At 65.6% G+C, this 55419-nt stretch carries 56 protein-coding genes and 2 tRNA genes (2 of these 58 cut by a window edge); 29 read left to right on the top strand and 29 right to left on the bottom strand.

Translation table 11 applies throughout. The annotated features are described in order from the left end of the window. Nucleotides 1–215, top strand: partial view of a helix-turn-helix transcriptional regulator gene (locus NA2_RS03830; RefSeq protein WP_008594374.1) — the end only. Its footprint begins 412 nt before the window's first position; 215 of the gene's 627 nt are visible here — the last part of the coding sequence; its start codon lies off the left edge, out of view; it ends in the stop codon at nucleotides 213–215. A 14-nt stretch (nucleotides 216–229) separates the two neighbouring features. Here NA2_RS03830 and NA2_RS03825 read toward each other — a convergent pair whose 3' ends face one another. The 3 genes from NA2_RS03825 to NA2_RS03815 form a co-directional block, all read right to left on the bottom strand. Beyond that, entirely contained in the window at nucleotides 230–991 is a 762-nt protein-coding gene (locus NA2_RS03825) for an ABC transporter permease (protein WP_008594372.1), read from the bottom strand. Then, a complete protein-coding gene (locus NA2_RS03820) occupies nucleotides 988–1917 on the bottom strand; it encodes an ABC transporter ATP-binding protein (protein ID WP_008594370.1) in 930 nt (309 codons plus the stop codon). The genes NA2_RS03825 and NA2_RS03820 overlap by 4 nt, the downstream gene beginning before the upstream one ends. A 132-nt stretch (nucleotides 1918–2049) precedes the next feature. Further along, complete coding sequence (locus NA2_RS03815) at nucleotides 2050–2334, bottom strand: hypothetical protein (RefSeq protein ID WP_008594368.1); 285 nt, start codon at nucleotides 2332–2334, stop codon at nucleotides 2050–2052. Between the two features lie 197 nt (nucleotides 2335–2531). Between NA2_RS03815 and fabD the strand changes: the two genes are divergently transcribed. The 8 genes from fabD (at nucleotide 2532) to gmk (ending at nucleotide 9694) form a co-directional block, all read left to right on the top strand. Then, complete coding sequence (fabD, locus tag NA2_RS03810) at nucleotides 2532–3473, top strand: ACP S-malonyltransferase (RefSeq protein ID WP_008594366.1); 942 nt, start codon at nucleotides 2532–2534, stop codon at nucleotides 3471–3473. Between the two features lie 70 nt (nucleotides 3474–3543). Further along, the gene (gene fabG, locus NA2_RS03805; RefSeq protein ID WP_008594364.1) at nucleotides 3544–4281 is read left to right on the top strand and encodes a 3-oxoacyl-[acyl-carrier-protein] reductase; all 738 of its coding nucleotides are present in this window, start codon (nucleotides 3544–3546) and stop codon (nucleotides 4279–4281) included. A gap of 23 nt (nucleotides 4282–4304) precedes the next feature. Next, nucleotides 4305–4871 (top strand): GNAT family N-acetyltransferase, encoded by a 567-nt coding sequence (locus tag NA2_RS03800; RefSeq protein WP_008594363.1) that lies wholly within the window; start codon nucleotides 4305–4307, stop codon nucleotides 4869–4871. A gap of 236 nt (nucleotides 4872–5107) precedes the next feature. Beyond that, a complete protein-coding gene (locus NA2_RS03795; protein WP_008594361.1) occupies nucleotides 5108–5344 on the top strand; it encodes an acyl carrier protein in 237 nt (78 codons plus the stop codon). Nucleotides 5345–5395: 51 nt separating this feature from the next. Beyond that, nucleotides 5396–6655, top strand: a complete 1260-nt coding sequence (fabF, locus tag NA2_RS03790; RefSeq protein ID WP_008594357.1) for a beta-ketoacyl-ACP synthase II — start codon at nucleotides 5396–5398, stop codon at nucleotides 6653–6655. A gap of 277 nt (nucleotides 6656–6932) precedes the next feature. After that, on the top strand, nucleotides 6933–8105 hold the full coding sequence (gene mltG / locus NA2_RS03785; RefSeq protein WP_008594355.1) for an endolytic transglycosylase MltG: 1173 nt from the start codon (nucleotides 6933–6935) through the stop codon (nucleotides 8103–8105). 29 nt (nucleotides 8106–8134) lie between these two features. Then, nucleotides 8135–9025 carry a YicC/YloC family endoribonuclease gene (locus NA2_RS03780; protein WP_008594353.1) on the top strand — a complete coding sequence of 297 codons (891 nt, stop codon included), beginning with the start codon at nucleotides 8135–8137 and terminating at the stop codon, nucleotides 9023–9025. 3 nt (nucleotides 9026–9028) lie between these two features. Continuing rightward, complete coding sequence (gene gmk / locus NA2_RS03775; protein ID WP_008594351.1) at nucleotides 9029–9694, top strand: guanylate kinase; 666 nt, start codon at nucleotides 9029–9031, stop codon at nucleotides 9692–9694. A gap of 35 nt (nucleotides 9695–9729) precedes the next feature. On the opposite strand, the gene rsmA is transcribed toward gmk, so the two are convergent. The 6 genes from rsmA to lptF form a co-directional block, all read right to left on the bottom strand. Continuing rightward, on the bottom strand, nucleotides 9730–10557 hold the full coding sequence (rsmA, locus tag NA2_RS03770; RefSeq protein WP_008594349.1) for a 16S rRNA (adenine(1518)-N(6)/adenine(1519)-N(6))-dimethyltransferase RsmA: 828 nt from the start codon (nucleotides 10555–10557) through the stop codon (nucleotides 9730–9732). Continuing rightward, nucleotides 10554–11564, bottom strand: a complete 1011-nt coding sequence (gene pdxA, locus NA2_RS03765; RefSeq protein ID WP_008594347.1) for a 4-hydroxythreonine-4-phosphate dehydrogenase PdxA — start codon at nucleotides 11562–11564, stop codon at nucleotides 10554–10556. Before pdxA ends, rsmA begins: the two co-directional genes overlap by 4 nt. A gap of 25 nt (nucleotides 11565–11589) precedes the next feature. Beyond that, nucleotides 11590–12519: a SurA N-terminal domain-containing protein gene (locus NA2_RS03760; RefSeq protein ID WP_040676650.1), complete on the bottom strand. Its 930-nt coding sequence runs from the start codon at nucleotides 12517–12519 to the stop codon at nucleotides 11590–11592. A gap of 127 nt (nucleotides 12520–12646) precedes the next feature. Further along, nucleotides 12647–14965, bottom strand: a complete 2319-nt coding sequence (locus tag NA2_RS03755) for an LPS-assembly protein LptD (protein WP_008594344.1) — start codon at nucleotides 14963–14965, stop codon at nucleotides 12647–12649. A gap of 50 nt (nucleotides 14966–15015) precedes the next feature. After that, entirely contained in the window at nucleotides 15016–16101 is a 1086-nt protein-coding gene (gene lptG, locus NA2_RS03750) for an LPS export ABC transporter permease LptG (protein WP_008594341.1), read from the bottom strand. Next, the gene (gene lptF, locus NA2_RS03745) at nucleotides 16098–17303 is read right to left on the bottom strand and encodes an LPS export ABC transporter permease LptF (RefSeq protein ID WP_008594339.1); all 1206 of its coding nucleotides are present in this window, start codon (nucleotides 17301–17303) and stop codon (nucleotides 16098–16100) included. Before lptF ends, lptG begins: the two co-directional genes overlap by 4 nt. A 329-nt stretch (nucleotides 17304–17632) precedes the next feature. Between lptF and NA2_RS03740 the strand changes: the two genes are divergently transcribed. Both NA2_RS03740 and NA2_RS03735 read left to right on the top strand, forming a co-directional pair. Continuing rightward, nucleotides 17633–19126, top strand: a complete 1494-nt coding sequence (locus NA2_RS03740) for a leucyl aminopeptidase (RefSeq protein ID WP_008594336.1) — start codon at nucleotides 17633–17635, stop codon at nucleotides 19124–19126. 6 nt (nucleotides 19127–19132) lie between these two features. Then, nucleotides 19133–19579, top strand: coding sequence for a DNA polymerase III subunit chi (locus tag NA2_RS03735; RefSeq protein ID WP_008594333.1), 447 nt, complete (start codon nucleotides 19133–19135; stop codon nucleotides 19577–19579). A 20-nt stretch (nucleotides 19580–19599) separates the two neighbouring features. On the opposite strand, the gene NA2_RS03730 is transcribed toward NA2_RS03735, so the two are convergent. The 4 genes from NA2_RS03730 to NA2_RS03715 form a co-directional block, all read right to left on the bottom strand. Next, complete coding sequence (locus NA2_RS03730; protein ID WP_008594331.1) at nucleotides 19600–20316, bottom strand: HAD family hydrolase; 717 nt, start codon at nucleotides 20314–20316, stop codon at nucleotides 19600–19602. Then, on the bottom strand, nucleotides 20313–22190 hold the full coding sequence (locus NA2_RS03725; RefSeq protein ID WP_008594330.1) for an ABC-F family ATP-binding cassette domain-containing protein: 1878 nt from the start codon (nucleotides 22188–22190) through the stop codon (nucleotides 20313–20315). The genes NA2_RS03730 and NA2_RS03725 overlap by 4 nt, the downstream gene beginning before the upstream one ends. Before the next feature lie 143 nt (nucleotides 22191–22333). After that, the gene (locus NA2_RS03720; RefSeq protein ID WP_008594328.1) at nucleotides 22334–23038 is read right to left on the bottom strand and encodes a hypothetical protein; all 705 of its coding nucleotides are present in this window, start codon (nucleotides 23036–23038) and stop codon (nucleotides 22334–22336) included. 156 nt (nucleotides 23039–23194) lie between these two features. Next, on the bottom strand, nucleotides 23195–23707 hold the full coding sequence (locus NA2_RS03715; RefSeq protein ID WP_008594326.1) for a DinB family protein: 513 nt from the start codon (nucleotides 23705–23707) through the stop codon (nucleotides 23195–23197). A 110-nt stretch (nucleotides 23708–23817) separates the two neighbouring features. Between NA2_RS03715 and NA2_RS03710 the strand changes: the two genes are divergently transcribed. Further along, complete coding sequence (locus NA2_RS03710; RefSeq protein WP_008594324.1) at nucleotides 23818–24510, top strand: glutathione S-transferase family protein; 693 nt, start codon at nucleotides 23818–23820, stop codon at nucleotides 24508–24510. Between the two features lie 124 nt (nucleotides 24511–24634). Continuing rightward, entirely contained in the window at nucleotides 24635–25057 is a 423-nt protein-coding gene (gene ndk, locus NA2_RS03705; RefSeq protein ID WP_008594322.1) for a nucleoside-diphosphate kinase, read from the top strand. Between the two features lie 55 nt (nucleotides 25058–25112). On the opposite strand, the gene NA2_RS03700 is transcribed toward ndk, so the two are convergent. The 6 genes from NA2_RS03700 to NA2_RS03675 all read right to left on the bottom strand — a co-directional run bounded on the left by NA2_RS03700 (nucleotide 25113) and on the right by NA2_RS03675 (nucleotide 31625). Continuing rightward, a complete protein-coding gene (locus tag NA2_RS03700; protein WP_008594320.1) occupies nucleotides 25113–27359 on the bottom strand; it encodes a putative bifunctional diguanylate cyclase/phosphodiesterase in 2247 nt (748 codons plus the stop codon). 127 nt (nucleotides 27360–27486) lie between these two features. Beyond that, nucleotides 27487–27948 (bottom strand): molybdenum cofactor biosynthesis protein MoaE, encoded by a 462-nt coding sequence (locus NA2_RS03695; protein ID WP_008594318.1) that lies wholly within the window; start codon nucleotides 27946–27948, stop codon nucleotides 27487–27489. Nucleotides 27949–27950: 2 nt separating this feature from the next. Next, nucleotides 27951–28202 carry a molybdopterin converting factor subunit 1 gene (gene moaD, locus NA2_RS03690; protein ID WP_008594316.1) on the bottom strand — a complete coding sequence of 84 codons (252 nt, stop codon included), beginning with the start codon at nucleotides 28200–28202 and terminating at the stop codon, nucleotides 27951–27953. Nucleotides 28203–28205: 3 nt separating this feature from the next. Further along, on the bottom strand, nucleotides 28206–28805 hold the full coding sequence (gene pgsA / locus NA2_RS03685; RefSeq protein WP_008594314.1) for a CDP-diacylglycerol--glycerol-3-phosphate 3-phosphatidyltransferase: 600 nt from the start codon (nucleotides 28803–28805) through the stop codon (nucleotides 28206–28208). Between the two features lie 94 nt (nucleotides 28806–28899). Next, nucleotides 28900–30864 carry an excinuclease ABC subunit UvrC gene (gene uvrC, locus NA2_RS03680; RefSeq protein WP_008594313.1) on the bottom strand — a complete coding sequence of 655 codons (1965 nt, stop codon included), beginning with the start codon at nucleotides 30862–30864 and terminating at the stop codon, nucleotides 28900–28902. Further along, the gene (locus NA2_RS03675) at nucleotides 30861–31625 is read right to left on the bottom strand and encodes an SDR family oxidoreductase (RefSeq protein WP_008594311.1); all 765 of its coding nucleotides are present in this window, start codon (nucleotides 31623–31625) and stop codon (nucleotides 30861–30863) included. The genes uvrC and NA2_RS03675 overlap by 4 nt, the downstream gene beginning before the upstream one ends. A gap of 358 nt (nucleotides 31626–31983) precedes the next feature. Between NA2_RS03675 and NA2_RS03670 the strand changes: the two genes are divergently transcribed. Continuing rightward, nucleotides 31984–32655 carry an outer membrane protein gene (locus NA2_RS03670; protein WP_040676641.1) on the top strand — a complete coding sequence of 224 codons (672 nt, stop codon included), beginning with the start codon at nucleotides 31984–31986 and terminating at the stop codon, nucleotides 32653–32655. A 363-nt stretch (nucleotides 32656–33018) separates the two neighbouring features. Beyond that, nucleotides 33019–33690 (top strand): outer membrane protein, encoded by a 672-nt coding sequence (locus NA2_RS03665; RefSeq protein ID WP_008594305.1) that lies wholly within the window; start codon nucleotides 33019–33021, stop codon nucleotides 33688–33690. Between the two features lie 104 nt (nucleotides 33691–33794). On the opposite strand, the gene NA2_RS03660 is transcribed toward NA2_RS03665, so the two are convergent. The 3 genes from NA2_RS03660 to NA2_RS03650 form a co-directional block, all read right to left on the bottom strand. Continuing rightward, entirely contained in the window at nucleotides 33795–34463 is a 669-nt protein-coding gene (locus NA2_RS03660; RefSeq protein WP_008594303.1) for a ribonuclease T2 family protein, read from the bottom strand. Nucleotides 34464–34496: 33 nt separating this feature from the next. Continuing rightward, complete coding sequence (locus tag NA2_RS03655) at nucleotides 34497–34934, bottom strand: hypothetical protein (RefSeq protein WP_008594301.1); 438 nt, start codon at nucleotides 34932–34934, stop codon at nucleotides 34497–34499. Nucleotides 34935–35030: 96 nt separating this feature from the next. Next, complete coding sequence (locus NA2_RS03650) at nucleotides 35031–35894, bottom strand: 23S rRNA (adenine(2030)-N(6))-methyltransferase RlmJ (protein WP_008594298.1); 864 nt, start codon at nucleotides 35892–35894, stop codon at nucleotides 35031–35033. 105 nt (nucleotides 35895–35999) lie between these two features. On the opposite strand from NA2_RS03650, the gene NA2_RS03645 reads away from it, so the two are divergent. After that, a complete protein-coding gene (locus NA2_RS03645) occupies nucleotides 36000–38102 on the top strand; it encodes a molybdopterin-containing oxidoreductase family protein (protein ID WP_008594297.1) in 2103 nt (700 codons plus the stop codon). A gap of 14 nt (nucleotides 38103–38116) precedes the next feature. Here the strand turns inward: NA2_RS03645 and NA2_RS03640 are convergent, their stop codons facing one another. The 3 genes from NA2_RS03640 to purM are packed head-to-tail and all read right to left on the bottom strand — an operon-like array spanning nucleotide 38117 to nucleotide 40282. Then, nucleotides 38117–38527, bottom strand: a complete 411-nt coding sequence (locus tag NA2_RS03640) for a DUF1801 domain-containing protein (protein ID WP_244423579.1) — start codon at nucleotides 38525–38527, stop codon at nucleotides 38117–38119. 16 nt (nucleotides 38528–38543) lie between these two features. Further along, nucleotides 38544–39218, bottom strand: coding sequence for a phosphoribosylglycinamide formyltransferase (gene purN, locus NA2_RS03635; RefSeq protein ID WP_008594294.1), 675 nt, complete (start codon nucleotides 39216–39218; stop codon nucleotides 38544–38546). After that, nucleotides 39215–40282 carry a phosphoribosylformylglycinamidine cyclo-ligase gene (gene purM, locus NA2_RS03630; RefSeq protein ID WP_008594291.1) on the bottom strand — a complete coding sequence of 356 codons (1068 nt, stop codon included), beginning with the start codon at nucleotides 40280–40282 and terminating at the stop codon, nucleotides 39215–39217. The genes purN and purM overlap by 4 nt, the downstream gene beginning before the upstream one ends. Nucleotides 40283–40503: 221 nt before the next feature. Here purM and NA2_RS03625 point away from each other — a divergent pair, with 221 nt between their 5' ends. The 7 genes from NA2_RS03625 to NA2_RS03595 all read left to right on the top strand — a co-directional run bounded on the left by NA2_RS03625 (nucleotide 40504) and on the right by NA2_RS03595 (nucleotide 43821). Further along, complete coding sequence (locus NA2_RS03625) at nucleotides 40504–41061, top strand: CDP-alcohol phosphatidyltransferase family protein (RefSeq protein WP_008594289.1); 558 nt, start codon at nucleotides 40504–40506, stop codon at nucleotides 41059–41061. A 1-nt stretch (nucleotide 41062) separates the two neighbouring features. Next, nucleotides 41063–42193, top strand: a complete 1131-nt coding sequence (locus NA2_RS03620; RefSeq protein WP_051011529.1) for an AI-2E family transporter — start codon at nucleotides 41063–41065, stop codon at nucleotides 42191–42193. Nucleotides 42194–42204: 11 nt separating this feature from the next. Next, nucleotides 42205–42891 carry a DnaA regulatory inactivator HdaA gene (hdaA, locus tag NA2_RS03615; protein WP_008594284.1) on the top strand — a complete coding sequence of 229 codons (687 nt, stop codon included), beginning with the start codon at nucleotides 42205–42207 and terminating at the stop codon, nucleotides 42889–42891. A 75-nt stretch (nucleotides 42892–42966) separates the two neighbouring features. Then, entirely contained in the window at nucleotides 42967–43179 is a 213-nt protein-coding gene (locus NA2_RS03610; RefSeq protein WP_008594282.1) for a hypothetical protein, read from the top strand. A gap of 82 nt (nucleotides 43180–43261) precedes the next feature. Then, nucleotides 43262–43338 (top strand) — tRNA-Pro (locus NA2_RS03605). A gap of 81 nt (nucleotides 43339–43419) precedes the next feature. Further along, complete coding sequence (locus tag NA2_RS03600; RefSeq protein ID WP_008594280.1) at nucleotides 43420–43725, top strand: ETC complex I subunit; 306 nt, start codon at nucleotides 43420–43422, stop codon at nucleotides 43723–43725. A gap of 19 nt (nucleotides 43726–43744) precedes the next feature. Further along, a tRNA-Arg gene (locus tag NA2_RS03595) sits at nucleotides 43745–43821 on the top strand. 189 nt (nucleotides 43822–44010) lie between these two features. Here NA2_RS03595 and NA2_RS03590 read toward each other — a convergent pair. Together NA2_RS03590 and NA2_RS03585 are read right to left on the bottom strand one after the other, a co-directional pair. Beyond that, nucleotides 44011–44712, bottom strand: coding sequence for a hypothetical protein (locus tag NA2_RS03590; protein ID WP_157188124.1), 702 nt, complete (start codon nucleotides 44710–44712; stop codon nucleotides 44011–44013). Between the two features lie 119 nt (nucleotides 44713–44831). Further along, nucleotides 44832–46004 carry a cystathionine beta-lyase gene (locus NA2_RS03585; RefSeq protein WP_008594275.1) on the bottom strand — a complete coding sequence of 391 codons (1173 nt, stop codon included), beginning with the start codon at nucleotides 46002–46004 and terminating at the stop codon, nucleotides 44832–44834. A 352-nt stretch (nucleotides 46005–46356) separates the two neighbouring features. On the opposite strand from NA2_RS03585, the gene NA2_RS03580 reads away from it, so the two are divergent. From NA2_RS03580 to NA2_RS03565, 4 genes are all read left to right on the top strand, one after another. Then, nucleotides 46357–47385: an amino acid ABC transporter substrate-binding protein gene (locus NA2_RS03580; RefSeq protein ID WP_008594273.1), complete on the top strand. Its 1029-nt coding sequence runs from the start codon at nucleotides 46357–46359 to the stop codon at nucleotides 47383–47385. Between the two features lie 161 nt (nucleotides 47386–47546). After that, a complete protein-coding gene (locus NA2_RS03575) occupies nucleotides 47547–48749 on the top strand; it encodes an amino acid ABC transporter permease (RefSeq protein ID WP_420798692.1) in 1203 nt (400 codons plus the stop codon). Nucleotide 48750: 1 nt separating this feature from the next. Then, entirely contained in the window at nucleotides 48751–49908 is a 1158-nt protein-coding gene (locus NA2_RS03570) for an amino acid ABC transporter permease (RefSeq protein WP_008594269.1), read from the top strand. A gap of 24 nt (nucleotides 49909–49932) precedes the next feature. Continuing rightward, nucleotides 49933–50736, top strand: coding sequence for an amino acid ABC transporter ATP-binding protein (locus NA2_RS03565; protein WP_040676631.1), 804 nt, complete (start codon nucleotides 49933–49935; stop codon nucleotides 50734–50736). Between the two features lie 281 nt (nucleotides 50737–51017). Here the strand turns inward: NA2_RS03565 and NA2_RS03560 are convergent, their stop codons facing one another. Together NA2_RS03560 and NA2_RS03555 are read right to left on the bottom strand one after the other, a co-directional pair. Next, nucleotides 51018–52226, bottom strand: coding sequence for an FAD-dependent monooxygenase (locus tag NA2_RS03560; RefSeq protein ID WP_008594265.1), 1209 nt, complete (start codon nucleotides 52224–52226; stop codon nucleotides 51018–51020). 8 nt (nucleotides 52227–52234) lie between these two features. Then, nucleotides 52235–52477, bottom strand: a complete 243-nt coding sequence (locus NA2_RS03555) for a zinc-finger domain-containing protein (protein ID WP_008594263.1) — start codon at nucleotides 52475–52477, stop codon at nucleotides 52235–52237. A 159-nt stretch (nucleotides 52478–52636) separates the two neighbouring features. On the opposite strand from NA2_RS03555, the gene NA2_RS03550 reads away from it, so the two are divergent. Next, complete coding sequence (locus NA2_RS03550; RefSeq protein WP_040676694.1) at nucleotides 52637–54856, top strand: RNA degradosome polyphosphate kinase; 2220 nt, start codon at nucleotides 52637–52639, stop codon at nucleotides 54854–54856. Between the two features lie 13 nt (nucleotides 54857–54869). Beyond that, nucleotides 54870–55419, top strand: the beginning of a protein-coding gene (gene ppx / locus NA2_RS03545) for an exopolyphosphatase (protein ID WP_040676628.1). 968 nt of this gene lie beyond the right edge of the window; only the first 550 of its 1518 coding nucleotides appear in the window; it begins with the start codon at nucleotides 54870–54872; the stop codon falls past the right edge of the window.

Raw genomic sequence — 55419 nt, 5'->3', positions numbered from 1 at the left:
ATCTCGATCTGAAGGAGGTGGAAACCACGCGGCACGTGCGGCCGCTCGGCCTCACCGCCTTCGACAATGTCTGGCTGCTGACGGCGTGGTGCGAGGAACGCGACGATTTCCGCAATTTCCGCGTCGATCGGCTGACAGGGATCGCCGAGACCGGCGAGCGTTTCGCCCCGCAGGCAGGCAGGGAATTCAAGGATTACCTGAAAACCCTGCGCTGAAACGGGCCGCCCGCTTACGTCTTCAGCCGGTATCCGGTCCTGAAGATCCACCAGACGGCAGCCAGGCAGATCGTCAGGAAGAAGATGATCATGCCGATGCTCACACCGACGCCGACATCGGCGGTCTCGTAGAAACTCCAGCGGAAGCCGCTGATCAGGTAGAGGACGGGATTGGCCAGCGTCACCTTCTGCCAGAATTCGGGCAGCATCTCGATCGAGTAGAACGACCCGCCGAGGAACACGAGCGGCGTGATGATGAGCAGCGGGATCAACTGCAGCTTCTCGAAATTGTCGGCCCAGATGCCGATGATGAAGCCGAACAGGCTGAACGTCACCGCCGTCATCACCAGGAAGAACAGCATCCAGAAGGGATGGCGGATCTCGATCGGCACGAACAGATGCGCCGTCGCCAGGATGATCAGGCCGAGGATCAGCGATTTCGTCGCCGCCGCCCCCACATAGCCGAGCACGATTTCCAGGAAGGATACCGGCGCCGAAAGCAGCTCGTAGATCGTGCCGATGAACTTTGGAAAATAGATGCCGAAGGACGCGTTGGAGATGGAGTTCTGCAGCAGCGTCAGCATCATCAGGCCGGGCACGATGAAGGCGCCGTACTCGATGCCGTCGATGGTCTCGATGCGCGAGCCGATGGCCGCCCCGAAGACGATGAAATAGAGCGAGGTGGACAGGACCGGCGAAATGACGCTTTGCAGCAGCGTGCGTTTCATGCGCGCCATCTCGAACAGGTAGATGGATTTTACAGCCTCGAAGTTCACTGGTTTTCCTCCACGACAAGGCTGACGAAGATGTCTTCGAGCGAGCGTTGTTCTGTGTCGAGATCCTTGACGGTGATGCCGGCGCCGCTCAGTGCTGCGAGCAGCGAGGCGATGCCCGTCCGCTTGGCCTGGGTATCGTAGTGATAGGTGATCCGCTGCCCGCCGTCGGTAAGTTCCAGCGCATAGTTGGACAGGTCGCCCGGCAGCGCCTTCAGCGGCTCCTGGAGGTCCAGGGTCAGCTGCTTCTGGCCGAGCTTGCGCATCAGCTCGGCCTTGTCCTCGACGAGGAGAAGGCGGCCCTTGTTGATGACGCCGACGCGGTCGGCGATCTCCTCCGCCTCCTCGATGTAATGCGTCGTCAGGATGATCGTCACGCCGGTGTCGCGCAGCCGCTTGACCAGCCGCCACATGTCCTTGCGCAACTCCACGTCGACGCCGGCAGTCGGCTCGTCGAGGAACAGGATGCGCGGCTCGTGCGCCAGCGCCTTGGCGATCATTACGCGGCGCTTCATGCCGCCCGAAAGCGCCATGATCTGCGTGTCCTTCTTGTCGTAGAGGGAGAGGTCTCGCAGGATCTGCTCGATCAGCGCGGGCGCGGGCTTCTTGCCGAACAGGCCGCGGCTGTAGCTGACCGTCGCCCAGACGGTCTCGAAGGTCTCCGTATGGAGTTCCTGCGGCACCAGGCCGATCAGCTGGCGGGCCTGCCGGTAGTTCTGCACGATGTCGTTGCCTTCGACGGTCACCGTGCCGGTGGAGGGCCTGACCAGGCCGCAGACGATGGAGATCAGCGTCGTCTTGCCCGCACCGTTCGGGCCGAGAAGCGCCAGGATTTCACCCCGGCGGATGTCCAGATCGACGCCGTTGAGCGCCGTCAGGCCGGTCTTGTAGGTCTTGGAGAGATTCTTGATGGAAAGCGCGTTCGTCATGGAAACAGATCCGTGATGTCGGGAGCGCTCGGATGAGCCGCGCTCATATAAGCAGATGAACGCTCACATGCCAGCGACCGGGCATGGTCGCTGACATTTCCTGACATTACGGAATGCGGAAACCCGGACCGGTCAGTTGTTCTCCGGGTCCGTTTCCGCCTCGACGGCGAGCTGCGCCGTGCGCACGACGGCGAACAGCGTCGGCAGGCCGAAAGCCACCGACAGCGTGATCTCGCCGCCGCGCTTCAGGCCGAGCAGGCCGGAGATGCCCCATACGGCGGCGGCGGACACCGCGGCGACCTCTGTGGAAATGAACAGCGTCACCGCGACGATGCCGACCATCTGCGCCGGCGTTATGCGGCGCCGGCGCCGCGTCTTGTCGGACGGGATCACCGCGTCCTGTGCCGAATGGGCCATCTGGATAATCCTGATTGAAGCGACTTTTCGAAGAATCCGCGGCCGGGACCGGCTTGGGACGAGCGATGACGAACCCGAATTGTGGATTTTTCATGTCGGCGCATCCGCGCGGTGCCGTTTGCCCAAAAGGCTTGACGGACAAGGTGTGTTGCGTCACCAGATGCGCCCGACAGTGAATGTATCCAGGAGACTTGGCGATGAGCATCGCTTTCACCTTTCCAGGCCAGGGCAGCCAGGCCGTCGGCATGGGACGCGATCTGGCCGACGCGTTTCCTGAGGCCCGCGCCGTGTTCGAGGAAGTGGACGACGCGCTCGGCCAGAAGCTCTCGAAGCTGATCTGGGAAGGCCCGGAAGACGAGCTGACGCTGACCGCCAACGCCCAGCCGGCGCTGATGGCGGTGTCGATCGCGGTCATGCGCGTGCTGGAGAAGGGTGGTCTCCCGCTTGCGGGCAAGGTTGCCTATGTCGCCGGCCATTCGCTCGGCGAATATTCCGCCCTGTGCGCGGCCGGCACGTTCTCGCTCGCCGACACGGCGCGGCTCCTGCGCATTCGCGGCAACGCCATGCAGGCGGCGGTCCCGGTAGGGCAGGGTGCGATGGCGGCGATCATCGGCCTCGAGGCGGATGACGTCGAGGCCGTCTGCGCGGCGGCCGGCAAGAACTCCGTCTGCCAGATCGCCAATGACAATGGCGGCGGACAGCTGGTGATTTCCGGCGCCAAGGCCGCGGTCGAGGAGGCGGCGAGGCTTGCCTCCGAGAAGGGCGCCAAGCGCGCGATCATGCTGCCGGTCTCCGCACCGTTTCATTCCGCGCTGATGCAGCCCGCCGCCGACGCCATGGCCGAAGCGCTGGCGGATGTGGCGAAACAGGCGCCCGCGGTGCCGGTCGTCGCCAATGTCACCGTCACCCCGCTGTCCGATCCCGACGAGATCGCCGCGCGGCTGGTCGAGCAGGTGACGGGCCGCGTGCGCTGGCGCGAGACGGTCGCCTGGTTCGGCGACAACGGCGTCGAGACGCTTTACGAGATCGGCTCCGGCAAGGTCCTGTCGGGTCTCGCCCGCCGCATCAACCGCGACCTTGGCGCCGTGCCGGTCGGCGCGCCCGCCGATATCGATGCCGTGATGAAGGCGCTCGGCTGATTGCGCGGAGAATTGATTTCCCGAGCCTCGCCTGAGGCATGTTGCCCGAATTTTCGAAAAGGACATGACCATGTTTGATCTGAGCGGCCGCAAGGCGCTGGTGACCGGAGCCTCCGGCGGCATCGGCGAGGCCATCGCCCGCATCCTTCACGCGCAGGGCGCGACGGTCGGCCTGCACGGCACGCGCGTCGAGAAGCTCGAGGCGCTGGCCGGCGAGCTTGGCGAGCGGGTGAAGCTGTTTCCGGCGAACCTGTCCGACCGCAATGAAGTCAAGCAGTTGGCGGAGAAGGCGGAATCGGAACTCGAGGGCGTCGATATCCTGGTCAACAATGCCGGCATCACCCGTGACGGCCTGTTCGTGCGCATGAGCGATGCGGACTGGGATGCGGTTCTGGAGGTCAACCTGACCTCGGTCTTCCGCCTGACACGGGAACTGACCCACCCGATGATGCGCCGCCGTTTCGGCCGCATCATCAACATCACCTCCGTGGTCGGCGTGACCGGCAATCCCGGCCAGGCGAACTACTGCGCCTCGAAGGCGGGCATGATCGGCTTTTCCAAGTCGCTCGCCCAGGAGATCGCGAGCCGGTCGATCACGGTCAACTGCGTCGCCCCCGGCTTCATCGAATCGGCCATGACCGACAAGCTCAACGAAAAGCAGCGCGACGGCATCATGGGCGCCATCCCGATGAAGCGCATGGGCACGGGCGCCGAAGTCGCCTCCGCCGTCGCCTATCTGGCGACCGACGAGGCAGCCTATGTCACCGGCCAGACCATTCATGTGAATGGCGGCATGGCGATGATCTGAACGCCGGAGGTCCGGGCGACGCGATGACGACGATCGAGACCCGGCGCTTCCTGCTGCGCGACTTCGAGGCCGGCGATGCACCGGCCTTCGCCGCCTATCACGCCGATCCCCGCTTCGTGGCGGCGCGCGAGGCCGCCGGTCAGGAGGCGGGCGATCCCGTTGCGCTGGTCGAGCTGTTTCGCCGCTGGGCCGGCGAGCGGCCGCGCCGCAACCATCAGCTGGCGGTGGTGGAGCGGCAAACCGGCCTTCTGGTCGGCTGCTGCGGTATCCGCACCGCCGATTGTCCACAGGGAAGCGGCGAGCTGGGCATCGAGCTGTCGGCGGACCTGTGGGGGCGGCACGGCTGCGCGCTGGAGATCGCCGAGGCTCTTGCGGCGTTCGGCTTCACGACGTTGGATCTCGACACCATTTTCGGCGAGACCACCACCCACAACCGTCCCGCGGCGCGGCTGGCGGCTTTTCTGGGCGCAGAGCTCGAGGAACAGCCCGGAATGCATGAAACGCAAGGTCCCGCGTCCGCTGCGAAACCGGCCATCTGGCGCGTCGGGCGCGCGCAGTGGCAGGCCAGGAAGGTTGCCGGCGAGGCCTGATCCGACGGGCGGGTGAGGGCCGATTAACGCTTGGCGCGCGCGGTGAAATCGTGATATGCGCCCGCCCGACAGGTTCTGCCGTGAGGAGAGCGCGCCGCTTGCGGTCGTGCTCGTCGCGGAAGAAAAGGAGAGGCTGGGCAGCGGCATTGCCGCTGCGGCAGTCGTTATTTCAGCTTGATTAGCGGCAATCCTGCGGCTAACGAAGATCGGAAATTCAGAAAGTCGAGGGTTCTCACATGAGCGATACTGCAGAGCGCGTAAAGAAAATCGTTGTCGAGCATTTGGGCGTCGAGGGCGAGAAGGTCGTCGAGGCGGCAAGCTTCATCGACGATCTCGGCGCGGACAGCCTCGACACGGTCGAGCTGGTCATGGCCTTCGAGGAAGAGTTCGGCGTCGAGATTCCCGACGATGCGGCCGAGACGATCCTCACCGTCGGCGACGCGGTGAAGTACATCGACAAGGCGACCGCCTGACGCCATCCGGCGTTTTCCTTCCAGGCAATTGCCAAGGCGGATAATCAGCATATGAGACGCGTCGTCGTCACCGGCATGGGCCTTCTTTCACCCTTCGGCCTCGGGGTCGAGCACGGGTGGAAGAGCCTGCTTTCTGGCAAGAGCGCGGCGAGCCGCATCGACCGTTTCGAGGTCGACGACCTGCCGTGCAAGATCGCCAACACGATCCCGCGCGGGGAAGGCGAAGGGGCATTCAGCGCCGACGCCTTTCTCGAACCGCGCGAGCAGCGCAAGATCGGCGAGTTCATCACTTACGGCATCGCCGCGGCCGATCAGGCGCTGGAGGATTCCGGCTGGAAGCCTGAGACCGAGGACGAGAAATACGCCACCGGCGTGCTGATCGGCTCGGGCATCGGCGGCATCGAAGGCATTGCCGAGAACGCCCTGGTTCTCCAGGAACGCGGCCCGCGCCGCATCAGCCCCTTCTTCATTCCCGGCAACATCATCAACCTCGTCTCCGGACAGGTCTCGATTCGCCACGGGCTGAAGGGGCCGAACCATGCCGTGGTGACGGCCTGCTCGACCGGGGCGCATGCCATCGGCGACGCGGCGCGCCTGATCATGCTCGGCGATGCCGACGTGATGCTGGCCGGCGGTGCGGAAGCGCCGATCACGCGCCTGTCGATTGCCGGCTTCTCCGCCTGCAAGGCGCTCTCCACGGGCTTCAACGACACGCCCGAAAAGGCGTCCCGCCCCTATGACCGTGACCGCGACGGTTTCGTCATGGGCGAGGGCGCCGGAGTGGTCGTCCTGGAGGAGCTGGAGCATGCCAAGGCGCGCGGCGCCAAGATCTACGCAGAAGTGGTCGGCTACGGCCTGACGGGCGACGCCTATCACATCACGGCTCCGGCCGAGGATGGCGACGGCGCCTATCGCTGCATGATGGCCGCGCTGAAGCGCGCCGGCCTGACGCCGGCCGACATCGATTACATCAATGCGCATGGCACCTCGACCATGGCGGACACGATCGAGCTTGGCGCCGTCGAGCGCCTGCTGGGCGATGCGGCGGACAAGGTCTCCATGTCGTCCACCAAGTCCTCCATCGGCCATCTTCTGGGCGCCGCCGGCGCTGCGGAGGCAATCTTCTCCATTCTCGCCATCCGCGACAATGTCGCGCCGCCGACCATCAATCTGGACAATCCGCAAGTCGAGACGCCGATCGACCTGGTGCCGAACAAGCCGCGCCAGCGGCAGATCGACGTGGCGCTGTCCAACTCCTTCGGTTTCGGCGGCACCAACGCGTCGCTGGTCTTCCGCCGCTACGCCGCCTGACGCGCATTCCGCCGGGTGAAAGCGCCCGGCGCCGGCGTGAACGCGGCAAAGCGGGATCGATGGCGCCGCGTTTCGATGAAAGGCCCCGGCGGCGGGGCCAAAACGGGCTTGCAGTTTTGCCATTTTCGCAATTCAGTCTCCCGGATGACGAATCGAGGTGACAGACCGCAGACCCGATCATGAATGCGAGAGTGTTCGTGACCGGTGTTGTACGGAGTTGATCCTCAAGAATGGAAATGGCGGCGGATACGGCCGCTGAGGGAGCGATCCAGGCACGATGACGGGCACTTCCGGCGAACAAGAATCCTTCGGACGTCAAGGCGGCGATCAGCGCGGTCGCGTCTTCAAGCCCGCGCACCAGACCCTGCGGCCGGAAGCGGGGACACCGCCTCCGCGGCGTTCGCGCCGGGCGCGCAACCAGTTCGTCGTATTCCTGAACTTCGTGTTCTCGTCGATCGTGTTTCTGGTGGTGCTCGCCGGCATCGCCTTCTATTTCGGCAATCGCGAGTTCCACCAGCCGGGTCCGGCGCGTTCGGCCGAGACCGTGCTGATCAAGCCGAACACGGGCGTGCGCGAAATCGCCAGCCTGCTGGAGCGCCAGGGCCTGATCAGCGATTCGCGCATCTTCGTCGTCGGCCTGCGCGCCTATGGCGCCGACAGCCAGATGAAGGCCGGCGAGTATGAGATCAAGGCCGGCGCGTCCATGCACGAAATCATGGAGCTTCTGAAGAGCGGCAAGTCGCTGCTTTACTCGCTGACCATTCCCGAAGGGCAGACGGTCGCGCAGGTGTTCGACCGCATCCGCGACACGCCGGAGCTTTCCGGCGATCTGCCGGCGGAACTGCCGGCCGAGGGAAGCCTCGCCGCCGACACGCTGCGCTTCACGCGCGGCATGGACCGCGCCCAGGTGGTGGCCAAGCTCGCCGAGGACCAGCAGGAACTGGTCGACAGCATCTGGGAACGGCGCGACGCCGACCTGCCGGTCAAGGACAAGGCCGAGTTCGTCACGCTTGCTTCCATCGTCGAGAAGGAGACCGGACGGGCCGACGAGCGATCGCGCGTCGCTGCGGTGTTCCTCAACCGGCTGCGGCGCGGCATGCGCCTCCAGTCCGATCCGACCATCATCTATGGTCTGTTCGGCGGGCAGGGCAAGCCGGCGGACCGCCCGATCTACCGCTCGGACATCGACAAGAAGACGCCCTACAACACCTATCAGATCGACGGCCTGCCGCCGACGCCCATCGCCAATCCCGGGCGCGCTGCGCTGGAAGCCGTGGCCAACCCCTCGCAGACCGACGAACTCTATTTCGTCGCCGACGGCACGGGCGGGCACGTCTTCGCCAAGACGCTGAAAGAGCACAATGAGAACGTGGCGCGCTGGCGCGCCGTCGAAAGACAGCGGCGCGCCGAGGAAGCCGAGGGCGCACAGCAGGAATCCGGCGCGAATTGACCGTGGCCGGTCTCAGGCAGGAAACAGCGATGGGCGAGCTTCACAGCATGACCGGTTTTGCGCGCGCGGCGCAGGACCACGACGCGGGCGCCATCGCCTGGGAGGTCAAGTCCGTCAACGGACGCAGCGTGGAAGCGCGCTTTCGCCTGCCGCCCGGTTTCGAAAGGATCGAGCAGCCGGCAAGGCAGCTCCTGCAAAAGCGCTTTGCGCGCGGCAATTTTCAGGCGTCGCTGACGCTGAGCCAGGGCGGCGCCTATCGCCGTCCGGTGGTCGATGAGGCGTTCCTCAAGGAAGTCGCGGCCCTCGCTTCCCGCCTGCAGGAGCAGTTCGGCACGGCGCCGGCCACCGCCGACGGGCTTCTCGCGCTGCGCGGCGTGCTCGACTATCCCGACCCCATCGCCGACGACACGCTGCGCGAGGCGCTCGACGCGGCGATCCTTGCGGCCTTCGCGCAGGCGCTCGACGGGCTTGCGGAAGCGCGGCGCGGCGAGGGAGCGGCCCTGGCGGCGTTGCTTGCAGATCAGGTGGACCGCATCGAGGCGCTGACGAAACGCGCCGAGGACGATGCCTCGCGTGCGCCGGAAACCATCCGCGCCCGCCTTCAGGAGCAGGTGGCGCGTCTGCTGGAGGCGACGACCGGCTTCGACGAGACCCGCCTGCACATGGAAGCGGCGCTGCTCGCCGCGAAGGCGGATATCCGCGAGGAACTCGACCGGCTCGCGACCCATGTGGCCGCGGCGCGGGCGATGCTGGCTGCGGGCGGCGCGGTCGGCCGCAAGCTCGATTTCCTCGGACAGGAATTCAACCGGGAAGCCAACACGCTGTGCTCGAAGTCGAATGCTGCCTCCGTCACCGCCATCGGCCTCGAGCTGAAGGCGGTTGTCGACCAGTTTCGCGAGCAGGTGCAGAATCTGGAGTAGATCATGGCGTCAGACCCTTCCTCCTCCATCTCCGACACGATCGCGCGGCGCGGCCTGATGCTGGTCCTGTCGTCGCCCTCCGGCGCCGGCAAGTCGACCATCGCGCGCACGCTTCTGGCGCAGGTGCCGGGCTTCGAGCTGTCGGTCAGCGTTACCACCCGGGCGCGTCGCGGCAGCGAGATCGAGGGCGTGCACTATCACTTCAAGTCGCAGCGCGACTTCGAGATCATGCGCGACAATGACGACCTGCTGGAATGGGCCGAGGTCCACGGCAATTTCTACGGGACGCCGCGCGCCCCCGTCGAGAAGGCTCTGTCGGAAGGCCGCGACATGCTGTTCGACATCGACTGGCAGGGTGCCGCGCAACTCCGCGAGAAGATGCGCGGCGACGTGGTGTCGATCTTCATCCTGCCGCCGACCATGAAGGAATTGCTCGGACGGCTGACCCGGCGCGCCGAGGATTCGTCCGAGATCATCCAGACCCGCCTGAAGAACGCCCGCTTCGAGATCGAGCAATGGCTCGACTACGACTATGTGGTGATCAACGACCAGCTCGACCGGGCATTTTCCTCGGTCCGCTCGATCATCGAGGCCGAGCGCCTGCGCCGCGACCGGCGGCCGGGTCTCTACGATTTCATCAACGGCCTGCTCGGCGAAGAGCCTTCATAGGCTCGTTCGGCGTTTCTGTGAAACGTTGAACGGGTCTACAGAGCGCGCGCCAGCGCCGCGAACTCGGCCACCGAAAGCGTCTCCGCGCGCCGCGTGCCCTCGATACCGGCACGGGCCAGCAGCGCCTCGCCGCCGAGCGGCTTCAGGCTCTGGCGCAGCATCTTGCGGCGCTGGCCGAAAGCGGCTTCGGTGACGCGCGCCAGCACGGTGGCGTCCACCGCAAGCGGTTCGGCACGCGGCGTCAGCTGCACCACCGAGGACGTCACCTTGGGGGGCGGGGTGAAGGCCTGCGGCGGCACGTCGAAGGCGATGCGGGCATCGCTGCGCCAGCCGGCGAGCACGCCGAGGCGCCCATAGGCCTTGTCGCCGGGTGCGGCGACGATCCGCTCCGCCACCTCGCGCTGGAACATCAGCGTCATCGATGCGTAGAAGGGTGGCCAGGCGGCAGGCGTCAGCCAGCGCACCAGCAGCTCTGTGCCGATGTTGTAGGGAAGGTTGGCGGCGATCCGCACATTCGAATAGCCGGCGGCGAGCGCGGCGAAATCCGTTTCCAGCGCGTCGCCGCTGATCACCTCCAGCCGGCCGGGATAGTGGTCGGCGATCTCTGCGAGCGCCGCCAGGCAGCGCTCGTCGCGCTCGACGGCGACGACGCGGGCCGCGCCGCCCATCAGAAGAGCGCGCGTCAGCCCGCCGGGACCCGGCCCCACCTCGATCACCGTCGCGCCCGACAGGTCGCCCGCCGCGCGGGCAACCTTGGCGGTCAGGTTGAGGTCGAGCAAAAAATTCTGGCCGAGCGACTTCTTCGCCGCGAGCCCGTGCCTGGCGATAACGTCGCGCAGCGGCGGCAGCCCGTCGATGCTCATGCGGGGTCCGCGCTGTTGTCGGCCAGCCGGCGCGCCAGCAGGATGGCGGCGATCATGCTGTCGGGCCGCGCTACCCCCTTGCCGGCAATGTCGAACGCCGTGCCGTGATCGGGCGAGGTGCGGATGAAGGGCAGGCCGAGCGTGACATTCACCGTCTCGTCGAAGGCGAGCGTCTTCACCGGTATCAGCGCCTGGTCGTGATACATGCACAGAGCCACGTCGTAGGCCTCGCGGGCGCGGGCGTGAAACATCGTATCGGCGGGCAGCGGCCCGAACGCGTCGATCCCCGCCGCGCGCAGGGCCGCAACGGCCGGTGCGATGATCTCGGCGTCCTCGCTGCCCATGGCGCCGCCTTCGCCCGCATGCGGGTTGAGGCCGGCGATCGCGAGGCGCGGCGCGGCGATCGCGAAGCGCTCGCGCAGGTCGCGGGCGGCGATGCGCGCGGTCTCCTCGATCAGCGCGCTTGTGAGGGTGGTGGGCACTCTCGAAAGCGCCTGATGGACCGTCACCGGTACGGTGCGCAGCTCGGGGCCGGCGAGCATCATCACGGGGGTCGCGGCCGTGCCCGTCGCCTCCTCGGCCAGATGTCCGAGAAACTCCGTATGGCCCGGAAAGCGGAAGCCTGCATCATAGAGCGGTTTCTTGGCGATCGGCGCGGTGACGATTGCCGAGGCGCGGCCGGCCAGCGTGTCTTCGACGGCGCGGGTGATCGCCTCGACGATGCCGGCGGCATTGGCGGCGGAAGGCTGACCGGGCGTGTCGGTCAGGCTGTTTTCGAGCGTGGCGACAGGGAGGCGTTCGGCGAAGAAGGCTTCGGTGTCCTGCGGCGCGACTTCGGCAAGCTGCGCATCCAGCCCCAGATGCCGCGCGCGCGCCGCCAGAAGGGCAGGGTCGCCCAGAACATAGAAGGGTGGCAGGGAAAGCGCTTCGCGCCGGATCCATGCCTGGAGGACGATCTCCGGGCCGATGCCGGACGGGTCTCCGATGCTCAGCGCCAGGGGAAGCACGGCACAGCCTTCTCGAGGGAGCGCCTCAGCGCCTGTTGATGCGTGCCTTCTCGCGCAGCTCGGCGAGATATTCCGCGCTGGCCTTCTCGGAAGCCTCGTCGCCCGTGGCGTCGTTCTGGAGCACCATCTGCGCCACGCGGTCGTCGGACACTTCGCGCGTGCTGCAGATGCCGATGAACTCGACGCCGCGTTCGGTCTCGCGCACCTTGGTCGCGCCGCCGGTAGAGGTGGCCGTGATCAGGTCCTTCCAGTCCGGCGGCAGCTCGGGCTCGAGCTTGCGGCCGAGATCACGCACCGTCACATCGACAAGGCCCTTTGCGAAGTCGCGGGTCGTGTCGCAGCTGCGGAAGCGGTCGCGCATGGCCTGTGCCTCGCGCTTGCGCTTGCCGAGCAACTGGCCGCGCTGGCTGGCCGGCACGACGAAGATCACCTGCTGAAGCATGTATTCGGTCGCGCTTGGCTTCTGGCCGCCCTGCTGCAGCATCTTCGCCACCACGTCCTGCTCGCTGAGCAGGGTCTGGGAGCTGTTGCGCGCCTGCAGGACCCGGCTCCAGCCGATCTGCGAGCGGATGAATTCCTTGAAGTGGTCCGCCGTCACGCCGGCCTGCGCCAGTACCTGATTGAGCTGGCTCGCGGTCATCCGGTTGCCGCTGGCGAAGCGCTGATAGGCCTGCTCGACCATCTCATTGGGGATGTTGACGTTCAGACGGCGCATTTCCTGGGTGCGCAGGGTCTGGTCGATCATCTGCTCGCTCGCCTTGTCGCGCAGATTGCCGCCCTCGCGCTGCAGGCGCAGAAAGGCGACGCGCCGGTCAATGTCGTAGCTGGTGATCGGCGCATTGTTCACGACATAGCGGATCTCGGTCGCTCCGGCCTGACCGGCCACCGCGGCTCCGCCTGCCAAAGCCAACACGAAAACACTCGCGCGCATCCAGCGCTTGCTATTGCTCAACATCGTCAAAAATCTCACCTTCGCACCTGTCGATCACGTCTGAGATAACACAAACGCGATCAATCGACAGTCCCTAAGCCTCGATTATCGGTCGTCCATGGGGCAAAACGATGACTGGCGCAACCCTTGATCAGAAGCTGCTGTCCAGCTCACCGCTGCTCGTGCCGAAATCGCCGATCGTCCGCAGGGCGATTCTGAAGCCGAACGACTGGCTGGTTTCCTGCGTGTCGCGATTCTTCGAGCGCGTGTAGGTCATCGAGTAGATGAAGCAGTCGTCACCGTAGGAGACACCGTAGCTGTTGCTGACCAGCGTCCGGCTTTCGAGATCGTATGTGCCGGAGCCGAAACCACTCCAGTTCTCGTCGAAGCGCACCTTGGCGACGCCGGTAACCTCCTGGCGGTCGTCGAGGAAGCCGTAGAGGGGCTGCGCCTGGATGAAGGCGTATTGCAGCGAAGCGGTGACATTGCCGATGCTGGCCGCCGACTTGATGTCCGTGCGGCGGATCTCGAAGGTCTTCTCGTCGAACCGGGCGGCCGCGGAGAGCGCTAACCCACCCGGCGTGGCGAAGCCGACCATGCCGACGAAATCGGACACATCGGTCTCAAGGCCCGAATAGGCGCCAACATTGACGAGATCAGGCTGCGCATAGGGGTTGGCGCCGGCCAGGTGGTAGGACTGGCCGAACAGGCCGTGCGCGGTCCAGCCATTGGCGAAGCTGCCGGAGTAGCGGATGCCGACATTGGCACGGGTGCCGCCTTCGATCCGGTCGAAACCGGAGAACTTGTCGCGCTCGAACAGGGTCGTGGCGTCGAACACCAGCGACTGGGCGTCCTCGTTGGGAACGCCGAGCTTGCCCTGGTAGGGCGCGTCGGGTCGGATGAAGACCTGCGCCATCGGTTCCAGCACATGCGATGCGCTGGAGGTCGAGAACAGGATCGGCCAGCGCGCTTCGAGCCCGGCCGTCGCCATGTAGCGATAGTAGGACGAGCGGATCTCATTGCCGACGGCGCCGCTATCGGTGGTGAAATTGGTGATGCCGTTGATCGTGGTGGCGTCGTAATCGGTGTAGACGGCATCGCCGCGCGCCTGCAGCAGCGGCGTCACGACCAGGCCGCCATCGGTCACGAAGGAGCGCTTCCATTCGGCTTCGGCCGTCAGGCGGCCGGAACTGCCTTCGGCGCCGTCGAGCTTGGAAAAGCCGCCCGGCGTCCGCAGGCTGAGCGTCTCGCGGCGCAGGCCCTGCATGTTGACGTCGAAATTGAGTTCGCCGCCCGCCACCGGCTCATCCGGCGTGAAGGAATAATCGAAGCTCGGCAGGACCCAGGGCTGCTGTTCGTCGCGCCCCGTCGGCGCGTCTTCCTGGATGTTGAAGTGCATCGCCCGCAGATCGAAGAAATTGCGGTCGTCGAGGCCAGTCAGGTAAAGCTCGGACTTCTGCACCGTGTCGGCGAACCCGCCGATCTTGTAGGTCCGCGAGAAATTCTTGTCGGTCTGCGCCAGAACGTCCCAGCCGAAGGTCCAGCGCGGGTTGATCTGGAACTGGCCCTTGGTTCCGATCATGCCGCGGGTCTTTTCCGAGCCGTTGACCGTGTTGGCCTTCCAGGCCTCCGGCTCCTGCTGGCGGATGCCGGCGACCGTGACGCTGTACTGGCCGTTGTCGAAGCGCTGCCGCCACTCGGCTTCCGCGAGGAAGCCCTGCTTGGTGTAGTAGGTGCCCGAGACAGTCAAGTCATATGTCGGCGAGAGAGCGAGGTAATAGGGGACCTTCACCCCGGCTCCCAGCTCCTTCTTGTAGGTGATGCTGGGCAGCAGGAAGCCGGATTTACGCTTGACCGTCGGGTCGGCCACCTCGAGGAAGGGGAGGTAGGCGATCGGCATGCCGAAGAACTCGAAACGGGCGCTTTCGAAGCGGACGGTCTTGGCCTCGCCGTTCCAGATGATCTTCTGCGCCTTGATGCGCCAGATCGGCGGCTTTTCCGGCTTCTCGCGGCAGGGTTCGCAGGCGGTGTAGACGCCGTTGTTGAAGGTCGTCAGGCGGCCGCCCGAACGCTCGGCGCTCTCGGCGGCGAAATAGGTCTTGTCGACGGTCTCGACGCGCAGCGCATTGACGAAGCCGTCGCTGAAATTGTCGGTGATGTCGATCTCGTCGGCGAAGATGCGGTTGCCGTCCTTCTGGACGATCTGGACGCGGCCGCTCGCCATGACGCGCGAGGTGGCGCGGTCATAGGTGACCTGGTCGGCGACCAGCGTATGCCCGTTATACTCGATCTGCACGCCGCCGGCGGCGGTGATCGTGTTGTTGTCGTTGTCGTAGATCAGATTGTCGGCCGTCAGGAGCATCTGCGCGCCCTGCGGAAGATCGGATGCATCAAGCCCGGCCGTCTGCGCCTGGGAGGCCGCGGGAAGCAACGCATAGGCACACAAAGTCGCCACCGCCGTCGCGCCCATCAGACGCGCCAGGCGAGCGGTCAAGCCGGCTCTGTTTGCGGCTACTCCCACTAACCATCCTCCTTATACAACAGGAAAGTGACACCATAGAACATGGCCACGACCACAGGCGTCCAGGCAGCCACCACTGGAGGGACAACCCCAGCGCTGCCGAACGCCTTGACCAGAACCGAAACCACATAAAGCAGAAACCCGGCCAGGATGCCACCCAGAATCACCGTCGCGGACTGTCCCATTCGCGCAAATCGCATCGACACGGTTGCGGCGATCAGTGTCATCGCGACGAGCAGCAGGGGAAGCACCACAAGTGAATGAAAATGCGTGGCAAAAGCGTTCGCTTGAAGCCCGAAGGATTGCGCGACTTCAATCTTTCCCGGCAGGTCGTAGATCGACGTCGCTTCGGGCCGCATGAGCTGTTCGCCAACGAATTCGGGACGCAGATTGGTGGGCACCTGCAACGTCTCGACGCGCTCCGGAGCCGCGGTGCCGCGGCGTCGTGCCACGCCCGTCAGTTCCCAGTAGCCATCACGCAGGAAAGCGCGCTCGGCGTCGAGGCGCTCGACGATTCGTCCCTCGTCGTCGATTTGGAAGAAGGTCGGCCGCACCAGGACCTGGCCGCCGTTGAGCACGGCGCTCGCTCCGATCACGGTTTCCTCGCCGTCGGCGCGCTGCTTGATCCACTGCTCCGCTTCGGAATTGGCGCTGGATTTGGCGCCGCGCACCTCCGCCTCGAGAACCTGCGCGCGCGAAAAGCCGTTCGCGGCGAGGGGGTTGAGCAGGGCGACGGCAAGCAGGCCGAACGCAAAGGAGCCGAGCGCGATCGGCGTCAGGAACTGCCAGGCGGAGACGCCGGCCGCCCGCGCCACGACGAGCTCGTACTTGCGGTTGAGGCTGATCAGCGTCGCCATCGCGGCGATCAGGCCGATGAACGGGACGGCCTGCAGAAGGACGATCGGGGTCTGCAGCGCGGCCAGAGACAGCGCCCAGGCGGGCGTGTAGTTCGGCAGGCCGGCCGCCCGGCCCGAGACTTCCGTGAACGTGACGATGAAGATCAGCAGTCCGATGCCGACGAAATTCCATGCCGCGATCGACACATAGCGGCGGAAGAAATAGCTGCCGAGCGTTAAGCCGATCATCCGCGTCCTCCCGCAGGCTGGCGCAGCTTCGCCAGTCTGATGCGCAGGCGCGTGATCATCTCCGTCAGCTTCTGTGTGCGGGCACCCAGTCGCTCCACCCAGTGTGTCGGCAGTTCCATCACCCTGTTTGTAGCGATAAACACAACGCATAGGCCAATCATCAGGATCGGCGCGGCGTAGAGAACGACCGAGAAGAAGCCGGACTTTTCCGCTTCGCTGCCTGAATAGAAGCCCACCCAGCGCAGCAGGAGCGCGATCGTCATCGTCGTCACGATCGGATGGAGCCGGGCCTCGCGGAACGAGCGCGCATCGCCGGCAACCGCCAGGCCGATCAGGGCGAAGACCAGCGGATAGAGCCATTCCGAGAAGCGCATGTGCAGCTCGGCGCGGAATGTCTGGGGCCATTTCTTGTAGATCGCGTCGTCCGGATCTGGATTGAGCAGGAACGCCAGAGACCGGTCCTTCGGGTAAAGCGTCGGCTTCCCGCCGCCGCTGCTGGTGAATTCCGAAAGATCGAACGCGTAGGAATCGAAACGGATCGTCGAGACGTCGCCATTGGCCGACTGCCGCTGCACCATGCCGTCCTGCATCACCAGAATGCTGCCGCCCTCGCGCTCGACGGTCGTGCCGCTGCGGGCGTGATAGATCAGCTTGGTGTTCTCCTCGCGGGAATCGGCGACGAAGATGCCGCCGAGCTGCCCGTTCGGCAGGCGCTCGGATATCTGGACGAACAGCCCGTCGCCCACCTTCTGGAAGGAACCTTCCTGGAGCACTGTCGTGATCAGGTTGGCGTTCGCGTTGGACAGGACCGTCCGGAACTTCTGGCGGGAATAGGGTTCCAGCGAATTGTTGATGGCGAAGGAGGCGATGCTCGCGGCGATGGCGATCAACAGGATCGGCCGGATGACGGCCGAGCGCGGGCTGCCGGCGGCGCCGATCACCACCAGCTCGGAATCGGAGTTCATTGTCGCCAGCGTCTGCGCGACGGCGATGCCGAGGGCGAAGGGTATCACGATGGGAATGACGGGCGGCAGGACGAGGGCGGCCACCATGAAGAACGTGCCGGCCGACTGGCCGCCGTCGGTCACCAGGTCGATGCGGTTGAGGACCTGCGTCGTCCACACCAGCGCGAGCACCCATATCAACGCGGCTGCGAACAGCGCGAAGGTACGACGCATGATGTAGAGTTCGATCACCCGCATGGAAATCGAAAGTCCGATCGCTGTTGATGGGCCCGAAGCGGCGCGCGCAAACCTATCCGCCAGCCGGGGCTGGCACAATCTGCATCTGCCGGTTCTGGAGTGCGACCCACCGGTTCCTGTCCCGCAGGCGACTCTGGGTGCGATTGGTTAGAAAAGGCGAAACAAACGCGGTTAACGGGACGCTTATGCTTCCTTAACCGGATTCGGGCCGCCCGCGCCGGCGGCGAAAAAACGGCCGGTGCCAATTCGCGGGCCTTGCCAATTTGCATAAAACCTCCAAGATCGGCGCCTTCTTCCACCCGACCAATCACGGAAATCTGGGAAATATCATGACCGACCGACCGACCGTCGCCTTTGCGAAGTTCGCCATGCCCAAGAAGGGGAGCGTCATTGTGCTGGCATCCGAAGGCGGTGGCCTCGGTGCTCACGCGAAGGGTTGCGATCCCGACGGCATCCTGCCGCGCGCCTTCGAGGTGACGCGTTTCGGCGGCAAGCTGGCCAAGGGCGTCGAGGTCCTGGCGCCGGCGGGGACCGCGTTCGACCGGCTGGCGGCGGTGGGTGCCGGCAAGGCCGGGACGCGCGAGGAAGCCAGCTGGCTGAAGATCGGCGGCGCCGTGCTCGCCGCCGCGAAATCGGCGGGCGAGGTGACGGTGGTGGCGGATCTGGACGACGGCGACCCGACGCCGGAAGAGGTGGCCAGTCTGGCCCTCGGCATGCTGCTGCGGGCCTATGCGTTCGACAAATACAAGACGACGAGCCGCGAGAACGGCGAGGAGAAGCCGGCCGACAAGGTCAAGATCACGGTGCAATGCGCCGATCCGGCCGCGGCGAAGAAGGCGTTCGCCCGCGCCGAGGCCATTGCCGGCGGCGTGCTCCTGGCGCGCGATTTGGTCAACGAGCCGGCCAATGTGCTGGGGCCTGTCGAGTTCGCGGCGAAGGCCAAGGAACTCGAGAAGCTGGGCGCAAAGGTCGAGGTCCTGACCGAGAAGGAGATGAAGAAGCTCGGCATGGGCGCGCTGCTCGGCGTGGCACAGGGCTCCGTGCGCCCGCCGCGCCTCGCGATCATCGAGTGGAGCGGCGGCAAGGCCAAGGAGAAGCCCGTCTCCTTCGTCGGCAAGGGCGTCGTCTTCGACACCGGCGGCATCTCGATCAAGCCGGCCGGCGGCATGGAGGACATGAAGGGCGACATGGGCGGCGCGGCCGCGGTGGTCGGCGTCATGCATGCGCTGGCCGCCCGCAAGGCCAAGGTCAATGCCATCGGCATGATCGGCCTGGTCGAGAACATGCCCGACGGCAACGCGCAGCGGCCGGGCGACATCGTTACCTCCATGTCCGGCCAGACGATCGAGGTCATCAACACCGACGCCGAGGGGCGCCTGGTCCTGGCCGATCTTCTCTGGTACTGCAACGACCGCTTCAAGCCGCAGTTCATGGTCAATCTGGCGACGCTCACCGGCGCCATCATGGTGGCACTCGGCCATCACCATGCCGGTCTGTTCTCCAACGACGACGCGCTGGCGGAGCGGCTGACGGCCGCCGGCCTGTCGACCGACGAAAAGCTCTGGCGCATGCCGCTCGGCACCGAATACGACAAGCTGATCGATTCGAAGAATGCCGACATGAAGAACTCGGCGGGCCGCATGGCGGGGTCGATCACCGCCGCGCAGTTCCTCAAGCGCTTCGTCAAGGAAACCCCCTGGGCGCATCTGGACGTCGCCGGCACGGCGATGGGGGCTCCCGCCAGCGAGATCAACCGTTCCTGGGGCTCGGGCTTCGGCGTCCGCCTGCTCGACCGGCTGGTCGCCGATCACTACGAGAACTAGTTCGGGATGGACGTGCTCTTCTATCACCTCACGGAATCGACGCTCGAGGAGGCGCTGCCGCCGCTCGTCGAGAAAAGCCTGGAGAGGGGATGGAAGGTGGCGGTTCAGACCGGCAGCCGCGAGCGCTGCGAGGCGCTCGATGCCTGGCTGTGGACGTGGCGCGAGGATTCCTTCCTCGCCCACGGCACCGACCGCGAGCCGCATGCGGCATTGCAGCCGGTTCTCCTCACCGACGCGTCGTCGAATGCGAACGGCGCCGAAATCCGCTTCCTGGTGGACAATGCCGTGCCGGACGGCCTGGACGGCTATGAGCGGGCGGTGTTCCTGTTCGACGGACACGACGCCGCCCAGCTCGAAGCGGCGCGCGGCCATTGGAAGACCATGAAGGCGGCTGGCCACGCGGTGACCTACTGGCAGCAGGGGCCGGACCGGCGCTGGCAGAAAAAGGCTTAGCTGAGCATTAGCGCTTGGCTCTATCGCCGAAGCTCCCGGACGACTTCCGCCAGAACCCCCTCCAATTGGCCCAGATGGACGATCTCGCGGAAGCGCGGCGCGGCGGTCGGCGTTTCCGCACGTTCATGCGCCCAGGTCAGCTCGTGCGGCACGAACACGCCCCAGGCTCCCGCCTCAATGGCCGGGATGACGTCGGATTTCAGCGAATTGCCGATCATCACCGCGTGCTCCGCCCCGTCGCCATGCTGGCCGAAAATCCGCTCATAGGTGGCGCGCGACTTGTCGCTGACGATCTCCACCGCGTCGAAGAAACCGCCGAGGCCGGAGGCCGCCAGCTTGCGTTCCTGGTCGAACAGGTCGCCCTTGGTGATCATCACCAGCCGGTGACGCCCGGCGAGCCGTTCCAGCGTCTCCTCGACATGCGACAGCATCTCGACCGGATGGACGAGCATGTCGCGGCCCGCATCGACGATCTCCTTGATCACGCTGGCTGGAACGCGGCCCTCGGTGACCTCGATGGCGGTCTCGATCATCGACAGGGTGAACCCCTTGATGCCGAACCCGTATCTGTCGAGGTTGCGTTTCTCCAATGCGAGCAGGCGTTCGGCCAGATGCTCGCTTTCGGCGTAATCGGCCAGAAGTTCTGTGAAGCGCGCTTCGGTCAGCCGGAAGAAATGCTCGTTCTGCCAGAGCGTGTCGTCGGCGTCGAACCCGAGGGTCAGCGCGCCGGCCGTCATCCCGCCATGCCCTCCTCATACTCGCTCGACAGGGCGAGCCACCGGTCCTCGTGTCGCGCCAGGATGCCGGAAAGATCCGAGCGTTCCTTGGCCAGCGTCGATGCCTGGGCAGGCTCCCGCTCGTAGAGCGCGGTGTCCGCCAACCGCGCCTCGATGGCCTCGATGCGCTTGCGGGTCCGCTCGATCAGCCCTTCCGTCGCCTTGATCTCCTTGGCGAGCGGCTCGAGCGCGGCGCGCTTGCGCGCGGCCTCCTTGCGGCGTTCCGCCTTGTTGGCCTTGTCGGCCTCGCGCTTCTCCTTGTTGCGGCTGGCGCCGCCGGTCATCTGGTTGCGGTAATCGTCGAGATCGCCATCGAAGGAGGTGACTGAACCGCCACCGACGATCCACAGCCGGTCGACCGTCGCCTCGATCAGATGCCGGTCGTGGCTGATCAGGATCACGGCGCCCTCGAAAATGTTCAGCGCCTCGACCAGCGCTTCGCGGCTGTCGATGTCGAGATGGTTGGTCGGCTCGTCGAGGATCAGGAGATGCGGCGCCTCGAAGGTGGCGAGCCCCATCAGGAGACGCGCCTTCTCGCCGCCCGACAGGTCGCGCGCGGGCGTCGACATCTTCTCCGTCGTCAGGCCGAACTGTGCCACGCGGGCGCGGACCTTGGCCTCCGGCGCGTCGGGCATGAGGCGGCGCAGATGCTGGTAGGCATCCTCATCCGGCCGCAGGTCGTCGAGCTGGTGCTGGGCGAAGATGGAGACCTTGAGGCCCGGCGCGACCGTCATCCTGCCCTTCTCCGCCGTCAGGCGGCCGGCGATCAGCTTGGCGAAGGTCGATTTGCCGTTGCCGTTGGAGCCGAGCAGGGCGATACGGTCGTCATTGTCGATCCGCAGCGTCAGGCTCTTCAGCACGGGTTTGCCGGGCGTGTAGCCGACCGCGCCGCCATCGAGCGCGATGATCGGCGAGGCGACGGCCTTCTGCGGGTTGGGGAAGCGGAACGGTTGCACGGTTTCGTTGACGACGCTGGCGATCGGCGTCATGCGCTCCAGCGCCTTCAGACGCGACTGCGCCTGCCGGGCTTTCGACGCTTTCGAGCGGAAGCGGTCGACGAAGGACTGCATGTGCTTGCGCTGGGCTTCCTGCTTGCCGCGCATCTTTTCCTGCAACTCGGCCTTCTCGGCATATTGCCGGGCGAACTGGTCGTAGCCGCCGCGCCAGAAGGTCAGCTTCTTCTGTTCCAGATGGACGATCGAGTTGACCGCGCGGTTGAGCAAATCGCGGTCGTGGCTGATGAGAAGAACCGTATGCGGATATCGGCTGAGATAACCCTCCAGCCACAGCGTGCCCTCGAGGTCGAGATAGTTGGTCGGCTCGTCGAGCAGCAGGAGGTCGGGCTGGGTGAACAGCACGGCGGCGAGCGCCACGCGCATGCGCCAGCCGCCCGAGAAGGACGAGGCGGGGCGCTTCTGCGCTTCCGCGTCGAAGCCGAGGCCCGACAGGATCGCGGCGGCGCGCGCCTCGGCCGAATGGGCGTCGATGTCGGTGAGCCGCGTCTGGATCTCGGCGATGCGGTGCGCGTCGGTGGCGTGTTCCGCCTCGGTCAGCAGCGCCTGCCGCTCGGTGTCGGCCTTGAGCACGATGTCGATCAGCGGCTCCTCGGTGCCGGGGGCTTCCTGCGCCACCTGGCCGATGCGCGTGTCCTTGGGCAGGCTGATGGTGCCGGTCTCCGACACGAGGTCGCCGGTGATGGCGCGGAACAGCGTCGTCTTGCCGGTGCCGTTGCGGCCGACAAGACCCGCCTTGGTGCCGGCGGGGAAGGTGAGGGAGGCGTGGTCGATCAGCAGGCGGCCGGCGACACGCAGGGAAAGGTCCGAAATGGTCAACATGCCGGCCTTTTGGCCGAGTGCCGGCGCCGTTGCAAGGGGACAGGCGCTCACAATATGCATGACGGGCATACAGGCGCGCCTGTGTTGCCAAAAGCTGACAGAAAACGGCCCGCTCGCCGGAGCGGGCCGTAGGGCAGGCAGGATCAGCGTGCTGCGGCCTGGCGGAGCGCCCTGCACATCTGTACGAGGTCGTAGTCCCAGGCGTTCGGATCGCGCAGGATGCTGACGCAGCGCTTGCGATAGACGGCGAGCTGCCGGTTGCTCAATCCGCTGACGGCCCTTGCGGCATTGTTCCTGCCACCGCCGATGATATCGCCGATGATGCCGCCGGGGTTGGAGCCGGGAGGGGTCGTTCCGGGAGGCGTCGTGCCGGGAGGTGTCGTCGCGTTGGGGCGTCCGAGCCCCAGATTGATGTTGGTGTTGATACCGCCGGAGCCGACCGTGGCGCCAACGCCCGCGGTCAGCCCGCGGTTGCCGCCGACCGACGCCGTGGTGTTGGAATCGACAAGGTTGCCGCCGCTGCCGACCGTGGTGCTGCTGCTTGCGGTGATGCCGTTGCTGCCGCCGACGGTCGCATCAGCATTGACATCGGCGATGCTGTTGCTGCTCAGAGCCGAAGCGCCGACATTCGCCGTGGCTCCGCCCAGATCCGCGCCGACATTGGCGCTGACCCCGTTGCTGGTGCCGACAGACACGCTCGCGGCGCCGAGATCGACGCTGAGGCCGCCGCCGCCATTGTCGCCGACGCTGATGCCGCCGAGGTCGATCGCCGCCGCAGGCGCCGCGAGCGATAGTGCAAGGATGCTGCCTGCCAGTCCTGCAAGGAGGCGATTTCTGTATCCGGTCATGGCTCTGCTCCTGAGATTGTTGAAAAGATCATTGCCATGACAAGAATAGTATTGTTTTCAAATATTAAAGCAGTGTTCTGGAGTTTAGGTTTAGAAACTGAAACAACAAAAATAGGATTTGCTTAAATTATTACTATTTTAAGCATGAAATATATGTCACGAGTACGGCCGCCCCGCCGGCGTTCGCTGGAAATAGATCAGGTCGAGCGGCGGCGCCTCCTCGCCGAGCAGCGAGAGTATCGTGTGCGCCTGGCCGCGATGGTGGGTCTGGTGGTTGAACAGATGGCTGAGCGCCGGGGTGAGATGTTGCGACACCGTCCGCATGTCGGTCACCGTCACATAGGAGAACCGCCCGGCCAGCGCCTCCTCGTCGAGGCTGGCGATCCAGCCGATGATGCGCCGGTCTTCCGCCTCGCGGGCGATGCGCAGCGCGGGCAGGGCGGTATGGAGAACGGCGTCCAGGCGGCTGGGCGCCTCGCCTTCTCCGGTAAAGCGCTTCATCCAGATGCGGTCGGCGACCAGCAGGTGGTTGAGCGTCCCCATCATGGACCTGAAGTAGGCGCCGACATCGCGGTTCAGGGCGTCCTGCCCGAGCGCCGCCGCCGCGTCATAGACCCGTCCATTGGCCCAGAGATTGTAGGCCGCCATCATTTCGAAATGCTGCTTCATGGAACATCCACCGGTGTTTCTTGGTCCAGCGCACGTTACCCCATTGCGCCCGGCGCGAATTATCAATTCTCTTGCCGTGACCAATTCATTTTCTCGCGGAAGGGAACGCCATGCCGATCAAGCTGTACGAACTCGTGGGCAGGGACGAGGCCCGCCCGTTCAGCCCGCATTGCTGGAAGGTAGCGTTCGCGCTGGCGCACAAGGGGCTCGACTTCACCACGGCACCGACGCCCTTCACCGCAATCGCCAGGATCGAGGATGGCGCGTCAAGGATCGTGCCGGTGATCCGCGACGGCGACAGGCTCGTTGCCGATTCCTTCCAGATCGCCCTTTATCTGGAGGAGACCTATCCGGATCGGCCGACCCTGTTCGCGGGCGAGGGGGGCAAGGCCCTGTCCCGCTTCGTGGAGCGATGGTGCAACACCGCGCTCCATGGCTTCATCGGCCCGGCGCTGCTGGTCGACATCCACGACCGGCTGGACCGCGCCGACCAGGCCTATTTCCGGGAAACCCGCGAAGCACGCTTCGGCCGCTCGCTGGAGGCGTCCGCAAGCGGCCGGGAAGAGCGGCTGGAAGGATTTCGGGCCGCGCTCGCGCCGTTGCGCGGTCTCGTGGAGAAACAGGCTTTCATGGGTGGCGAAGCGCCCCTTTTCGCCGACTACATCCTCGCCGGCGCGCTGCAATGGGCACGTGTCGTGTCGCCGTTCCAGTTGCTCGACGCGCAGGATCCGGTCGCGCACTGGTTCGAGCGCTGCCTCGATCTGCACGGAGGGCTGGGGCGGCTTGTGCCGGCCGCGGCCTAGCTCGCCCGCCGGCTGAGGGCGAATCCACCGTCCGGGCCTTCCCTTGTGCGGCGCGGCCCGCTATAGAGCGCGCCATCTTCACATACGGGCACGCGCTCAAATCCCAGCAATCGAAGGACAAGACATGGCGATCGAACGCACTTTCTCAATGATCAAGCCGGATGCCACCAAGCGCAACCTGACCGGCGCGATCACCAAAACCCTCGAGGATGCCGGCCTGCGCGTCGTCGCCTCCAAGCGCGTCTGGATGAGCCGCCGCCAGGCGGAAGGCTTCTACGCCGTCCACAAGGAGCGTCCCTTCTTCGACGAACTGTGCGAGTTCATGTCGTCCGGCCCGACCATCGTCCAGGTGCTGGAAGGCGAGAACGCCATTCTGAAGAACCGCGAAGTGATGGGCGCCACAAACCCGGCGGATGCCGCCGAAGGCACGATCCGCAAGATGTTCGCGACCTCCATCGGCGAGAACTCGGTGCACGGTTCCGACGCCCCGGAGACGGCGGCCGAGGAGATCCGCTACTGGTTCTCCGACGTCGAGATCGTCGGCTGAACGACGTCGCTTTAAGAGTTTGAGAACGAAAGCCGGGGCGTGAGCCCCGGTTTTTTTATGCCTCGCGCGAACTCGGGAAGCGCAGGATCGGCGTCGGGTTGCGGGTCTGGACGAACTCGCCGAACTCCTCCCGGGTCATGGCCCTGCCGTAGTACCAGCCCTGGAAGAAGGTGCAGCCCGCAGACCGCAGGAACTGTTCCTGCTGCACAGTCTGCACATGTTCGGCGACCACGGAAAGCCCCAGCGTCTCCGCCATGGTCAGCATGGTCTGGACCAGCGCGCGGTCGTTGTCGCTCTTCTCGATATCGGCGATGAAGCTCCCGTCGATCTTCAACTCGTCGAAGGGCAGGCGCTTCAGATAGGCGATCGAGGAATAGCCGGTGCCGAAATCGTCCAGTGAGAGCCGGATGCCCAGGGCCTTCAGCTCCTTCATGCGGCGTGCGATCTGCATCTGATCTTCCGCCATGACGCGCTCGGTCATTTCCAGGGTCAGCAGTCGCGGGTCCAGCCCGTGCGCTTCGAGGCGCTGTTGGAGGAAGTCCACGAAATCCGGGTCGCGCAGCGACTGCAGGCTGATGTTGATCGCCATGCGCAGTTCCGCCATGCGCGGATTCTTCTTCCAGAGCGCGAGCGTTCCCACGCCGGTTTCCACGACGGCGCGGCCGAGCGGCTCGGCCAGGCCGAACTGTTCGGCGAGCGCCACGAGATCGCTCGGCGCCATGGCGCCGCGCGTCGCATGGTTCCAGCGCAGCAGCGCCTCGGCGCCGATGATGCGCCCGGCCGTATCGACCTGCGGCTGGTAGTGCAGGTCGAGCTTGTTCTCGAACAGCGCGCTGCGCAGGTCCTTCAGCAGCGCAAACCGCTGCTTCTCCTTTTCGAGAACCTTCGGGTCGAAGAGCGCCACGCTGTTTCGTCCGGACGTCTTCGCCTGGTACATCGCCATGTCGGCGTTCTTCATCAGGACTTCGGGATTCTTCTCGCCTCCGTCGAAGACGAGCACGCCGATGCTGGCGGACGTATGATGCATCATCTGGCCGAGCTGGAACTCCTGGCGCAGCGCGGAGAGAACGCGGTTCGCCGAGACGATGGCGTTGCGCGTGGCGGCCGCAGCGCCGCTGCCGGCGAGCGACAGAACGATGACGAACTCGTCGCCACCGATGCGCGCGACACGGTCGCCGGGGCCGACCGCCGCCAGGAGCCGTTCGGCGACCTGCTTCAGGAACGTGTCCCCGACATCGTGCCCCATCGTGTCGTTGAGCGACTTGAAGTTGTCGAGATCGATGAACAGCAGCGCGCCGCGGCTGTTCTCCCGCGCGCACTGGTGCATCTGCTCCCGGACGTGATCGAACAGCAGCCGCCGGTTGGGCAGCCCCGTCAGCGGGTCATAGAAGGCCAGCCGCTCGATCTTCATCTCGTTCTTCTTGCGCATCGAGATGTCGGAGAGATAGCCGTGCCAGACGATGCCCTTCTCGATCTCCTCGGGCGTTGCCGTGACGCGCAGCCATTTCTCCTTGCCCTTCATCGGCAGCAGGCGGAACTCGCAGTCCCAGGCGGCCATCTCCATGCCCGAGGCACGCAGGGATTCGATGTAGGTGAGCCGGTCGTCGGGATGGATGATGTGCAGGAAGCTGCTCGGATCGAAGGGCGCCGGACCGTCGCCATATTCGACGAGATCGCGGAAGCCTTTCGACGCGTAGAGAACCGAGAAGCGTCCGCCCTTGTGGCGCAGGAGCTGGAAAAGCCCGCCGGGCAGTTGGGAGGTGAGCTTCTCGAACATCTCCTGCAGATGCAGCCGCTTCACCGTTTCGGTGATCTCGCGCACCGAGCCTTCGTAGTAGAGGGGCCTGCCGGTCTTCCGGTCGCAGACGAGCCGCGCCGATTCGCTGATCCAGATCCGCTCGCGCGTCTTGTAGCGGTAGATCTCGGAGACGAAGTCCTCGACCTTGCCGTCGCGCGCCAGCAGGGCGCTGAAGGTCGCGCGTCTGGTCGGGTCCACATACCATTCGCCGGCGATGTCCGTAACATGCGCCAGCATCTCTTCCTCGGTGTCGAAGCCGTTCAGCCGCACCAGCGCCGGATTGGCGCTCAACTGGCGGCCGTCCGGTAGCGACCGGTAGATGCCTTCGGAAAGATTGTCGATCAGTTCGCGGTGATTCTGCTGTTCATCACGCGCCGCGCGATAGAGGCGTCCGGTGCGGACCAGTTGCCAGCCCAGCAGGCCGCATCCGGCCAGGCCCACCGCAGCGAGAATCCATGCCGCGCCGTTTCCGATGGTCAGAGTGGTTGCGAGCAGATCGGACATCACCTTCCCGTACGGTTTCCTTAACGGAAGCTATAGCGTGCGCGACGTTGTTTATTCGTCTAACAATTCGAGAAACAACATTCATCCTTAGCGGAGGGTAAATGATGCGCGCGCCGGGACCGGATGCTCAGCGCTGCCAGCGCTTCATGTCGTCCCGGTCCTTTTCCGTGGCTTCCACCCACACCCCGGCTTCGCCGGCGGCGTGCTCCTTCTTCCAGAAGGGTGCGCGCGATTTCAGGAAGTCCATCAGGAAATCGGCCGCCTCGAAGGCAGCCCGCCGATGCGAAGCCGCGGCGACGACCAGGACGATGTTCTCGCCCGGCGCGATCCTCCCGAAGCGGTGGATGACGGTCAGGCCCGTCAGCGGCCAGCGCCCGGCGGCCTCTGCGGCGATCCTGCCGATCTCGGCCTCGGCCATTCCCGGATAGTGCTCGAGCTCTAGCGCATCGAGCCTGCCGCCTTCGTCGCGGCACAGGCCGGTGAAGGTGACGACCGCGCCGACGTCGCGTCGGCCTCCGGTGAGGCGCCGGACCTCCTCGGCAAGCGAGAAATCGCCTGCCTGGACGTGCACGAGCGGGACGCAGGCCATGGTCAGCCCCCGGTCATCGGAGGAAACAGCGCGACCTCCCCGTCGCCCGGCAGGAGGGCGGCATGATCGACATGTTCGTGATTGACGGCAACGCGGATCGCTTCCGCGTGTTCGAGCGCGATCGCATAGCCGCCGCCGCGGCCAGCCAGCCAGCCAAGCAGGTCCGCCACGGTCCTGACCCCGGACGGCAGCGCGACCTCTTCTTCCGCCCGGCCGATGCGTTCGCGCACCCATGCGAAATAGACGAGCTTCACAGCCTACTCCTCGACAATATGCTTCAGTCCGGCCCGGAAGTAATCATAACCGGTATAAAGGGTGACAATGGCGGAAATCCACAACAGGACGATGCCGGCCTGGGTCGTGTAGGGCAGGATCTTGTCGCCGGCGGGACCCGCCAGAAGAAAGCCGATGGCCACCATCTGGATGGCGGTCTTCCATTTGGCGAACTGCGTCACCGGCACGCTGACCTTCAGCGCCGCCAGATATTCGCGCAGGCCCGAGACGAGGATTTCCCGGCACAGGATGATGATCGCCGCCCACAGCGTCCAGCCCGCGATGGTCCGGTCCGTGTCCGCGGCGAGCAGCAGAAGGCAGGTCGAGACCAGAAGCTTGTCGGCAATGGGATCGAGCATGCGGCCGATATTGGAGGTCTGCTGCCAGGTGCGCGCCAGGTAGCCGTCGAAATAGTCCGTGATGCTGGCGGCAAGGAACAGGCCCAGCGCCGACCAGCGGGCGAAGTCGCTCGATTGCAGCCGCCCCTCGAGGAAGAAGCACAGGACGATCGCCGGCACGGCGACAATGCGCGCATAGGTCAGCAGGTTCGGAAGATTGAATGCGCGCGATGTGCTCTTGGCCATGAAATGCGATCCCGCCAGTCTTTCACCTGTCAAACCAGAAGCCGGCAGGGCGGGTCAAGCTCTGCGGTCCGGAGCGCGACGAAACAACGCCATTTCAACCATTTTCATGGAAATGATTATAGATCTGCCGGGCGATCGCTTCCGAAATTCCGTCCACGGCCATCAAATCCTCGACACCGGCGCGGCTGACGGCCTTCGCAGTGCCGAAATGATGCAGCAGCGACCGCTTGCGGCCGGGGCCGATCCCGCCGATCTCGTCCAACGGGTTCTTGATCATTTCCTTCTTGCGCCGCGCGCGGTGCGAGCCGATGGCAAAGCGGTGCGCCTCATCGCGCAGCCGCTGCACGAAGTAGAGCACCGGGTCGCGCGGCGGCAGCGAGAAGGGGTTCTTGCCGGCCATGAAGAAGCGCTCGCGGCCGGCATCGCGGTCGACGCCCTTGGCGACGCCGATCGCCGTCACGCCGCCGGCGATCCCCAGTTCCTCGAGGATTTGCGTGGCCGCCGCCAGTTGTCCCTGGCCGCCGTCGATCAGGATCACGTCCGGCCAGGCTGGCATGTCCGCAGCCGTTTCCATCTCCCCGGCCTCGTCTCCCGCCTCGCCGCCGGGCAGGCCGTTTTCCTTGATCAGGCGCGAGAACCGGCGCTGCATCACCTCCCGCATCATGCCGTAGTCGTCGCCGGGGGTGATCTCGGTCGAGCGGATGTTGAACTTGCGGTACTGGTTCTTGGCGAAACCTTCCATGCCGGCGACGATCATGCCGCCGACCGCGTTGGTCCCCATGATGTGGGAATTGTCGTAGACCTCGATGCGGCGCGGCGCGGCCTCGAGGCCGAAGGTTTCCGCGAACCCCTCCATCAGGCGTCCCTGTGAGGAGGTTTCGGCGAGCCGCCGGCCGAGCGCCTCGCGGGCGTTCTGCAGGGCGTGGTCGGTCAGGTCCTTCTTCTCGCCGCGCTGCGGCACGAGCACCTGCACCTTGCGCCCGGCGCGCGTCGCCAGGGCATCGGCCAGCAGCGCCTGCTCCTCGACGGCGTGCGACAGGAGGATGAGGCGCGGGCAGGGCTTGTCGTCGTAGAATTGCGCGAGGAAGGCGCCCAGCACCTCCTCGGCGCCCAGCGCCGGGTCGGCCTTGGGGAAATAGGCGCGATTGCCCCAGTTCTGTCCCGTGCGGAAGAAGAAGACCTGGATGCAGCTTTGCCCGCCTTCCTGGTGGATGGCGATGACATCCGCCTCCTCGACGCCCTGCGGATTGATGCCCTGATGGCTCTGCACATGGCTGAGCGCCGATAGCCGGTCCCGGTAGACGGCGGCACGCTCGAAGTCGAGCGCTTCGGCAGCGTCCTGCATGGCCCTGGCGATGTCCGCCTTGACCGAGGTCGAGCGGCCCGACAGGAAGGCTTTCGCCTCGTCGACCAGTTCGGCATAGTCGGCCGCGCCGATCTCGCCGGTGCAGGGGCCGGAGCAGCGCTTGATCTGGAAGAGCAGGCAGGGCCGCGTGCGGCTTTCGAACACGGAATCGGTGCAGGTGCGCAGCAGGAAGGCCCGCTGCAGCGAATTGATCGTCCGCCCGACCGCGCCCGCCGAGGCGAAGGGGCCGAAATAGTCGCCCTTCTTCGAGCGCGCGCCGCGATGCTTGAAGATGCCCGGCGCCGGATGGTCGCCGGTGAGCAGGATGTAGGGGAACGACTTGTCGTCGCGCAGCAGCACGTTGAAGCGCGGCCTGAGCCGCTTGATGAGGTTGGCCTCGAGCAGCAGCGCCTCGGTCTCGGTCCGCGTGACGACGAACTCCATCGACGCCGTCTCGCGCACCATCCGGCCGATCCGGTTCGTGTGGCCGCGCCCCTGGGCATAATTGGTCACGCGCTTCTTCAGGCTGCGCGCCTTGCCCACATAGAGCACGTCGCCGTCGGCGTTGATCATCCGGTACACGCCCGGCGCGTTGGGCAGCCGCTTGACCGCCTCCTGGATGACCTCGACGCCGACGGCGCCGGAGACCGCGCCGCCCGCGTCCCAGTCGAGCGCCGGGCCTGTGGTGTCAGTTGTCGTGGCGTCGCGCGTCACTCGGGCACTCCGGCGACGTCGGGCGTCTCCCAGGCCAGATGCTGGCCGCCGTCGAGTGCGATCATCTGCCCGGTCACGGAGCGCGCCTCCCAGATGTAGCGCACCGTTCGGCCGAATTCGGCCAGGTCCGGCCCGCGCCGGAGAATCAGCGCTTCCGTCTGGCGGTCGAAATCCGCCTGCTCCTGCCGCTGGTTCGGCAGGGTCGGGCCGGGGCCGATGGCGTTGACGCGGATGTTCGGCCCGAGCGCCTGCGCCATGGTCTGCGTGGCGGTCCACAGGGCCGATTTCGACAGCGTGTAGCTGAAGAAGCGCGGGGTAGGACGCCACACGCGCTGGTCGATCATGTTGACGATCAGCGCCTCGCCGCCGGCAGGCAGGCGCGCGGCGAGCGCCTGCGCGATCAGGGCCGGGGCCTTCAGGTGGACGGCGAAATGACGGTCCCACAGGGCCATGTCGAGATCCGTCACCGCATCGTCCTCGAAGACGGAGGCATTGTTGACGACGATGCAGGGAAAGCCGAGCGCGGCTTCGGTGCGCTCCACCAGCAGCGCGGCCTCGCGGGAATCGGTCAGGTCCGCCTGCAACACGGCGGCGCGCCCGCCGTCCTTCTCGACGGTCTGCGCCAGCGCATCGGCCTCGCGCCGCGAGTGTCCGCAATGAATGGCGACGGCAAAGCCGTGCGCAGCAAGGTCGCGGACGATCGCGGCGCCGATGCGTCTCGCGCCGCCGGTGACAAGGGCTGTTCCGTGTGCCTGAACCATGGTTTCCGTATGCGGCTTTCGTTTCTGCGGCCGGGCCGCGTGCAATCCGTCGATGTCGCGGCCGTGGCAGCTGCAACGTTCATGTAAGCCGAATAGGCCGCCGCTCCAAGCCTGTCCGTCGGGCAGGGACACCAATACTGACAGGCGCGCGCCCCCGCGAGGCGTGTCATTCACCCGCAAGGCGGCGCACCGCCGCGTTACTTGCTCATAAACATCCCGTTTAGATAGCTGTGGGCCACAGTTCGATCACGTGTACGCACCCGGCAGCGCTGCCTGTCCCGATGGACGGTGGGAGTACGGCCGGTTGCATATGGTTCCCCGCAACGTTTGCGTCCCCCGTGACAAATGGACAAGACCCATGCCGCTATACAAGAACTCGATACCCGTAATACTCGCCGTGCTGACGGCGATCGCCGGTACGCCGCGCACCATGGCCGCGGATCTTACCTCCGACCTGCCGCCGGAGCCACCGGAGCTCAAGGTGCCCAACCTGGGTGCGATTTCAGCGCCGATCATGGACTGGGAAGGCGGTTATGCGGGCATTGCCGCAGGATACGGGTTTTCCGGAGAGGTGGATCCCCGCGCTCTGACGATCAGTCCGAAAGGGTTCATCACCAACGGCTTCCTTGGCTGGAATCGACAGTCTGGCCGCTTCGTCTACGGCCCGGAGGCCGATCTCGGCTATAGCGCGGTGAACGCTTCGGAGGGCGGGTACACCGCCAAGGGCCGTTTTGATGGGACGCTGCGCGCCCGGATCGGCTACACGATAGAGCTGCTGCTGCCTTATGTAACGGCCGGCGGAGCGTTCGGTCGCCTGAGGCTGGAAGAGGCCGGTCGCACTGACACCGAAACGCTGCTGGGCTGGACCGCCGGCGCCGGCATGGACATCAAGTTCAGCAGCAGGATGTTCGGCCGCGTCGAATACCGCTACACGGAGTATGGGGACAAGACGTTCCTGACCGGCAGCGGCTCCACCAGCGCCAGCTGGAGCAACAACAAGGTCCTGTTCGGCATCGGGATGGAGTTCTAGACTCATCGTTCCGCATTTGTGCGGGCGTCAGGTGAAACCACCTGACTGCAACGCGCTACAGCCTTGCTTGTCGCCCGTCTTCGAGACGCGGCGATGCCCCGGCTGCAGGCTTGCACAAGTCTCTGGCAAGGGTGATGTTGCGCGTTTACAACATCACCTTTCCGCCGCATTCGCGCCGCTGAAAGACCCATTTTTCGGGCACGTTCAGCCGTATTTCCTGCCCAGATAAAGCCCATGCGATATCCGGCCGCGTCCTCCCAAGACGGTCGGGCAATCGCCAAGCGTGGTGCGTTTTTCAGTGCATGAGCCCATCGGGGCGCCCCACAGCGTTTGCAAATGCAAGTGGCTCAAGGAGTATGGACCATGAAAGCCTACAACAAGTTTGTTCTGTCTGCCGCTACCGCCGTCGGACTGATGACCATCGCCGGTGCGGCGCAGGCCGCCGACGTGATCATGGATCAGCCGCCGACGCCGCCTGCGGCTCCCGTGATCTCCACGCCGATCGCCGGCTGGGAAGGCGGTTACGCCGGTATCGCGCTCGGCTATGGCTTTTCGGGCAAGACCCAGACCGCGTTTCCCGCGCCAGGCAATGATGTCGACACGGACGGCTTCGTCGGCAACGGGTTTGCCGGCTGGAACTTCCAGTCGGGCAGCTTCGTCTACGGTATCGAAGGCGATGTCGGTTACAACGGCATGAAGGGTTCGAACGCCGGCACCGAAACGAAGGGTGGCGTCGACGGGACGCTGCGCGCCCGCCTGGGTGTCGCGGCCACCGAGAACCTGCTCATCTACGGCACGGCCGGTGGTGCGGCAGAGCGCCTGAAGGTCACCGAAGGCGGCGTCTCCGACACCAACACCATGCTCGGCTGGACGGCCGGTGCCGGTATCGACGCCAAGCTGACCGACAAGGTCTTCGGCCGCGTCGAATACCGCTACACGAAGTTCGGCAGCGAGTCCTTCAACACCGGCAGCGGTGCGCAGGACGTCAAGGACAGCAGCAACAAGGTCATGTTCGGCCTTGGTATGCAGTTCTGATAGCCAAGCATCGGAACCATCGGGAAGCCGGGCCTCGCGCCCGGCTTTTCTTTTGAGCGTCCTTGCCTCCGGGCGCTTCTGCGAACGTCAGGCGTGCCTACGTTCTACCCGCCGCGCGCGGGCGGCATCAGCACGCGGTCGCGCCGGCAATGCTTGCGGTCCACGGCCTCGCAGGCACGAAACTCCAGATCCCGGGTCATGCAGATGCGCACCTCGCGCAGATAGCGACGGTCGCAGGTCACCGCGATCGCATCGCCTTCAAGTCCGGGATTGGCGGTGAGGAACTGCGCCTCGACGCGCTGTGGATCGACCATTTCCGGCTTGTCGAGCCTGGTAAACGCCTCGGGAACGGTGACCCGTGCGCGGGCCTTGCGGGTCAGCGCGAAATAGGTCTCTTGCGACAGGCCGGAGCATGACCCGTGCTTGCGCCACTGATGGCCGATCAATCCGCCCGACGGCATGATGTCGCGGTATTGCCCCACGAGATCGTCTGGAACCCGCTCCGGCTGGCTGCTGCTGCAATATTCCGGATAGCCGCGTTCGTTCTGCGGCCAAAGCCCGTGCACGACGAAGGCGTAGGGACGCGAAGCGCCGCATTGCTGCCGGTTGGCTTCGGCGCCCTCGGCGGCGCAATAGCTGGGAGACCAACTGAGCGAGAGGACGTAGAAGTCGAAAGCGCCGGCCGCCGCACCCGGCTCCGTCGCGCCGACCGGCAGGCTGCCGGCGAACAGGGCCGCGTAAAGGCAGGCCGTCAGGCGCATCGCCTTGCGCATCTCAAACTCCGGACGGGTGTCGGGCAGTCGGTGTCAGCGCAATACGCGGCAATGGGCGTTGTAGACGTTCCAGCGGTCGAAGCCGGAGACGCAGAACTCCACATTGTCGCCGATCGAGGCAAATCCCTGGCCGTATTCGATCAGATACCACACGGTGCGGTCGCGTCCGTCGGACAGCCTTGCCGTGGCGCGGCAATAACGCCGCTCGATCGGGCTGTTGCTGCTTGCCGCGCGATAGCGGGTCTGCGAGGCGCCGTAGAAATCGACGATGTCGACATCGGGCAGGTTCGGCACATGCGTCACCTGATGGCGAAACCGCTTCTGGATCGTCGTCTGCACCGCGCTGTTGGCGCACGGATCATCGGAAGCGCCATAGAAGCCGACCGGATCGGCGGCCTGCGCCGTCATCGGGGCGAACGTGGAGGCCAGCGAAACCGCGAGGCCGGCAACGAGTGCCTGAAGGCGTGCCATGGGACGATTCTCCTGTGCGAGCGCGAACTGCGCGGAGTTTTGCGCCAGCCGCGCGCAGCGGTCAAGTCGGGAGGTCCGCATCGCCGACGGGGTGGCTCAGCCGGCCTGGGCCTGTTCGGCCGTGAGACGGTTCCAGGCGAACTCTCCCTGTCGCTTTTCGCCGAGCAGACCGGCGAGCGCCGGCAGCAGCACCTTCATCTCCTGCTCCAGCAGATAGGGCGGATTGACGACGATCATCCCCGTCCCGTCGAAGCTGGCTCCCTTCGAGAGGCTTCTGATCCCGAGGCTTATGTCGATCACGTCGGCGATGCCGCTCTGCGCGAGCGCCCGGCGGAAGCCTGCGACGGCAGTGCGGTCCTTGATCGGGTACCAGATGGCGTAGATGCCGCCCGGCCAGCGCTGGTGCGCCTTCGCAACGCGCGTGACGATGCGCTCGAACTCGCCTTCCTGCTCGAAGGGCGGGTCGATCAGCACCAGGCCGCGCTTCTCCTTCGGCGGCAGATGCGCGCCGAGCGCCAGCCAACCGTCGAGCTCGATGACGCGCACCTGATAATCGCCGGCAAAACCCGCCTTCAGCGCCGCGGCGTCGTCGGGATGCAGTTCCACGGCCGTCAGTCGGTCCTGTTTACGCAGCAGGTGCCGGACCAGCCGGGGAGACCCCGGGTAATGCGTGATGGAATCTCCCTGATTCACCGCGCGAACGGCGTCGAGCAAGGGATTCAAAAGGCTGGCCGTTTCCGGCTCGAGCGCGGCGCTCGCCAGTCGCCCGATGCCGCCATGCCATTCGCCGGTCTTCTGCGCTTCGTCCGAGGAGAGATCGTAGAGCCCGATCCCGGCATGTGTGTCGATGACGCGGAAAGCCTTCTCCTTGCGCTTCAGGTATTCGACGATGCGCGCGACGATGGCGTGCTTGACCACATCGGCGAAGTTTCCGGCGTGATAGGCGTGGCGGTAGTTCATCGGACGCGGCTTTCTCCGGTCATCATCCCGATTGATGCATGATGACGATTGTTTTGATGAAACTGGCTCTACTCGCCCGACGGGAAAATCGCTAGTGTCGCCGGCATGAACACACACGCTCAGATCCATATCGGCCATTCGGCCTGCCCGCACGACTGCCCGTCCACTTGCGCCCTCGACGTCGAGATCGTCGACGGCCGCATCGGCCGCGTGCACGGCGCCAAGGACAACAGCTACACCGCCGGCGTCATCTGCGCCAAGGTGGCGCGCTATGCCGAGCGCATCCATCATCCCGACCGCCTCCTGAAGCCGCTGGTCCGCGCCGGTGCCAAGGGCGATGGCGTCTGGAAGGAAGCGAGCTGGGAAGCGGCGCTCGACCGGGTCGCCGAAGCCTTCCTCAAGGCGGAGGAGCGGCTCGGCAGCGAAACCGTGTGGCCCTATTTCTATGCGGGAACGATGGGGCTCGTGCAGCGCGACTCGATCGAGCGGCTGCGCCACGCAAAGCGCTATTCCGGCTTCTTCGGCACGATCTGCACCAACGCGGCGTGGACCGGCTGGATGATGGGCGCCGGGGCACTGCGCGGTCCCGACCCGCGCGAGATGGCCAAGTCCGACTGCGTCGTCATCTGGGGCACCAACCCGGTTGCCACGCAGGTCAATGTGATGACCCACGCCGTCCGTGCCCGCAAGGAGCGCGGGGCGAAGATCGTCGTCATCGACATTTACGACAACCCGACCATGAAGCAGGCCGATCTCGGCCTCGTCCTGAAGCCCGGCACCGACGGCGCGCTGGCCTGCGCGGTCATGCACGTGCTGTTCCGCGACGGCCTGGCCGACCGGGCCTTCCTCGACAAATACACGGACGACCCGCAGGGCCTCGAGGCGCATCTGAAGACGCGCACGCCGCAGTGGGCGGCCGGCATCACCGGCCTGCCGGTGGCCGAGATCGAGGCTTTCGCCCGCCTCGTCGGCGAGACGAAGCGCACCTTCTTCCGCCTCGGCTACGGCTTCACCCGCAACCGCAACGGCGTGGTCAACATGCATGCCGCGCTCTCCATCGCCGCCGTCACCGGCTGCTGGCAGTATGAGGGCGGCGGCGCGTTCCATTCGAATTCGGGCATCTTCGGCCTCGACAAGTCGCTGATCGAGGGGAATGCGTTCCGCGACGGCTCGATCCGTTCGCTCGACCAGTCGCAGACGGGCCGAGTGCTGACCAACGACGCCGCCGCGCTGAATGGCGGGCCGCCGGTCACGGCAATGCTCATCCAGAACACCAATCCGGCCAACGTCGCGCCGGAGCAGCGCCTTGTGCGCCAGGGTTTCCTGCGAGAGGACCTGTTCACCTGCGTCCACGAACAGTTCATGACCGATACGGCGAAGCTCGCCGACGTCGTGCTGCCGGCCACCATGTTCCTGGAGCATGACGACATCTACCGCGGCGGCGGCCACCAGCACATCCTGCTCGGGCCGAAGCTGGTCGATGCCCCGGGCGAGGCGATGCCCAATCTCTACGTCATCGAGGAACTGGCGGAACGCCTCGGCGTGGCCGACAAGCCGGGCTTTGGCCTGACGGCGCGCGAGCATCTCGACTGGATGCTGGAGAAACGCGGCCTCGGCACCTTCGAAAGCTTCAAGGCCGAGCGCTGGGCCGACGTACAGCCGGATTTCGACACGGCGCATTTCGTCCACGGTTTCGGCCATCCGGACGGCAAGTACCGCTTCCGCCCCGACTGGACCAACACGCCGGCGCCGAACCGTCCGCCGGAATCGATCGGCATTCAGGGACCGCACGGGCAGCTTCCGGAGTTTCCCGACCATATCGAACTGATCGAGGTCGCCGATCCCGCGCATCCGTTCCGGCTCGCCACCTCGCCGGCGCGCAATTTCCTGAATTCGAGCTTCTCCTACACGCCCACCTCGGTCAAACGCGAGGGACGGCCGGAGCTGATGCTGCATCCCGACGATGCTGCGGCGCTCAAACTGTCCGAAGGGGACCGCGTCGAGATCGGCAATGAGCGCGGCGAGGTTGTCCTGCACGTCAAGCTGTTCGACGGCGTGCGTCGTGGCGTGGTGATCGCCGAGGGCATCTGGCCGAACGACGCGCATGAGCGGGGCGAGGGCATCAATGTCCTGACCGGCGCCGATCCCATCGCGCCCTATGGCGGCGCCGCTTTCCATGACAGCAAGGTCTGGGTGAGGCCGGCCTGACCATCGGCGCGTCGTCAGCGGCGCAGATGGTAGGTCAAAGCCATAGCAATACAGTGCCTTAGTGCATCTTCCGGAATCGCTTCGTCAGCTCGGAAGAGTAGCGCCCGTGCGCTCTCGAACGTGAAGACATCGGGGTAGTGGGCAGCGAAACGCCGCGTCAGTTCCGTCTGGCAGTGCACGAACAGCGCCCAGTCGAACTGGTCTGATTTCGGGATGCCCAGGCGGATCGGGCTGCCGCTTCCCGTCTCCGGCGTTGCGTAGGAGGGCTGCCCCCATTTCAGCGTCTCCTCGATCGCGCCGACCCCTTCCGTCCTGCGCGCCACGTCGAGGATCAAGGTGCGCGCCGCGAGCAGCCTCTCGCGCGCTGCATCGGGAAAGGCCGAGAAGGCGGCCGCGACCTGTGGCGTGGCGTAGGGTTCGCGCATCGCGGCTGGCATCGGCCTATCGCTGCCGTTCGCCGGGCGAGACGATGGCGATCTCGCCGCTCTCGTCGGCGACGTTGGTGAAGACCGTGGCGCCGTTCGACATGCGGGCCCGGCCCTCGGCCAGCAGCTTCAGGGCGCGCGGATAGAGCCGATGCTCCATCTTGAGGACCCGCTCGCCGAGCGTCTCTTCCGTGTCGCTGATCAGCACCGGCACGGCGGCCTGCGCGATGATCGGCCCGTCATCCATCTCCGGCGTCACGAAATGCACGGTGCAGCCGTGAACGCGCACGCCCGTCGCCAGAGCGCGCGCATGGGTGTCGAGGCCGCGGAAATTGGGCAGGAGCGCCGGATGGATGTTGATCATCCGGCCCTTCCATTTCTGCACGAATTCCGGCGAGAGAAGGCGCATGTAGCCCGCCAGGCAGACGATCTCCGCCTTCATGCCGGAAAGCGCCTCGTGGATCGCCGCGTCATGCGCCTCGCGCCCGTCATAGTCGCGCGCCGAGACCACCTGGGTGGCGATGCTGTGCGCGCCGGCGATTTCCAGCCCGCGCGCGTCTGCCCGGTTCGAGATCACGCCGACGATCTCCGCCGGGAAGGACGGATCGATCGCCGCGGCGATCAGCGAGGCCATGTTCGACCCGCGGCCCGAGATCAGGACCGCGACCCGTTTGCGCGCGCGCTTGGTCATAGGCCGAGCTCGCCGCGATAGGTGACGCCCGCCGCCTGGCGCGGCGCGATCTGGCCGAGCATGGTCACGCTCTCACCCGCCTGCTGCAGGAGAGCGGCGATCTGCGCGGCCTCACCGGAGGCGACGACGACGATCATGCCGATGCCGCAGTTGAAGGTCGACAGCATCTCAGTTTCCGCCACGCCACCGGTCCCGGCGAGCCAGGAGAACACCGGCGGGACGTCGATGGCGCCGAGGTCGATCTCGGCGGACAGGTGATCCGGCAGGACGCGCGGAATGTTTTCGGGGAACCCGCCGCCGGTGATGTGCGCCAGCGCCTTGATGCCCCACGCGGCCTTCAGCGTGGCCAGAAGCGGCTTCACATAGATGCGGGTCGGCTCCAGAAGCGCTTCTCCGAGGGTCCGGTCGGGCGAGAAGGGCGCCCGGTCGCTCCACTCGAGGCCGGCATCGGCGACGATGCGGCGCACCAGCGAGAAGCCGTTCGAGTGCACGCCCGACGAGGCGAGCCCGAGGATCACGTCGCCCTCGGCGATGTCGCCGGTGGGCAGCAGCGCGCCGCGTTCGGCAGCCCCCACCGCGAAGCCGGCGAGGTCGTAGTCGTCGCCGTGATACATGCCCGGCATTTCCGCCGTTTCGCCACCGATCAGCGCGCAGCCGGCCTGCGTGCAGCCGGCCGCGATGCCGGAGACGATCTCTGCGCCCTGGTCGGGATCGAGCCGGCCCGTGGCGAAATAGTCGAGGAAGAACAGCGGTTCCGCGCCCTGGACGACGAGGTCGTTGACGCACATGGCGACCAGATCGATGCCGACCGTATCGTGCTTGCCGGCCTCGATGGCGATCTTCAGCTTGGTGCCGACGCCGTCATTGGCCGCCACCAGGACGGGATCGGAGAACCCGGCCGCCTTGAGGTCGAAAAGGCCGCCGAAGCCGCCGATCTCGCTGTCGGCGCCGGGCCGGCGCGTCGCGCGCACCATCGGCTTGATCTTTTCCACCAGCCGGCTGCCGGCGTCGATGTCCACGCCCGCATCGGCATAGGTGAGGCCGTTCTTCTTGTCCTGAGCCATCGCTGTTCTCGTCGCCGCATTTTTCCCGGCTTCTGACATGAAGGCGCGCCTTCCGCAAGGCGAGAGATGGCGCCGTCCTTGCCAAATATCCCCGTGCTGTCCCGCCGGACTATTGAATCGGCGGCGCACTCCCACAATCTGTCAAAGCCTGCAATAAAGGTGCCTCGAAGCGCGCCGGCCTCGACCCGGTCCGCAGCGCGGCCACGCCCTGGAGGAGCCCAGTGACTGTTCCCAACGCCATCACGCTGATGCGCTTCTTCCTCGTGCCAGGCGTCGTCTTCGCCCTTCTGACTGGGCATTACGGCTGGGCTTTCGCCGGCTTCCTGACCGCCGGCATCTCCGACGGCGTCGACGGCTTCATCGCCCGTCACTTCGACCAGCGCACGGAACTGGGCGCCTATCTCGACCCGATGGCCGACAAGCTGCTTCTCGTCAGCGTCTTCGTCGTTCTGGGCTACATGGCCGAACTGCCGCTGTGGCTGGTCATCGCCGTGGTGTCGCGCGACGCGTTGATCATCGGCGGCGTGCTGCTGGCCAACGTCATGGGCCACCCCGTTGCGATGAAGCCGCTCTTCGTCTCCAAGGCCAACACGCTGGCGCAGATCCTGCTGGCGCTGCTGGTGCTGGCCGAACTGGCCTTTTCCTACAGCTCCGGCGCGGTGCGCCTCGGCCTGATCATTTCCGTCGGGGTCTTGACCGTTGCTTCGGGCGCGGCCTATCTCGTGGCCTGGATCAAGCATATGGGCGGCTATGCCGAAACTGACGTCGAAGGACGCTGAGATGCAAACAGCACAACCCGGCGGTGACGGTCCGCAGACCCGCCCGCTTGGCCGGCACATCGCCTTCTGGCTGGTCGCGACCGGCATGCTCGGCCTGTTCCTCTACGTCTTCAGCTCGATCCTGCTGCCCTTCCTGGCCGGCATGGTTCTGGCCTATTTCCTCGACCCCGTCGCCGACCGGCTGGAGCGCTTCGGCATGTCGCGCATGACGGCGACGGTCTTGATCCTGGTCTCGTTCCTCGTGCTTCTGGTACTCGCCCTGATGCTGGTGGTGCCGGTCCTCGGCAACCAGCTCGCCGACTTCATCGGCCGCCTGCCGGACTATCTGAGCCGCCTCCAGGCGCTGCTGATCGAGCTGGAGCCTGCCTGGTTCGACAGCGTGCTGAACGGTCAGACGCAGGCCGTGCGCGACAATCTGAGCTCGATCCTGGCGCAGGGCACGGGTTTCATCGCCACCCTGTTCAAGTCCGTGTGGAGTTCCGGCGTGGCGCTGGTCAACCTCGCCAGCCTGTTCGTCGTCACGCCGGTCGTCGCCTTCTACATGCTGCTCGACTGGGATCGGATGATCGACACGGTCGACAGCTGGGTGCCGCGCGACCATGTCGAGACGGTGCGGCAGATCGCCCGCGACATCAACGTCGCGACCGCCGGCTTCGTGCGCGGCCAGGGCACGCTGTGCCTTGTGCTCGGCATCTTCTACGCGGTCGGCCTGTCGCTGGTCGGGTTGAATTTCGGCCTGCTGATCGGGCTGTTCGCCGGGCTGATCAGCTTCATCCCCTATGTCGGCTCGCTGGTCGGCCTCGGCCTGTCCATCGGCGTCGCCCTGGTCCAGTTCTGGCCGGAATGGTGGTGGGTGCTGGTGGTGGCCGCCATCTTCTTCGCCGGCCAGTTTCTGGAAGGCAACATCCTGCAGCCGAAACTTGTCGGCAAGAGCGTCGGCCTCCATCCGGTCTGGCTGATGTTCGCGCTGTTCGCCTTCGGCTTCCTGTTCGGCTTCGTCGGCCTGCTGATCGCGGTGCCGGCGGCGGCGGCCGTGGCGGTGCTGGTGCGCTTCGCCATCGCCCGCTATCTGGCGTCGCCGCTCTATGCCGGGCACGGCGAGCAGCCGGGGCCGGCGCCGCGCAAGAAGTGAGGCCGATCCCCGTGCCGCGCCAGCTGCCGCTCGATCTTGCCCATAGCGAAGGACTGTCGCGCGACGATCTGGTCGTGACGCCGGCCAATGCGCGCGCCGCCGCGCTGATCGAGGGCTGGCCGGCCTGGCCCGCGCCCGTGGTCATCCTCGCCGGTCCGGCGGGGTCGGGAAAGACCCATATGGCGGCGATCTGGCGCGAAGCGGCGGGCGCGGCCCTGGTCGCGGCCCGCTCCATCGGCGAGCGCGAGATCGGCCTGGCGGAGAAGCAGCCGATCCTCATCGACAACGCGGATGGCGGCGCGCTCGACGAAAAGGGGCTGTTCCATCTCATCAACGCGGCGCGCGGGGCGGGGCAGCCCATGCTGCTCACCGCGCGACGCTTTCCCGGCGCCTGGGGCATCGGCCTGCCGGATCTGCTGTCGCGCCTGAAGGCGGCGGCGACCGTCGAGATCGACGAGCCGGACGACATGCTGCTCGCCGGCGTCATCACCAAGCTTTTCGCAGACCGGCAGGTCGATGTGGAGCCGCATGTGGTGCAGTATCTGGTGCGGCGCATCGAACGCTCCCTGTCGAGCGCCATGCGCGTTGTCGAACGGCTCGACCGCGCCGCGCTGGAGCGGAAGACGAGGATCAGCCGGACGCTCGCCGCCGAGATCGTCGATGCGCTCGAAGCCGGGCAGGATCCGGCCGACGCCTGAAGCCCTGCGGAACCAATCGGGACCCGGACGGTTTTCCCCGGACGATAATGTCCGGGAAAACGAAAGGAAAAGCCCGTGGAGCATGAACCGAAGGAACGCACGACGGTGGTGACGACGGGTGGCGGCGGCGGTGGCGCCGGCTGGTTCATCGCCGGCGGCCTTGTGGTGGCGCTGGTCATCGGCGCCGTCCTCTATGCGGGCGGCTTCATCGGCGGCGGTGGATCGGGCGGCGTGAACATCGACGTGCCGGACAAGGTGACCATCGAGGTGCCGAAACCCGCCGAATGACGCGCCGGAGGCTCTGCTTCGGCAGGAATCTCCAAAAACGGTCTTGCGCCAAATCCTTGGAGAATATAGGGGTCCTGTCGTTCGGAGCGTAGCGCAGCCTGGTAGCGCATCTGGTTTGGGACCAGAGGGTCGCAGGTTCGAATCCTGCCGCTCCGACCAGTCCTGCGGCAACCGCCTCGCGGTTGCCGTCGCGCCCTGCGGTCTCCGGACGGAGATCGCTGCAAGGAATGAGGTACAGACGTGTCCGCGCGCATTTTCAGCCCCGCCAAGACCGCCATGCAGTCCGGTCCCGCCCGGACGGGTTACTGGGTTCTCGAGTTCGAGCCCGAGACGCCGCGCAAGATCGATCCCCTGATGGGCTACACCTCGTCATCCGACATGCGCAGCCAGATCCGGCTGACCTTCGAGACGAAGGAAGAGGCGATGGCCTATGCCGAGAAGAACGGCATTGCCTTCCGCATCGAGGAGCCGAACCAGCCGAAGCGCCGGCAGGTTTCCTATGCGGAAAATTTCCGCTATGACCGCAAAATTCCGTGGACGCACTGATTGCGGCATCCGCGGTTGCGGTCCCGTAGCTCAGTTGGATAGAGCACCGGCCTTCTAAGCCGATGGTCGCAGGTTCGAATCCTGCCGGGATCGCCATGATTTCAACGGGCCAGCGGACCTGTCACACCTGCGAAAGCGTTGTTCTGATGTTCATGCATCGTCCGTTTCAGCGGCGATTCCTGCTCGGCCGGCTGACCGTTGCAGGAAACCGTTCCGCCTGATCTCCCTGCATTTTAACGCATTCATGCGCGCGTCGAGCGCTCCCGGTCCGCTCGACTGCCAACTCTATTTCCTGACATTCGGAACCGCCGGCGGTTCACCTCGTCCGATCGAAAGATGCATCCCCTCGTCGAGCCGAAGGTCGAGAAGAAGATCAAGACCGCACCAGGTGCCGCCGAAGCAGGGAGCGGCCCAATTGCTGACGAGGCTGTACCGATCCGCCTGGGCGAAACCGTCCTCCGGGCGCGAAACGCGGACCGCCTTCAACTGGAAAGACAGCCAGGCGTCGAAACGCACCGCCACGCTGGTCATGATGTCCTGCACGCCTTCGGAATAATCCCATCCGCGCTTCCACGCGACCCTGCATGTGCCGCTGGGAGCAGCATGCGTGGGGAACCCCAGTTCGACATAGGGGTGCCCGCCGGCGAAATCGGTTTCCTCGTCTCCGGTCTTCGACAGGACCACCGCCTTTGGCTCGGCGCCGGTTTCAAGGCCAAGGGCATGCAGTCCCGCCGGAACGACCCGGTAGCCCTCCGGGAGAAGTTTCCGGGGGAGGTCCCGCGTGACGGGCTGCGCCAGGCAGGCGGTTCTGAACATCTCGAAGACGTTCAGGATGCCGCGGAGATCCGATGCGTTTTCGTGGGCGAACGTCACCCGCTCAGGCTCTGCCGAAAGGGCTGTCCCGCCGGAAGCCTGCAAGAGCAGGCCCGCGGCGACGCAGGCAAGCCGCAGGGCCTTTCGGGAGCGGGTGCCGGGCGCAAGTCCCATCGTGATCATCCTCCGGCTGTTTCCTCGTCGCCGCAAGACTAACACGAAACCCGGCCGCCAGGGCGGTGGCCGGGCAGTGTCACGTCTGCCGTCTGATGCAGACATGCATGTCGGTGGCGTCAGGACGCGGCAGCCGCCGCCAGGCCGAGTGACAGGTCGGCCTTCAGGTCGTCCACGTCTTCGAGGCCGATCTGCAGGCGCATGACCGGTCCTTCCTTCGGCGCCAGCGCCACCTTGCGATCGCCCAGCGAGACATGCACGGCAAGGCTCTCATATCCGCCCCAGGAATAGCCCAGTCCGAAATAGCGCAGCGCGTTCAGGAAGGCATGCGCCTGGCGTTCGCCGCCGCCGTCCAGAACAATGGAGAACAGGCCGCTCGCGCCGGTGAAGTCGCGCTTCCAGAGCGCGTGGCCCGGATGCGATTCGAGGCCGGGATGCAGAACCCGCGCCACGCCGGGCTGGTCCTCCAGCCAGCGGGCGAGGGCGAACGCGCTCGCCTGGTGCCGCTCGAGCCGCACGCCCATGGTGCGCAGGCCGCGCAGTACCTGGTAGACGTCGTCCGGCGCGCCGCACATGCCGAGCGCGCCATGCGCATCCAGCAGGCGCTCCCAGCAGGCCTCGTTGGCCGAGACCCAGCCGAGAAGGATGTCGGAATGGCCGGCCGGATATTTGGTCGCCGCCTGGATGGAGATGTCGACGCCATGGTCGAGCGGGCGATAGTAGAGCGGGGTCGCCCAGGTGTTGTCCATCATCACGACGGCGCCGCCCTTGTGGGCCGCGGCGACGATCTGCGGGATGTCCTGCATCTCGAACGTGCCTGAACCGGGCGCCTCGGTGAGTACGACTTTGGTATTAGGCTGCATCAGCGCCGACAGCCCCGCGCCGATCATCGGGTCGTAATAGGTGACCTCTATCCCGAGCCGCGTGAGCATGGTGTCGGCGAAATGGCGCGTCGGGTGATAGACCGAATCGACGATCAGCACGTGATCGCCCGCCGAGAGGAAGCCGAGGAGCGGCACGGTGACGGCGGCGAGACCCGAGGGAACGATGATCGTTCCGGCGGCGCCCTCCAGCGCGTTGACGGCGTCGGCCAGCGCGTCGCTGGTCGGCGTGCCGCGCGTTCCATAAGTGTACTTCTGGCCCCGCGACGCCATGGTTTCCGCGTCCGGGAACAGGACCGTGGAGGCGTGCACCACCGGCGGGTTGACGAAGCCGAAGAAGGCGCGCGGATCGTTGCCGGTATGGGCAAGCCGCGTGTTGACGCCGGCCGGGGTTTCTTTCTCGTTGCTCATCGAACCTCTGTGAACCTTGTGCGTGAGATGCGCCTCGCGCTCCGGGCCGCGCGAAGGCGCCACGCGGACCGCGAAGCGCGGAGGGTGATCCGGGCGGATGGAACGGCATTGTCACCGGCGCGTCAACCGGCGGACATCGGCAGGACGGCGCCTGGATCAAGCTTCATTGGCTCTTGACCCAAAGCCAAATATGGCCTTCGATGCAGCCAGTGCGTGGGAGAGGAAGCGCGTGGCCGCTTGCCTTAGGGACCAGCGCTCCGCCCGGAGCGTCCGGCTTGGGTCATTCGCCTGCTTCCGCACGACGACCATCAGGGGATAAGCCCGAAGACCAGATAACAAAGGGTTCGTAACTATGAAGACAGTTTTCAAAGCGTTGCTCGGCTCCGCAGTGTTTGCAGTGGCTGCCGGCTCGGCGTCCGCCGCCACTCTGGACGACGTGAAGGCGAAGGGCCATGTGCAATGCGGCGTCAGCACCGGCCTTGCCGGTTTCAGCGCACCGGATGACAAGGGCGAGTATACCGGCCTCGACGTGGATTTCTGCCGCGCGGTCGCCGCGGCCGTCTTCGACGATCCGAAGGCCGTCCAGTTCTCGCCGCTTTCGGCCAAGGAGCGTTTCACGGCCCTCCAGTCGGGCGAAGTCGACATCCTGTCGCGCAACACCACCTGGACCATCAGCCGCGACACGGCGCTCGGCCTGAACTTCGCCGGCGTCACCTACTATGACGGCCAGGGCTTCATGATCAACTCGAAGAAGCTGCAGGGCATCAACTCGGCGCTGCAGCTCTCCGGCGCCGCCGTCTGCGTGCAGTCCGGCACCACGACCGAGCTGAACCTGGCCGACTACTTCAAGGCCAACAACATGGAGTACAACCCGGTCGTCTTCGAGAAGCTCGAAGAGGTCAACACGGCCTACGACCAGGGGCGCTGCGACGTCTACACGACCGACCAGTCCGGCCTTTACGCGATCCGCCTGACGCTCTCGGCGCCGGACGATCACATCGTCCTGCCGGAGATCATCTCCAAGGAGCCGCTGGGTCCGGTTGTCCGCCATGGCGACGACCAGTGGCTCGATATCGCGAAGTGGGTCTACTATGCGCTGCTGAATGCCGAAGAACTCGGCGTCAGCCAGGCCAATCTGGAAGAGAGCCTGAAGTCGGACAATCCCGAGATCAGGCGTCTTCTCGGCACCGAGGAAGGCACCAAGCTCGGTACCGATCTGGGCCTGACCAATGACTGGGCCGTCCGCGTCATCAAGCATGTCGGCAACTATGGTGAGATTTTCGAGCGCAATGTCGGCGCCGAAAGCCCGCTGAAGATCTCGCGCGGCATCAATGCTCTGTGGACCAAGGGCGGCCTGCAGTACGGCATGCCGATCCGCTAAGGGACAACGATCCGGAACCCGTCACGGGTTCCGGATCGCCAAGCTGGATCCATACGGCGGCTCGCGCCTGACCGCGCGAGTGCACGGGAGCGTGCTGGCCGCCGTCCATGACCGTCAATACGATGCGCGAATGGCGGCAACGCCGCCCTTTGCCATCCCTGGTGAGGAAAGCCATGGCCACCGAGCAAACCATTGCGGAGGGTGGGGCGCCTCGCGTGCCGCTGCTCTATGATCCGCGTGTGCGAGGAATCGCCTACCAAGTCCTTGTTTTCGTCGGCCTGTTCGCCTTTGTGTACTGGATCATCGGCAACACCACCGCCAATCTCCAGCGTGCGAACATCGCCTCGGGCTTCGGCTTTCTGCAGGGGCGCGCCGGTTTCGACATCGGCGACAGCCTCGTCGCTTACAGCTCCGATTCGACCTATGGCCGGGCGCTGTATGTGGGCTTCCTGAACACACTGCGCGTCGCCATTCTGGGCATTATCACGGCGACGATCGTCGGCTTCATCATCGGCATCGGCCGCTTATCGAAGAACTGGCTGATCAGCCGCATCTGCCTCGTCTATGTCGAGGTGTTCCGCAACATTCCGCCGCTGCTGGTGATCTTCTTCTGGTATTTCGGCGTCCTGTCCGTCCTGCCGCTGCCGCGCGATTCGATCGAGCTGCCTTTCGGCTCCTATCTCAACAGCCGCGGCTTCTACTTTCCGAAATTCCTGTGGGGCGAGGGGGCCGGGCTGATCGCGCTGGCCTTCGGACTGTCGCTGGTGTTCATCTGGTTCGTCCGCCGCTGGGCGGCCAGACGGCAGGCGGCCACGGGCGATCAGTTACCGGTCTTATGGATATCGCTCGGACTGCTGATCGGCCTGCCGCTCCTCGCCTTCGCCGTCACCGGCTTCCCGTTGAGCTTCGAGTTCCCGGCGCTGTCGACCTTCAATCTGCGCGGCGGCGTCCAGGTCAGGCCGGAATTCCTCTCGCTCTATCTGGCCCTGTCGTTCTACACGGCCGCCTTCATCGCAGAAATCGTTCGCGCCGGCGTGCTCGGGGTCAATCGCGGCCAGAGCGAGGCGTCCCACGCGCTGGGTCTGCGCAACCGGCCGACCCTGCGCCTGGTGGTGGTGCCGCAGGCCCTGCGCATCATCATCCCGCCGCTGACCAGCCAGTATCTCAACCTGACCAAGAACTCGTCCCTCGCGGTGGCCATCGGCTATCCGGACCTGGTCGCGACCGGCGGCACGACGCTGAACCAGACGGGCCAGGCGATCGAGGTCGTCGCCATCTGGCTGATCGTCTATCTCGGCCTCTCTCTCGCGACGGCAGCGCTGATGAACTGGTACAATGCGCGCAAGGCGCTGGTGGAGCGCTAGGATGCAGGAACACGACCGCTCATTCGTCCGGACCGAAATGGTCGCCGACCAGGCGCCGCCCGTGTCGGATCACGGCCTCCTGTCATGGCTGCGCAGGAACCTGTTCGCCAATGCCACCGACACGGTCTTCACGATCATCGGCATCGCCCTGGTGGTGATGATCGTGCCGCCGCTGGTGCAGTGGGCCTTCATCAGCGCCCAGTGGACGGGCAGCGACCGCACCGTCTGCGCGACGCTCGCCCAGGGCGGCATCCAGCCGGACGGCTGGTCGGGCGCCTGCTGGGCTTTCGTCGATGCCAAATTCCAGCAGTTCATGTTCGGCCGCTATCCCGACGAGGAACGCTGGCGCGTCTATCTGACGGGCTTCCTCTTCGTCGTTCTCCTCGTTCCGCTGCTCATCCCGAGCGTGCCGCGCAAGGGGCTGAATGCCTTGCTGCTGTTCGGCGTCTTCCCGATCGTCGGCTTCTTCCTCCTGTCGGGCGGCGCTTTCGGCCTTAAGCCGGTGGCGACGCCGCTTTGGGGCGGGTTGATGGTCACGCTGGTGCTTGCCTATGTCGGCATCAGCGTCTCGCTGCCGCTCGGCATCCTGCTGGCCCTCGGCCGGCGCTCGCACATGCCGGTCGTCAAGCTGGTCTGCGTGGTTTTCATCGAAACCATACGCGGCGTGCCGCTGATCACCATCCTGTTCATGGCGAGCGTGATGCTGCCGCTGTTCCTGCCACCCGGGACTAGTTTCGACAAGCTGCTGCGTGCGCTGATCGGCGTCGCCCTGTTCGCCTCGGCCTACATGGCGGAGGTCATCCGCGGCGGTTTGCAGGCGATCCCGAAGGGGCAGTACGAGGGCGCCGACGCGCTCGGCCTGAGCTACTGGAAGAAGACCAATCTGATCATTCTTCCGCAGGCCATCAAGCTGGTCATTCCGGGCATCGTGAACACGTTCATAGGCCTGTTCAAGGACACGAGCCTGGTCTACATCATCGGCATGTTCGATCTGCTCGGCGCCGTCCGCCAGAACTTCTCGGATGCCAACTGGGCATCTCCCCAGACACCGATCACCGGCCTTGTTTTCGCCGGCTTCGTCTTCTGGCTGTTCTGCTTCGGCATGTCCCGCTACTCGATCTTCATGGAACGCCGGCTCGACACCGGTCATAAACGCTAGGCCGCACGGCCCAAGGGGAACCAAATGGCACCAGAAAACGCAGTCAGGGCCGACGAGCTTCACGCCAACCGCGGCAAGATGCACGTTTCCGACACGGACGTGGCGATCGACATCGTTGGCATGCACAAATGGTATGGCGACTTTCATGTCCTGAAGGACATCAACCTGAAGGTCATGCGCGGCGAGCGTATCGTCGTTTGCGGTCCCTCCGGTTCCGGCAAGTCGACCATGATCCGCTGCATCAACCGGCTGGAGGAGCATCAGAAGGGCAAGATCGTCGTCGACGGCATCGAGCTGACCAACGACCTGAAGAAGATCGACGAGGTGCGCCGCGAAGTGGGCATGGTGTTCCAGCACTTCAACCTGTTTCCGCATCTGACGATCCTGGAGAACTGCACGCTGGCGCCGATCTGGGTCCGCAAGACACCGAAGAAGGAAGCCGAGCGCACGGCGATGCATTTCCTGGAGCGGGTCAAGATTCCCGAGCAGGCGAACAAGTATCCCGGCCAGCTCTCCGGCGGTCAGCAGCAGCGCGTGGCGATCGCCCGGGCGCTGTGCATGAACCCGCGCATCATGCTGTTCGACGAGCCGACCTCGGCGCTTGATCCCGAGATGATTAAGGAGGTGCTTGACACCATGGTCGACCTCGCCGAGGAGGGAATGACGATGATCTGCGTCACCCACGAGATGGGTTTCGCGCGGCAGGTCGCCAACCGCGTCATCTTCATGGATCAGGGGCAGATCGTCGAGCAGAACACGCCGGCCGAGTTCTTCGACAACCCGCAGCACGAGCGCACCAAGCTGTTCCTGTCGCAGATCCTGCATTAGACCCGTTCAACGTTTCACAGAAACACCGAACGGGACTATCTTCTTGTTTTTCCGCATTTATGCGGACGTCAGGTGAATCCACCTGACTGCAAAATGCTCTAGCAGAGCGGGGGCGTCTTTGTCGCGGGCGCCCGGTTCGAAGGATGGCACGGAGAGTGATGCCGGTCGCTCGCACGCGACTGGCATTTTTATCTCCTCAGTTCATCACTCTTGGCCTGCGAGCCGCGGACCAGGCAGGAACAGACGATCCCGGTGCGCTGGCGTTTCTTTGCATCCGCCCCTTAGCCGTCGATCTCCGCCTCCGCGTCGAACCCGTACAGCCAGTCGAAATCCGCCATCAGGGCGGTTTCCTCGCGCCGCCTCAGCACCAGGTCGCGCGCCAGCGCGACGGGACCGGCAGCGTGCCAGACGAAGCGGTTGAACTGGCCGCGCCGCGCCACCCGCGCCATGCGCGGCTTCCTGATCCGCTGATAGGCTGACAACGCCACGGGCGGCGTGTCGCGGTGCCGGGCGAGCAGCGTGGCGAGCGCTGCCGCGTCCTCGATGGCCATGGCCGCCCCCTGGGCCGCGAAAGGCGGCATGGCATGCGCGGCATCGCCGATCAGCGCCAGCCGGCCCGCGCCTGTCCAGGGCGTACCCGTGTGGGCGGCATGGATCGGCCAGACGGTCCATGCGGACACGGCCTTGACCGACTGCCGCAGCGCTGGGTCGGCATCAGCCATTGCCGCCCGTAGGGGGGCGTCGCTCATTTCCTGCGCCCACTCCTGGCGCAGTGCGTCCCCGCTGGTGAAGGCCACGAGGTTGACGTCGCGCCCGCCGGAAACCGGATAGGCGACGAGATGGAAGCGCGGATGCATGAAGGCCGTCACGCTGTCATGGGTGGCAAGCACGCCGGCCGCCTTGTCGCGCGGCAGCGTGGCGCGCCAGGCGAGATAGCCCGTGAAGCGGTTTCCGGCCTTGGCGCTCACCGCCTGCCGCAGACCCGACCAAACGCCGTCGGCGGCGATCAGCAGCGGCGCCTCTGCATGTTCGGTGATCCAGCCACGCCGGATGCGTGCCCTGACGCCGATCCCAGCGATCTCGGCGTCCTCGACGGTGGCTCCGGTGACGAGCTCGATGGCGCGCTCGCGCCGCGCGCAGGCGAGCAATGCCGCCTGCAGGTCGGCCCGGTGGGCGACCAGATAGGGAGCGCCCCAGCGCTGCTCCGCCTCCGCGCCGAGCGGCACCCGGGCCAGTCGTTCGAGCGTTGCGGCTTTCCTGAGCTCGATGGCGCCCGGCTGGACGGCGCGTGGCGCCAGCGCGGCCAGCACGCCGAGCCGGTCGAGGATACGCGTCGCGTTGGGCGAGAGCTGCAGCCCCGCGCCGACCTCGCGCAGCAGGGGCTCGCGCTCGTAGACACGGCTGCCAAACCCGTGTCTGGCCAATGCCAATGCCATCGTCAGGCCGGCGATGCCGGCACCGGCGATAAGGACCGCTGGTGGTTCCTTCACGGATTTGCCTAGGCCGCTTCCTCGAACAGGCAGCCCTCGGGCTTCGTGGCGGTGGCATTCAGCGCCGGATTGTGGCGGTAGAGCGTCGAGCAATAGGGGCAGACGCGTTCATTCTCGTCGCCCATGTCGATGAACACGTGGGGATGGTCGTTCGGCGGGTTGGCGCCGACGCACATGAACTCCTTGACGCCGATCTCAATGGCCCTGTGACCGTCCGTGTTCTGGAAATGGGGAATGGCCGATCCTGCCATCATCGTCTCCCGCTTTGACGTTGGAAGTTGCCTGCGTTTGTAGCATAAACCGCATCTTTGCAAGCCTGTGATATGAAACTGTCGCAAAACCGTGTCACCAGATAGGATGGCAGGCCGACCGCCATAGCCAGAGCACGGAAAAGGGGCATGAGCGAGACCATGAACGAATTGAAGCCGGTCCAGACAGAATTTTCGGTGGATACCGGACCGGAGGGCGAGATCGCCGGGGCAAGCCCGGACCGCTTCGTCAATCGCGAGTTTTCATGGCTGCAGTTCAACCGGCGCGTTCTCGACGAGGCGCACAACCCGAACCATCCGCTTCTCGAGCGGCTGCGCTTCCTGTCGATCTCGGCCGACAATCTCGATGAGTTTTTCATGGTCCGCGTGGCGGGACTGGCCGGTCAGGTGCGCGAGCATATCGCCACACGCAGCGCCGACGGGCGCACGCCCGAGGAACAGCTCGAGCAGATCCTGCGCGAGGTCGGCCGGCTGCAGGTCGACCAGCATGCGAGCCTGACGGCGCTGCTTGGCCTGCTGAGCGAGCAGGGGATCGAGCTGGTTCGTCCCGCAGCGCTGAACCAGGCCGACATGAAATGGCTGGAAGACCATTTCATGGAGACGATCTTCCCCGTCCTGACGCCGCTCTCGATCGACCCGGCGCACCCGTTCCCCTTCATTCCCAATCTCGGCTTCTCGATGGCGCTGGAACTGCAGCATGAGGGCGAGCTCGAGACCATGACGGCGCTGTTACGCCTGCCGGTGGCGCTGAAACGGTTCATCCAGCTGCCGGAGCGCGGCCCCGCCGTCCGCTTCATCGCGCTGGAGGACGTGGTCAGGCAGTTCATCGGCAAGCTTTTCCCCCGCTACCAGGTGATCGGCTCCGGCACGTTCCGCATCATCCGCGACAGCGATATCGAGGTGGAGGAAGAGGCCGAGGATCTGGTGCGGCTGTTCGAGACGGCGCTGAAGCGCCGCCGCCGCGGCTCGGTGATCCGCATCGAGTTCGACGACGAGATTCCCGAAGGACTACGCGATTTCGTCGCCGGCGAGCTGGGCGTCGTGGAGGCGCGCGTCACCGTGCTTGCCCGGCCGCTCGCCATCAACCAGATCTCCGAGATGGTGAAGCTGCCGCGCGAAGACTTGCTTTTCGCACCCTACAACCCGCGCTTCCCCGAGCGCATCCGCGAACACAATGGCGACTGCTTCGCCGCCATTCGCGAGAAGGACATCATCGTCCACCATCCCTACGAATCCTTTGATGTGGTGGTGCAGTTCCTGCGCCAGGCCTCGCAGGACCCGGAAGTGGTGGCGATCAAGCAGACGCTCTATCGCACCTCCAACGACAGCCCGATCGTGCGGGCGCTGATCGAGGCCTCCGAAGCCGGCAAGTCGGTGACGGCGCTGGTCGAGCTGAAGGCGCGTTTCGACGAGGAGGCCAACATCCGCTGGGCGCGCGACCTGGAGCGGGCGGGCGTGCAGGTGGTGTTCGGCTTCATCGAACTGAAGACGCATGCCAAGATGTCGCTCGTCGTGCGCCGTGAGGAAGGCCGGCTGCGCAATTATTGCCATCTGGGAACGGGCAATTATCACCCGATCACCGCGCGCATCTACACCGACCTGTCCTACTTCACCTGCAATCCCGAGATTGCCCGCGATATGGCGCAGGTCTTCAACTTCATCACCGGCTATGCCGAGCCGGATGGCGAGATGCGGCTGGCGATTTCGCCCTTCTCGCTGCGCAACCGCCTGCTCGACCACATCCGCGCGGAGATCGACCATGCGCGCGCCGGGCGTCCGGCCCAGATCTGGATGAAGATGAACTCGCTCGTCGATCCGCTGGTGATCGACGCGCTTTATGAGGCGGCGCAGGCGGGCGTCGAGATCGACCTCGTCGTGCGCGGCATCTGCTGCCTGCGTCCGCAGGTGCCCGGCCTTTCTGAGCGCATCCGCGTCAAGTCGATCGTCGGCCGCTTCCTGGAGCACAGCCGCATCTACTGCTTCGGCAACGGCCATGGCCTGCCTTCGGACGAAGCCATCGTCTACATCTCGTCGGCGGACATCATGCCGCGCAATCTCGACCGGCGCGTCGAGACCATGGTGCCGATCACCAACCCGACGGTGCATGAGCAGGTTCTCGGGCAGATCATGCTCGGAAACATCATGGACAACCAGCAAAGCTTTGAAGTATTGCCGGATGGCACCTCGCGGCGCATGATGCCCGACGAGGGAGAGGAACCGTTCAACGCTCAGGAATATTTTATGACCAATCCGAGCCTATCCGGTCGCGGCAATGCCCTGAAATCCCATGCTCCGAAGCGGATCGCCGCATTCAAGAAGCGCAAGAAGCTGGATGCTCAGGTCCAGTCCGCGGCGGACTGACGAGCACCGTCGTTTGGGCATAGCTGCATCTCAGGGCCGTCTTCAGGACCGCCGCCCCGTCTCGGTGATCGATATCGGGTCCAACTCCATACGCCTCGTGATCTACGAGGGTGTGGCCCGGTCGCCAACCATGCTGTTCAACGAAAAGATGCTTGCCGGCCTCGGCAAGGGCATCGTCACGACCGGGGAGCTGGACCCCGAGGGCGTGACCCGCGCGGTGGCAGAGTTCCGCCGCTTCCGCGCCCTGTCGGAGCAGGCCGGCGCCCAGGCGTTGCATGTGCTGGCGACGGCCGCGGCGCGCGAGGCGCGCAACGGTCCGGATTTCATTCACCGCGCCGAGGACATTCTCGGCACCGAGATCCATGTGCTTTCAGGCCGCCAGGAGGCAAAATACTCCGCCTATGGCGTGATGTCCGGCTTTCACCGGCCCGATGGCATCGTCGGCGACCTTGGCGGCGGCAGCCTCGAACTCGTTGCCGTCGAGGGCCAGTCGATGGGCGACGGCATCACCCTGCCACTCGGCGGCCTGCGGCTGCGCGAAATGGCCGGCAACTCGGTCGCCA

This window comes from Nitratireductor pacificus pht-3B, from assembly GCF_000300335.1.
Classification (GTDB): Bacteria; Pseudomonadota; Alphaproteobacteria; order Rhizobiales; family Rhizobiaceae; genus Nitratireductor; species Nitratireductor pacificus.
Note: the sequence above shows the minus strand (reverse complement) of the source record. Positions and strands in the feature narration are given on the sequence as shown.

Coding starts and splice junctions, on each gene's coding strand:
- NA2_RS03800 (WP_008594363.1), top strand. CDS start 4,305: ATGACGACGATCGAGACCCGGCGCTTCCTGCTGCGCGACTTCGAGGCC.
- NA2_RS03780 (WP_008594353.1), top strand. CDS start 8,135: ATGGGCGAGCTTCACAGCATGACCGGTTTTGCGCGCGCGGCGCAGGAC.
- NA2_RS03720 (WP_008594328.1), bottom strand. CDS start 23,038: ATGACCGGATACAGAAATCGCCTCCTTGCAGGACTGGCAGGCAGCATC.
- NA2_RS03675 (WP_008594311.1), bottom strand. CDS start 31,625: ATGGTTCAGGCACACGGAACAGCCCTTGTCACCGGCGGCGCGAGACGC.
- NA2_RS03760 (WP_040676650.1), bottom strand. CDS start 12,519: ATGTTGAGCAATAGCAAGCGCTGGATGCGCGCGAGTGTTTTCGTGTTG.
- NA2_RS03580 (WP_008594273.1), top strand. CDS start 46,357: ATGAAGACAGTTTTCAAAGCGTTGCTCGGCTCCGCAGTGTTTGCAGTG.
- NA2_RS03570 (WP_008594269.1), top strand. CDS start 48,751: ATGCAGGAACACGACCGCTCATTCGTCCGGACCGAAATGGTCGCCGAC.
- NA2_RS03700 (WP_008594320.1), bottom strand. CDS start 27,359: ATGTCCGATCTGCTCGCAACCACTCTGACCATCGGAAACGGCGCGGCA.
- NA2_RS03715 (WP_008594326.1), bottom strand. CDS start 23,707: ATGAAGCAGCATTTCGAAATGATGGCGGCCTACAATCTCTGGGCCAAT.
- NA2_RS03665 (WP_008594305.1), top strand. CDS start 33,019: ATGAAAGCCTACAACAAGTTTGTTCTGTCTGCCGCTACCGCCGTCGGA.
- lptG (WP_008594341.1), bottom strand. CDS start 16,101: ATGATCGGCTTAACGCTCGGCAGCTATTTCTTCCGCCGCTATGTGTCG.
- NA2_RS03555 (WP_008594263.1), bottom strand. CDS start 52,477: ATGGCAGGATCGGCCATTCCCCATTTCCAGAACACGGACGGTCACAGG.
- NA2_RS03660 (WP_008594303.1), bottom strand. CDS start 34,463: ATGCGCAAGGCGATGCGCCTGACGGCCTGCCTTTACGCGGCCCTGTTC.
- NA2_RS03645 (WP_008594297.1), top strand. CDS start 36,000: ATGAACACACACGCTCAGATCCATATCGGCCATTCGGCCTGCCCGCAC.
- NA2_RS03585 (WP_008594275.1), bottom strand. CDS start 46,004: ATGAGCAACGAGAAAGAAACCCCGGCCGGCGTCAACACGCGGCTTGCC.
- NA2_RS03670 (WP_040676641.1), top strand. CDS start 31,984: ATGCCGCTATACAAGAACTCGATACCCGTAATACTCGCCGTGCTGACG.
- NA2_RS03730 (WP_008594331.1), bottom strand. CDS start 20,316: ATGACGGCCGGCGCGCTGACCCTCGGGTTCGACGCCGACGACACGCTC.
- NA2_RS03550 (WP_040676694.1), top strand. CDS start 52,637: ATGAACGAATTGAAGCCGGTCCAGACAGAATTTTCGGTGGATACCGGA.
- NA2_RS03820 (WP_008594370.1), bottom strand. CDS start 1,917: ATGACGAACGCGCTTTCCATCAAGAATCTCTCCAAGACCTACAAGACC.
- NA2_RS03620 (WP_051011529.1), top strand. CDS start 41,063: ATGCAAACAGCACAACCCGGCGGTGACGGTCCGCAGACCCGCCCGCTT.
- lptF (WP_008594339.1), bottom strand. CDS start 17,303: ATGCGGGTGATCGAACTCTACATCATGCGTCGTACCTTCGCGCTGTTC.
- gmk (WP_008594351.1), top strand. CDS start 9,029: ATGGCGTCAGACCCTTCCTCCTCCATCTCCGACACGATCGCGCGGCGC.
- purN (WP_008594294.1), bottom strand. CDS start 39,218: ATGACCAAGCGCGCGCGCAAACGGGTCGCGGTCCTGATCTCGGGCCGC.
- fabG (WP_008594364.1), top strand. CDS start 3,544: ATGTTTGATCTGAGCGGCCGCAAGGCGCTGGTGACCGGAGCCTCCGGC.
- pgsA (WP_008594314.1), bottom strand. CDS start 28,805: ATGGCCAAGAGCACATCGCGCGCATTCAATCTTCCGAACCTGCTGACC.
- NA2_RS03695 (WP_008594318.1), bottom strand. CDS start 27,948: ATGGCCTGCGTCCCGCTCGTGCACGTCCAGGCAGGCGATTTCTCGCTT.
- mltG (WP_008594355.1), top strand. CDS start 6,933: ATGACGGGCACTTCCGGCGAACAAGAATCCTTCGGACGTCAAGGCGGC.
- rsmA (WP_008594349.1), bottom strand. CDS start 10,557: ATGAGCATCGACGGGCTGCCGCCGCTGCGCGACGTTATCGCCAGGCAC.
- NA2_RS03640 (WP_244423579.1), bottom strand. CDS start 38,527: ATGCGCGAACCCTACGCCACGCCACAGGTCGCGGCCGCCTTCTCGGCC.
- purM (WP_008594291.1), bottom strand. CDS start 40,282: ATGGCTCAGGACAAGAAGAACGGCCTCACCTATGCCGATGCGGGCGTG.
- NA2_RS03655 (WP_008594301.1), bottom strand. CDS start 34,934: ATGGCACGCCTTCAGGCACTCGTTGCCGGCCTCGCGGTTTCGCTGGCC.
- NA2_RS03565 (WP_040676631.1), top strand. CDS start 49,933: ATGGCACCAGAAAACGCAGTCAGGGCCGACGAGCTTCACGCCAACCGC.
- NA2_RS03735 (WP_008594333.1), top strand. CDS start 19,133: ATGGACGTGCTCTTCTATCACCTCACGGAATCGACGCTCGAGGAGGCG.
- fabF (WP_008594357.1), top strand. CDS start 5,396: ATGAGACGCGTCGTCGTCACCGGCATGGGCCTTCTTTCACCCTTCGGC.
- NA2_RS03815 (WP_008594368.1), bottom strand. CDS start 2,334: ATGGCCCATTCGGCACAGGACGCGGTGATCCCGTCCGACAAGACGCGG.
- NA2_RS03650 (WP_008594298.1), bottom strand. CDS start 35,894: ATGAACTACCGCCACGCCTATCACGCCGGAAACTTCGCCGATGTGGTC.
- NA2_RS03710 (WP_008594324.1), top strand. CDS start 23,818: ATGCCGATCAAGCTGTACGAACTCGTGGGCAGGGACGAGGCCCGCCCG.
- ndk (WP_008594322.1), top strand. CDS start 24,635: ATGGCGATCGAACGCACTTTCTCAATGATCAAGCCGGATGCCACCAAG.
- NA2_RS03795 (WP_008594361.1), top strand. CDS start 5,108: ATGAGCGATACTGCAGAGCGCGTAAAGAAAATCGTTGTCGAGCATTTG.
- NA2_RS03725 (WP_008594330.1), bottom strand. CDS start 22,190: ATGTTGACCATTTCGGACCTTTCCCTGCGTGTCGCCGGCCGCCTGCTG.
- NA2_RS03740 (WP_008594336.1), top strand. CDS start 17,633: ATGACCGACCGACCGACCGTCGCCTTTGCGAAGTTCGCCATGCCCAAG.
- NA2_RS03755 (WP_008594344.1), bottom strand. CDS start 14,965: ATGGGCGCGACGGCGGTGGCGACTTTGTGTGCCTATGCGTTGCTTCCC.
- NA2_RS03590 (WP_157188124.1), bottom strand. CDS start 44,712: ATGGGACTTGCGCCCGGCACCCGCTCCCGAAAGGCCCTGCGGCTTGCC.
- fabD (WP_008594366.1), top strand. CDS start 2,532: ATGAGCATCGCTTTCACCTTTCCAGGCCAGGGCAGCCAGGCCGTCGGC.